Origin of the sequence: Pseudomonas sp. OIL-1 (genome assembly GCF_010669185.1) — a bacterium.
Lineage (GTDB): Bacteria > Pseudomonadota > Gammaproteobacteria > Pseudomonadales > Pseudomonadaceae > Halopseudomonas > Halopseudomonas profundi.
This window is the reverse complement of sequence record NZ_CP048629.1, coordinates 1,949,563-2,007,233: the sequence shown is the minus strand read 5'-3', so window position 1 is coordinate 2,007,233 and position 57,671 is coordinate 1,949,563. Positions and strand designations below refer to the sequence as shown.

Here is a 57,671-nt window from a genome sequence, read left to right as displayed (position 1 = left end):
AGCTGCTGATCAGCTCGCCCCGTTTGAGGCGTAACGTGCGCATGACCTCGAAAAACATGCCCTGCTCAGCGTTGCTGACCGCTTTGTCAGCCAACTCGAACAGGCTGTCGTCGGCCTTATCGTATAGCTCAGCGAGCGCCGACTTATAGAAGACGACAGCTTGATCACGAATGCTTTGCAATAACGCAGGAAGCTGAGAGGGACGCGCAACTGGCCGTGTGACTCGCCGGGAATCCGTACCAATCGGGATGACGTTGCGATCCTTGGACATCTCAGAACTCCTGGCGGCCAGATTGTTGGAAACTCGTCGCAGCCGCATTGCTTTATGAATGACGCCGACCCGGGATGCCCTAGTCCCGCCCAATCTGTTGCACGCCTCTGACCGACGCCAGAACCACGCAAGACGTGCACGGACCATCGCAACGCTGGTGAAAATCGATTGGCATTAAATTGGCGTCAATTAATTCTATGCGCTTCTCAGCGAACTTCAAGCCCTTTTTCCAGAACCGCGATGCCCTTAACCAAAAGTGAATATTCCCTGGCCTGACTGCAACCAGACGTAGAAACCTCCCCTCGCTGGCGCGGCGTTTGCGGCGATTATCGTTTTTCTGGTTTATGCTCAGTCTGCTGGCACATTCTCTGCAGTTTCTGAAATGGGTGGCAGGAATATCAATGAAACAGGCAGTGCCATGAAAGCCAATAACTAAAATTCTCTGGAGAGTCCAAGAAATGGAATCACTCATATCCATCATTAACGCCATAAACGGCGTGGTCTGGGGACCGGCCATGCTGGCCTTGCTGGCGGGAACCGGCTTGTATCTGACGTTAGGCCTCAAGCTCCTGCCGCAGCGCAAGCTGTTCTACGGCTTCAGCATGTTGTGGCAGGGCCGGAAGAAGACCGCCGAGGAAGGCGACATCAGCCCCTTCAATGCGCTGATGACAGCCCTCTCAGCGACGGTCGGCACGGGCAACATCGCTGGCGTTGCGACCGCAGTGTTCTTTGGCGGCCCCGGCGCACTGTTCTGGATGTGGCTCATTGCGATCGTCGGCATGGCGACTAAATTCTGTGAAGCGGTGCTTGCGGTGCATTACCGTGAAAAAGACGCTCTGGGTAACCACGTCGGCGGTCCGATGTACTACATCCGCAACGGTCTGGGCCAGAAGTGGAAATGGCTTGGCGTGCTGTTCGCCATTTTCGGCATGCTGGCCGGTTTCGGCATCGGCAACACTATCCAGTCCAACTCAGTCTCCGACGCTCTGGAAAGCACTTTCGGCGTCCAACCGCTGATTACCGGTGTGGTTATTGCCGTGCTGGTAGCGCTAGTACTGATCGGCGGCATCAAGCGTATCGGCGAAGTTGCCGGCAAGCTGGTCCCTATCATGGCGCTGTTCTATGTCGGGGGCGGCCTGATCATTCTCATCACCCATGCCAGCGAGATCCCTGATGCAATTGGCCTGATTTTCTACCATGCTTTCAATCCGGCCGCTGCAGCCGGCGGCTTCGCCGGGGCAACCATCTGGGCAGCCATGCGTTTCGGTATTGCCCGTGGCGTGTTCTCCAACGAAGCCGGCCTGGGCAGCGCGCCCATCGCCCATGCTGCGGCAAAAACAAACAACCCGATCCGCCAGGGCACGGTTGCAATGCTGGGCACCTTCATCGACACCATCATCATCTGCTCGATTACCGGCCTGGTGATCATGGTGACCGGTGCCTGGCAGAGTGGCGAAAATGGTGCATCGCTCTCCGCACATGCCTTCAATCTGGGCCTTCCGGGCGGCTGGGGGCAATACATCGTGAGCATCGGCCTGGCGATTTTTGCCTTCACCACGATCATTGGCTGGAGCTTCTATAGCGAGAAGTGCACCCAGTTCCTGTTCGGCGAGCGCTCCAATACGCCGTTCCGCGTACTCTGGATTATTGCAATCCCGCTCGGCACCCTGCCGATGATCGATCTGGGCACCATCTGGCTGGTGGCCGATACGCTGAACGCGATGATGGCGATTCCCAACCTGCTGGCGCTGCTATTGCTCAGCCCGGTGGTATTCCGTCTGACCAAAGACTACTTCAACAATCCGCATGCAGTGAGCAACACGCAGTAAGCACAAGAAGCACAAGGTCCGCCCCGCCCGGGGCGGGCTTTTCTCGTCAATCGGGTATACTCGCCGCCATTACTTACGTGCGACGGAGCCCCCCCCATGCCCAACCTGACTCTCGAAAGCCTGCACACGATCATTCCCGAGGATGTGCGCCGCGCCTTGGCCGAGGATGTGGGTGATGGCGACATTACCGCCGCCCTGATACCGGCTGACCGGCAAGCCAGCGCAACGATCATCACCCGTGAGTCAGCCACGCTCTGCGGTACGGCCTGGGCGGACGAAGTGTTTCGGCAGATTGATCCAGCTATCCGCGTGGAATGGCTCGCGCAGGACGGAGACCGGATCGAAGCCAACCAGACTTTCTGCAAGCTCGACGGTCCGGCGCGCGGACTGCTGACCGGCGAACGCACCGCACTGAACTTCATCCAGACGCTTTCGGCTACCGCCACCAGCAGCCGCTACTACGCTGACCTGGTGGAAGGCACCGGCGTGCGGCTGCTGGATACGCGCAAAACCCTGCCAGGGCTGCGCATGGCGCAGAAGTATGCGGTGACCTGTGGTGGCTGCGACAATCACCGGATCGGGCTGTTCGATGCATTCCTGATCAAGGAAAACCACATCGCCGCCTGTGGCGGTATTGACGCGACCATTACCCAGGCACGTAGCCTCGCCCCGAACAAGCCAATCGAAGTCGAGGTGGAAAACCTGCAGGAACTGGAAGAGGCGCTCAAGGGTGGCGCAGATATCATCATGCTTGACGAGCTGAGCCATGAAGATATGCGAACGGCGGTGGGTCTGGCGGCGGGCACAGCCAGGCTTGAGGCATCCGGCGGGATTACCGAGGCAACGCTGCGCAGCATTGCCGAAACCGGCGTGGACTTCATCTCGATCGGCGGCATGACCAAGCACGTGCGCGCCGTTGACCTGTCAATGCGCCTGAGCATGTAACGCAAGGGTTCGGCCTGCTTTCAGTCACGCACGTTCTCGTACAGCATATAACGCGAGGTTTCGTACAGCCCCCGGGTCAAGGGGAGCATGCGCTGATATTCTTCGGGATGGCGGTCAGCGACGTTATCCAGCGGCGTGTCCGAATGCAGGTCATGCAGGCTGGGCTCGCTGCCGTCGTAGTTCATCTGCAACAGAAAATCCTTGCTTACAGCACCGATCAGCGGGAAGGAGCCCTCGCGCAACACCAGCGGCACTACTCTCTCGCCTTCAGGCGCAGGCATCTGCACGTCACGCCCGAGCGTGCGGTTCTCGTACTCCAGACCGAGCAGCCCCGCCACGGTGGGTAGCAGGTCAGCCAGGCCCACGGCCTCGTCGAATTCGCGCGGTTTCAACAGCTCGGGGGCGTAGATCAGCATCGGCACGTTATTGCTTTCCAGGCCCAGCTTGTCGAAGGCCGGCTTCATGTAGTCGATGTTGGCGATACGCGTATTGTGATCGCCGAACAGAACGAAGATGGTGTTATCGAAGTATCCGCCCTCCTTCGCCATTTCCATGAATCTGCCCACGTTGTAATCCAGCAGTCGCACGGCGTTGTATTGCTCGACACTCCGCGAGCCGGCCGCCTGAACTTCCTCCAGGGTCTTGTCCAGCGCCTCGAAATCGTCGTTCTCCTGCGGAATCGTATAAGGCCGATGATTCCCGGCGGTCTGGATATAGGCGAAGAACGGTTTGTCCCTGGGCAGGTCGCGCAGAATCTGGTCAGTCTCCTTGAACAGATCGAGGTCCGATATACCCCAGACGTCCACGTTCGGAGCCTGCCAGCCGCCTTCCTCGTAGAGTTTGATGCCGTCTATGCTCTGGCGGATCAAGGCGTTCATGTTGGCCCAACCGGAGTTGCCACCAATGGCGTAGACCTTCTGATAATCCTTCAGCGCATTGATCAGGTTGTGCTGATTGGTAATCAGCGGGTTACGCGTCGCGGTTTCCTGACGCGAGACATCCGGAACCCCGGTAATACTCGCCCAAACGGTCTTGGCAGTGCCTGTCACCGGCACATAGAAGTGCCGGAAAAACCAGCTCTCACCGGCCATGCGGTCCAGGTTAGGAGTCGGATTCAGCGGATTACCATAGGCACCGACCGCAGTGGTGCCGAGGGACTCCAGCATCACGAACACCACATTCGGTGGCTGAGCAACCCCCAGCTGGTGCGGTTGCGGCGCTATCTGACGTGACAATGTCAGCGTTTCGGCTTCCGGCTCGGACACGCCGAGATAGTGGCTGACTTCGGCGTAATGTTCGCGCACTTGCTCCAGATCATAGCGATCCTGCGGAACCAGCAAGGTATCGTAGAAGAAGATCACCGGGTTCAGCCCCAGCGCACCCAGTTGCGTATCACCCGCGAAAAACGCATCGTTCCAGCGCAGCGGTACGGGGTTTTCCAGGTTCAGGTTGCTGTAACGACCGAGCAGCGCCAGGAACACCACTACCACCATCGCCAAGCTGCCCAGGACCCGCGACCACAGGCCGATTCGCTTCTCCTGCCGATTGAGAGTGACTTTTTCCAGTGACCACAGCGCGTAGAACACTGGCAGTACCAAGGCGAGCCAGCCCAGGGTGATCCACACGACCGGATAGCTTTCCCAGACCATCTGCTGGGAGATCTGCACATCAGCGATAAACTTCAGGGCCGACGCATTCAGGCGCACGCCCAGGTAGGCGTAATGCCCGAAATCAAGAATATAGACCAGCAGAATGACGGCCAGCGCCAACAGCAGGTAGGTTCGGCCCACCCAGCGCAGCACCTTCGACCGCAGACTGTTCCAATAGGGCAGCCAGGCGAGAAACATGGCAGGGAGCATCAGCAGGATGGCCAGGCGCAAATCAAAACGGACGCCAATTCCCAACGTCTCGAGTACCATCCCCCAGGGCTGATCAACGCCCGGATCAACCGACGAGAACGCTACCAGAAAAATTCCGCGCAACGCCACCAACAGCAGAAACAGAATCGCCACTCCGCCCACGAAATAATGCAGGCGCCGGGAATGCAACCAGGCCATAGAGGCTCCTAAAAAATCACTATCGACACCCCGCGAGGTCAGGTGCGCCGCTGTTCACACCGGGCGAGAACGCCCATGGCAAGGTAAAAACGTTCTATGGTTACCGAATCCGCGCGCAACACCGCTGCGTCAACCATCACCCAGCAACCCGCCAGGCAGCCAATGGTACCGGCTGAACCGCTCGGCACTGTACAGCCGCTCACTGTCTACAGGCAACCGCGAGCTGACAACACCGCTCAGCACGCTTCAACCCCCAATGCCGTTCAGCTGCCAGTTCAGACAGGTTCGCTGGGCCCTAGCCTGGCCCGTAGCGCTAGGCAATCAGGCACATGCCAGTCGGCCAGCTCCGGCCAGCTGTTCTGGGGATGCACCAGACAGGTATGGCAGCCCGCGGCGCGACCCGTTTCGACGTCGAAACGAAAGTCTCCCACCATGACTACCTGCGACTCCTGCAGCCGCCACGCTTGCAGCAGCTGGCGGATACCGTCCGGATCCGGCTTGGGCAGTGCCTCGTTACGGCCAAGAATGTCACCCGTACGAAAGCAATCGAGCACCCCGATCACCTCCAGCGAGGCCATCGCCACCGAGCGCAGATTGCGCGTAAGGATGCCCAACTGCACACCCTGGGCATGCAGGTGGCGAATGAGATCCGCCGCACCGGGCGCTGGCTGTACACCCGCAGCAAGGCGCAGTTCGATCGCATCAAGCTGCGCGCTCATATCCTGCCGGTGTGTATCAGGTAACCGCGCTATGTGCCCCAGGATGTCTTCATCTGGCGGAATCCCGAGCTCCCGACGAATCGCCGGAAAATCGTGCTGGGCGACGGTAAGCGTGCCGTCCAGATCGAAAACCCACCCACGCAACGTTCTCATTGCTTGGCGGGAACCTTCCGCATCAGGGATTCCTGCGTCACCGAGGCTACCAGCACGCCGTCCTGATTGAATATCTGCCCACGGGAAAGCCCGCGCGCACCGCTGGCAACCGGACTGTCCATGGCATACAGCAGCCACTCATTCATGCGCAACGGATTGTGGTACCACAACGCGTGGTCAAGACTGGCCACCTGCATATCCCCCGCCCAGTTGGAAATACCGTGGGGCAGCATTGCTGTGCCCAGCAGGTGAAAATCCGAGGCATAGGCCAGCAGATAGCGATGCAGTTGCGGATCGTCGGGCAGCTTGCCGTCCGCGCGGAACCACATGTAACGGACCGGCTCTGTGGGCTCTGGATCGAACGGGTTAAAAATCCCTACCGGCCGGATCTCGATGGGCTTGTCGACCAACACCTTGGCACGCACGGACTCGGGAATCAGGTGCTGATACTTGCGCGTCAGCTCCGTTTCATTCATGAGGTCATCGGGACCGGGTACGTCAGGCATCGTTGTCTGGTGGGTGTAACCCTCCTCTTCGCCCTGGAAGGAGCAGATCAATGTGAAGATCGGCCTGCCCTTCTGCACCGCTTGTACTCGACGCGTCGTGAAACTGCCGCCGTCACGCACTGGATCGACGTGATAGACGATGGGGAATGTCGGATCCCCGGGACGCAAGAAATAGCCGTGGGCCGAGTGCACATGGCGATCGGGATCGACGGTCTGGGTTGCCGCCGACAACGACTGACCGAACACCTGGCCACCAAACAGCTGGCGAAACCCCAGGTCCTGGCTGGCGCCGCGGAACAGGTTCTCTTCGATTTTTTCCAGCGCCAACAGGCGAACCAGATCATCCAGCAATTGGGTCATACGATACTTTCCTCGACAACATGTGGCCGCAGCCTGAACTACTGAGATAGCTGCCGCGACGCCGTGTCACAGCAATTTGGGGAGGCGAGTTTACATTGACCGCCTGATGAGCGCACTTACCATGTATCCGGAGGCGAAAAGCGGCGAAATCTCCCGGGTTCCTGATCAGCATAGATGACTTCAGCCAGCAGGCCTTTCTGCCAGTGGCGGCACAACGCGGCGCGTAATGAAACAACGCCGGACCCTGGGGTACACTGCAGCGCCACGCCCCAGACAGAGATCCTATTGTGCGCAGCCAGCCCTCAACCCCTCGTTCTCCGGTTGCCGTTATTGGCGGCGGCCCCGCTGGCCTGATGGCTGCCGAGACCCTGGCGCTCGCTGGCGTGCCGGTCACTGTCTACGATGCGATGCCATCAGTGGGGCGCAAATTCCTGTTAGCGGGCGTGGGTGGGATGAATATCACCCACTCGGAACCAAAAGCCGCGTTCATCGAGCGCTACCGCGAAGCCAGTCCCTGGGTCGCAGAATGGTTGGCGTCCTTTGATGCAGACGGGCTGCGCGACTGGATTCACGGTCTCCATATCGACACCTTCGTCGGCTCTTCAGGCCGGGTATTTCCGGTAGAGATGAAAGCTGCGCCGCTGCTGCGAGCCTGGTTACGAAGATTGCGCGACAGCGGCGTAACCATCCAGACCCGGCACCGCTGGGTTGGCTGGGATGAACACGACCAGCTCCTTTTCGCCACGCCTGAAGGCCCTGCTTCCGTGCCAGCGAGCGCCGTGGTACTGGCTTTGGGCGGCGGCAGCTGGGCCCGCCTGGGCTCGGATGGTGCCTGGACCGACCTGCTCGAGGCACGGGACGTGACGATACGCGCACTGTTGCCAGCCAATTGCGGCTTCACTGCTGACTGGAGCACCCATCTGAAAGAGCGCTTTGCCGGCGCACCGCTCAAACAGGTAATCGCCAGGGTTAGCTTGCCGAACGCGGGAATGCTTGAGCGGCGTGGCGAGTGCGTAATTACGCAGGACGGTCTGGAAGGCAGCCTGATTTATGCATTGTCTGCCGAGCTACGCGAGCAATTGTCGACGGGCGAAGCCAGGTTAACCCTGGACCTGGCACCAGACCGCAACCTCACCGAATTGACCGCTGCGTTGCAGCAACCCCGGAAGGGTCAGACGCTCTCTTCCCTGCTACGCAAGCGTGCCGGGCTGGATCCGGTAAAAATCGCCTTGCTGCATGAGTGCCTTTCCAGGGAAGCCATCGCCGAGCCCGCCAAGCTGGCGAACGGTATCAAGAACCTGCCGGTACGCCTGACAGGCACCAGACCATTGGACGAAGCGATCAGTAGCGCAGGCGGCGTAAGTCGCGGTGCACTGACGGATCAATTGATGCTGCGCCAGCTCCCCGGCGTGTTCTGCGCCGGTGAAATGCTGGACTGGGAAGCGCCCACGGGCGGTTACCTGCTCACAGCCTGTTTCGCCAGCGGCAGGCATGCGGCACTTGGTGTTCTTAACTGGCTCGATCGGCCGGTTTGACGCCGGACAATCTGGGCACCATCCAGCGTTCGAATGCCCGCGGAAACAGCCTGGCGAACAGTCGCGCACGCCAGTTCACGTTCGACAGAATCAACAATCGCTTGCGCTTGCACGCACCACAGTAGATGTCATCCGCGACATCAGTGGGCGATGAAACCTTGAAGGATGGCGCTGCATTCTGACCGCTGATCGAGCCGTCCCCTACCAGCGCATTCTTGCGAATGTCGGTCGCGGTAAAACCGGGCGTCACCAGCATGACGTTCACGCCGTGTTCACGAACTTCCATGCGCAATGTTTCGAAGAGTCCGTGCAGGGCATGTTTGCTGGCGTTATACGCGCTGCGGTAGAGCATGGGCGCGAAACCGGACAATGAGCTGAGCACGATGATCTGACCACGGCGCTCGATGACGCTGCTCAATGCATGGTGTGTGCAGTGCAGAGCGCCAAAATAATTCACGTCCATGATACGCCGGAAGACCGCCAGATCAGTTTCGTGGAACAGGCTGCGATGGGTGATGCCGGCATTGTTGATGAGCACATCAATGCCACCGAAATGCTCGATGACCTGGCAGATCGCCTCTTCGCAGTCGCGCTCATTGGCAACATCACAATGCACCGCCAGCACTTCGGCATTCACCTTGTCCGACAACTGTTGACGGAAGGCGACCAGTGTCTCGTCCTGGATATCAAGAATAGCGATACGCGCGCCGGCATGGGCGAAACGCAGCGCCAGGGCGCGGCCAATCCCGGCGCAGCCACCGGTGATGACGACAACCTTCTGATAGAACTGTCCCTTGGACATATGCGCTCTCCGCCCTGTTTTCTTTCTCAATGCAGATTGGGACAGAACGCGACTGCACGCAAGTCATGTCAGCGAACGAGCGTCGCCGCAAACTTGAACCGACGCCAGACTCAGGGGGCAAGCCGTTCCCGTTGCCATACGCCGCTCTCCAGCCGGTAGCGCAGCCGGTCGTGCAGGCGACTCGGTCGGCCCTGCCAGAACTCCACAAACTGCGGTCTCAATCGGTATCCGCCCCAATGCGGCGGCCGCGGCGGCGATTGCTCGGCGTACTGTGCTTCCAGCTCCGCCAGGTTGCGCTCGAGCACTTCCCGGCCTTCGATCACCTGACTCTGCGGAGAGGCCCACGCGCCCAGCCGGCTGCCCAGTGGCCGACTGTGATAGTAGGCATCGGATTCCTCGTCACTGATGCGCTCGATGACGCCCTCGATGCGTACCTGGCGTTCCAGGTCGTGCCACCAGAAGGTCATCGCCGCCTGGGGATGGGTACGCAACTGCTCGCCCTTGGCGCTATGGTAGTTGCTGAAAAACACAAAGCCATGCTCATCCACCCCCTTTAGCAACAAGGTGCGCAGATGCGGCTGGCCGGCATCGTCCACCGTGGCCAGCATCATCGCGTTGGCCTCGGTAGTCTCGATCTCTACAGCCTGTTCGAACCAGGTCGCGAACAGACTGTAGGGCTCATTTGGGGCCTGGCTTTCGAACAAACCATCGCGGGTGTAGTTGCGGCGCAGATCGGCAATGCTGGCTTTCATCAAGGGACTCCTCTACTGATGTGCTAATCCTAGCATCCGTGCCCCTCGCTGCATTTGCGCTGGAACAACTAATCGAGATTGCGCAGCGCCGTGTAGACCGCACGGCTCAGCGCGGTCGCACGTGGATCCATGAGCACGTAGGGGCCCATGGCATTGGTCGCATAGCCGAAGCCGACTTTCGCATCCGGATCGCAGAACCCGAGCGTACCGCCCGCGCCAGGATGCCCATAAGCGTTGGCACCCATACCAAAGGAGCCGCCTTCGTAGCCCTGCTCCAGCATGACGCCCAGGCCAAAACGGGTGGGCGCACGCAGGGTACGGTCAAGACCCTGGCTGTGCTCCTGCTGCATCAGCGCGACCAGTTCTTCGTCGAGCAGAGTAACGCCATCGAAACGGCCGCCATGGGCCATGACCTGCCAGAAACGCGCCAGTGAGCGGGCATTGCCACTCCCGTTGGCTGCTAGTAGTTCGGCCTGCTGCCACTCGACGCGGTTGGTGCTGGTAAGCAGACTGGAGGGGTTGGCGAAGGCCTTGAAGGGCAGATCCTCAGGCTTGCCCATGGCCATAAACAGGGCCTTGGCGTAGTCATCGCCAAACTGGTTGCGCAGGCGCGAAACGTGGGCGATGCGCGACAGCTCCGCATCCGGCGCGCCGACAAAGAAGTCCATTCCGAGCGGCTGGCATATATGTTCCTGGACGTAGGTGCCCGGGCTTTGCTCGCTCAAGCGACGTAGCGGCTCACCCAGCAGCCAACTGTAGGTCAGCGGGGCATAGCCGTGTGACTCCCCGGGAGTCCACCAGGGGGACTGCATCACCAGCGCCTCGCACATGGCTTGCCAGTCGAATAGCGCTTCAGGTGGCAGCGTCTGACTGATTGCCGACAACCCGGAGCGATGGCTGAGCACGTGTCGCAGGGTCACGGCTTCTTTGCCCGCTGCGGCAAACTCCGGCCAGACATCCGCCAGCGGGGTATCGAGCCCGATGCGACCCGCCGCAACCTGTTGCAGCATCGCTACTGCGCCCAGCGGTTTGGTAGCGGAAAACACATTGACCAGTGTGTCCTGTTCCCAGACCTGCTGATCATCCTTGTCGGCCACCCCACCCCAGAGATCCAGCACGGTTTCGCCACCAACCGTGACGCACAGGGCAGCGCCGCGCGCCTGTTCGTCGTCCAGTTGCTCGGCAAAAATCTCACGTACGTTTTCAAAACGGGGGTCAAAGTACCCTTGAACCTTGCTCATTCCATTCTCCTGGCCAGCCTGTTGTTGTCCGGCCATTTAAGCGCAGCCAGCGACAGAATGCAGTGCTGATAAGCATGGCGATCAGGGATTTATGCATGAAGCTGATGTTTAGGGCTGATGGGGCACTTTTTTGGCATTGCAAACGGCTTTCCTGGGATTGCGGGCCGCGTTCGGATTCGCCGACGGGCTTGGGTTTCCTGGGGTTGGTGAGCGCCTGCTCGCCGACGGGTTTGGTGTGGCTTGCCGGCTTGGCGTAGCGCAGGCGCGCTACACCCCCAGGGCATGCTCGCCTCGGGCCGCGCTCGGACTCGCCAACGGGGGTGGGTTTCCTGGGGTTGGTGAGCGCCTGCTCGCCGACGGGGTTGGTGTGGCTTGCGGGCTTGGCGTAGCGCAGGAGCGCTACGCCCCCAGGCATGCTCGCCTCGAGTGCGCGAGCGCTTCGGGCCGCGTTCGGACTCGCCGACGGGATTGGGTTCCCTGGGGTTGGTGAGCGCCTGCTCGCCGACGGGTTTGGTGTGGCTTGCCGGCTTGGCGTAGCGCAGGCGCGCTACATCCCCAGGTATGCTCGCCTCGGGCCGCGTTCGGACTCGCCGACGGGGGTGGGTTCCCTGGGGTTGGTGAGCGCCTGCTCGCCGACGGGGTTGGTGTGGCTTGCGGGCTTGGCGTAGCGCAGGCGCGCTACACCCCCAGGCACGCTCGCCTCGAGTGCGCGAGCGCTTCGGGCCGCGTTCGGACTCGCCGAGGGGTTGGGTTTCCTGGGGTTGGTGAGCGCCTGCTCGCCGACGGGGTTGGTGTGGCTTGCGGGCCTTCGCGTAGCGCAGCCGCGCTACACCCCGAGGGCAGAGACTATTCGATCTCGCGGCGGAACGGCGGCAGCGCATTGAGGATGGCTTTTCCGTAGCGCTGGGTGACCAGGCGCCGGTCCAGCAAGGTGATCACGCCGCTGTCCTGCTCGCTGCGCAGCAACCGACCACAGGCCTGAACCAGCCGCAAACAGGCATCGGGCACGGCAATTTCCATGAACGGATTGCCGCCGTTACGCTCGATCCACTCCGATAGCGCCGCCTCGACTGGATCGTCAGGCACGGCAAAGGGAATCTTCGCAATCACCACGTGCTCACAGTATTTGCCCGGCAAGTCGACACCCTCGGCAAAACTGGCCAGCCCGAAAATAACGCTCTGCTGCGTGTTATCAACCCGTTCGCGGTGCTGACGGATGAGCTCCTGCTTGGACAGATCCCCCTGCACCAGGACACGCTCGCGGAATGCGCTAGGCAAACCTGCGTACACCTCGAGCATTTGCCGGCGCGATGAGAACAGCACCAGGCTGCCCGCCGCGTCCTCGAGCATGGTCGGCATGCGCTCGATGATCGCCGCACTATGCCCGGCGCTATCGCGTGGGTCAGCCCCCAGATCCGGGATGCGCAGCACGCCCCGCTCAGCATGTTTGAAGGGGCTCGGTGCCAGTGTGCACACCGCGCTCTTGGGCAGGCCGGCGCGCTGGCTGAAGCGATCGAAACGCCCCAGAGCCGTCAGCGTCGCCGAGGTCACCAGACAGGCAAAGGCGCTGTACCAGAGAAACTGACGCAGTGTGTCGGCAGCCAGAATCGGGCTGACGTGTACTTCGATATCGTTCTGCTCGGTCAGCGTCAGCCAGCGGGCCGTAGGCGGCTTGTCCTCGGGGTCCTCCAGGCAGAACTTGGTCCACAGCGTCCAGTTGCCCTCGGATCGCGCCAATAACGTCCCGAATAGCGGATACCACTCCTCCGCCTGAACCTGATGCACGCCGACCGCCTCGCCGTCCATCGCCTCCTTGAGGATGTCGACCATGCGCTGCAGCAGGTCGGTGATGCGTCCGAAACCGCCCTTCAGCTCCGTACCCATATCACGTAAATGCTCTGGCACCACGCCATGTTCGAAGCGGTGCTGCGGGCGCATATTGCCGGTGAGGTCTTCGGTATTGGCAAAATCGCCGGCTTCGGCCAGTGCCTGGGTCATGAACTGCTGATGCGGACGCAAGTCCCGCGCCTGCGCCGGAACCTGTTCAAGCAAACGACCGAAATCCCCGGGAAGCGGATGCTGGGCCAGCAGTTTGGACAGATTCTTGTCCAGCTGATCCAGCCACTCGGCGGTAGCGTTCATGCGGGTGTGATGGGCGAAGTGCGCGATGGCCTTGTCCGGCAGGTGATGTCCTTCATCGAAGATATACAGACAGTCGCGCGGGTCAGGCAGGATGGCTCCGCCTCCCAGGGCCAGATCGGCGAGCACCAGATCGTGATTGGTGACGATGACATCAACCTTCTGCACGCCCTCGCGCGCCTTGTAGAACACGCACTGATTGAAGTGTCCGCAGCGCCGGTTGGTGCACTGGATATGATCGGTGGTCAGCCGCGACCAGTCCTGATCCTCCAGTGCCGCCGGCCATGAATCACGCTCACCATCCCACTTGTTGCTGCCCAGCGCTTCGACCATGCTGGTGTAGAGCTTGAGCCCGGCTTCGTCGATGTCGATGCGAAACCCTTCGTCGGCAAAGCCCTGCTGGCGGCTGGCCGCTTGCTGATTGTCATTGAGCAGCTGATCCAGCTTGGACAGACAGACATACCGCCCCCGGCCCTTGGCCAGCGAGAACTGGAAATTCAACCCGGCATTGCGCTGGATATCGGGCAGATCCTTGAGCACTATCTGTTCCTGCAGGGCGACAGTAGCCGTGGAAATGACCAGGGGCTTGCCCAGATGCTTGGCAATCGGAATGGCGGCGAGACAATAGGCCACGGTCTTGCCGGTACCTGTGCCCGCCTCAACGACCGCCACCGCTGGCTCGCCATCGCGATGGCCTTCCTCGTCCAGCTCGACGCCACCGAAGGCCTTGGCCACTTCGGCAATCATCACCCGCTGGCCGTAGCGCGGCTTCAGGGATTTGTTTTCGAGGAAAGTGCGATAGGCCGTCTGGATCTGGCCTTTCAGGTCGTCGTTCAGCATGCGGGCTCCCGGGAAGGCCGGCATCATACCATTTTGCAGCGCGCCCGACGGGGCGACCGATGGCTGGCAAGGTCTCAGACCCGTCAATTTCCGCTTGAAGCTGACCGCATCAGGGTCGAAGCTATTGAGCCTCGACACCTTCATGCAAGGATGATCCTATGTCCGACAGCCCTACCGCAGCCCTGCTGGGCATATTCGAGCACTATCAACCACAGCGGTTGCTGAGTGTCAGCCCGGAATCGATACCCGCAGCCGTGGCGTTTTGCGCCACACACCCCGATTGCACCCACTTTGAAACGGACAGGGTACCCTTGCCAGCCGATCTCGCGGGTCGACGCTACGACCTGGCAGTGGTGGCCGATCAACTGGAGCGCCTGGACAAGCGCCAGGGCATGGAATTGCTCGCCGGTATGCGCAACCTGCTGGTGAGCAGAATGGCCGTACTGGTGGATATGCAGCGAACCCCGGCCTGGGAGCAGAACGATTTCTTTGGGCTGGCTTTCCAGCGTCAGGGGTACTTCGAACGGGACGGCCAGACGTTGACGCTTTTCACCTATGATCTGGCCTCATACAAAAGCGTGCCGGATTGGCTCAACTCGAAATACTGGGCCAATCCAGAACTCTTCGGAAAATACTGGTGGTAAGAATGGAAAATATCGTCGACTGTCCCTGCGGCAATGGCAGACCCTACGCAGACTGTTGTCTCCCCTTGCACCAGGGCAAGCCCGCGCTCACAGCGGAGCAGCTGATGCGCTCACGCTATAGCGCTTATACCCTGGGCCTGATCGACTATCTGGTGGCGACAACCCTGCCTTCACAACAGGCGCAACTGGATCGCGCTGCGATGACCGACTGGAGCCTGTCGAGCAATTGGCTCGGCCTGACTGTAGAGAAGGTCCACTCGACGGAAGCCGCCAGCAATCAGGCGCAGGTCACTTTCACTGCGCAATGGGCTGATGAACAGGGGCATCGACACAGTCATCGTGAATGCTCGGACTTTATTCATATCAATGCACGCTGGTACTTCGTCGATCCGTCCATCAGGTTGAAAACCGGACGCAACGAGCCCTGCCCCTGCGCGTCCGGGAAAAAGTACAAACAGTGCTGCGGACGTTAGCCGGCCCCAGGCTAGTCCACCACCTTGAGATGATCGATGTTGGGTACCACGGCCGGCTCGTTGCGCTTGATTTCGTCCAGATCAGCACCCGGCGGCGCGAGGCTCAGTGCTGACAGGTCCAGCGGCAAAGGCGTGAAGTCGCGGTATTCATCCTGCATATCAGCGCCAAGCGGAGCGATACCGAAATCGGGCGCCTCCACGTCGCTGAACGCTGCCATGTACTCGTCTCGCGGAACCACTTTGTTACCCGCGGATTGCGTTGCCGGCGCAGGTTCGCTGGACGGCTCTGCCGCAGCCGGTTGTCCACCCACAGGCTCTACCAGGCATATCGCACCCGCCCGTTCGATGGCCTGCCGGTACTTGTCAGCCGATGCCTGATCAAGCCCCTGCTTGATCACGATCCGGCGGCCCGAAAACAGGATATCCAGCTGCTGATCTCCCGCCTGAAACAGCTGGCCGAGCCTCTGCCGCGCCTGTTCTGGCGCTACACCTGCCTTGATCTGTCCCTGAAACACAATCTCGAATAGCGGCATATTGTCACTCCCTGGCAGCGATTAGCGGTTAGTATGGACAGGCGCGGGCCGCCAGACAACACCGCTGACGGCTCGAGATTCACCTGGAGGAGTCGACAATGTACATGCGTATTTGCGGCAGGATGGGCTTGTTGGCGAGCATACTGTGGCTATCTGGCTGCGCGGTGTTCAGTCAGGGCTATAGCAAACCGGAAATCCATCTGGCGAATCTGGAAATGCTGCAGAGTAACTTGTGGGAACAGTCCTTTCGTCTGCGCTTACGGGTCGACAATCCGAATGACCGCAACCTCCCCGTCCGGGGCATGCATTATCGCGTCTATCTCAATGACTCAAAGCTAGCCACCGGCGTGACCAATCAGCCCTTCGACGTCCCGGCCTATGGCTCGGAATACTTCGAACTGGATGTGCGCTCGAACCTGTGGCGGCATCTTGGCGATCTGATCAAGCTGGTAGAACGCCAACAACCGGTCAGCTATCGGATCGAAGGACATATCAGCACCGGTATGTTCTGGTCCCCCAAACTGACCTTGCAAGAACACGGGACCCTGGACCCGTCCGACATGAGATTCTGATTTATGAGTGCGACTAACTGGCTGGCAATTGCCGGCCTGATCATCATTACCGCCCTGGCACTCTACGCCTATGTGCTCTGGCGCAAGGTATGGGACGCCAGGCAAGCAAAAGCCGAACAGGAGCGTGGGCGCAACGAACGGCTCGCGCAGGATATCCAGTTCCTCGCGCAGAGCCTGCTCAACGGTCAATTGCCGCTTGTAGAAGGCTCCATTCGCATCAAGGTTCTGCTGGACAACTACAGCGGCCCGCGCCGCACTGATCTGGACGTCGGCGTGTTCGAGGTCATCTACGATGCCACCGCGCATATCCCGACGCACCAGCAATGGAAGGACCTGCCGCGCACCGAGCGCCAGCAACATGAACAACAGATGCAGGCACTGGAACAGGAGCACAAGGAGGAGGTGGAGCGCGCAGCCGGACAACTCAGCACGGGTGTCGCGCCCTCACAGTCCTGATCGGTCGTAATCAGACCACAGAATTACCACCATCAACCGCAACCGCCTGGCCGGTGACATGACGGGACGCCTCGCTGGCGAAGAACAGTGCAAGACCCTTGATATCATCTTCGCCGCCTACGCGACCCAGAGGCGTACCCTGCTTGATTACCTCAGTCACGCGCTCCAGACCCTTGGCCATTTTGGTCGGAAAATAACCGGGGCAGATCGCATTGACGTTGATGTTGTGCGGGCCCCACTCTCCGGCAAGAGCACGAGTCAGGTTGATCGCCGCAGCCTTGCTGGTGTTGTAGGCCACGGTGAATATCCCGGTATTCGGGCGATTGCCCTTGAAGCCGGCGATGGATGCGATGTTGATGATCTTGCCCGACTGGCGCGGAATCATAAACCGGCGCCCCACTTCCTGAGCCATTAGAAAGCACACATCGACGTTCAGCCCCATGACCTTCTGCCAACCTTCGTAGCTATGCTCCGCGGCTGGCTGTCCCCAGCTGGTGCCGGCGTTGTTGATCAGGATATCGACAGTGCCAAAGCGTGCTTCGGCGGCGTCCACCAGTGTTTTGACCGGATCGGTATCCAGCTGACCAAGATCGCAGGCGATCCCGCCTGCCTCAATACCACGCGCATTCAGCTGCGCCACCACTTCTTCTACTTCGCTGGCATTACGCGCGTTGAGGAAAATTTTTGCGCCCTGCTCACCCAGTGCTTCTGCCATCTGCAGGCCGAGCCCCTTGGTGCCACCGGTTATCAAGGCAACCTTACCGGTCAGATCAAACAGTTCCATTACTTTCATGGCGAGTCCTCTTGTATGCGTTGTAGGAAGCGTTTCAGCATATACGCCACGGCAAGCGACACCGACTATCAGTGAGCTCGGTGATATGCCACCCTGCACCGGTGTTATCATCGTCGCCTAGATAACGACAGGACTCCCATGGCTGAACATGACTTCCGGCGCACCGCGCTTAACCCCTCCCACACGCTGATCGAGTGCCGCACACTTGCCAGCGGGCTGTATCAGGTCACCGGACAGGGTGGCGGCATACAAAGTGGCGATAAACTGATTTGCACCGTCAAGGGTAGCCGCGATCTGCCGCTGCCGCTGATTGCCGACAAGGTGCGCTATCTGCTCAGCCCACCCGGCCAATGGACAGCAACGGCAAGAGGTCCGGACCTGCGCGGCAAATCCGTGCTGGGCTGGTCGGTGACCTGCGACGAGTGCGGTAAGGATCAGGCCTTTGAGTTTCTGATCAACGACAAGGATGGACTCGATCAACGAACCGCCAAGGCCGTCGAACGTATCGGCGAACTGGGCTGGAAGCCGCGTGGCGAGAACCACCTGTGTCCGTCGTGCGCACGCAAGGCCCCTTAAAACAGGCTCAGCTGCTCGCCTAACAGAGTGCTCGCATTATCCAGGCGCACGCCAACACCTATCAGGCGCACCGGCTTGAGGCCACGCGCATACGCCTGCGCCGTCAGGTCCCGGTAGCCTTCCGGGGTGATGGGCGCGCCAGCCTGCTCCAATGTCGTCTGGGTGAAGTCATTGAACTTGAGTTTGACGAAGGGCTTGCTCGCCCGGTAGCCGTCCTGCAAACGGCCGACACGCTGGGCAAGCTTTTCCAACAAGGGCCCAAGGGCTTCGAAGCAGGCGTTCAGATCCGGCAGATCCTGATCATAGGTATTTTCGACGCTGACCGACTGGCGCGTGCTCTCAACGATCACGGGACGGTCATCAATACCCCGCGCCAACTGCCAGAGTCGCTCCCCGAAACTGCCAAATTCCCTGACCAGATCCTGCTTGCGCCACGGCAACAGCTCGCCGCACAAATCGATGCCGAGCTTGCGCAGACGCGCGGCGGTAACTTTCCCCACGCCATGCAGGCGTTCCACCGGCAATGTCTGGATAAATGAGTCTATCTCGTCCGGCAAAATCACCTTCAGCCCGTCAGGCTTGTTCCAGTCGCTGGCGATCTTTGCCAGAAACTTGTTCGGTGCCACGCCAGCGGAAACGGTAATCCCCAGACCCTCGCGCACCCGCTGGCGAATACTTTCGGCGATCAGCGTTGCGCTGCCACGGCAGGCGGTGCTGTCTGAAACATCGAGGTAGGCTTCGTCGAGCGACAACGGCTGGATCAGCGCCGTGTAGTCAGTAAAGATGGCGTGGATTGCCGCAGACGCTTCCCGGTAGACCGTCATGCGCGGCGGCACGATCAGCAAATCGGGGCACAGCTTTTTGGCATAGCCGGACGCCATGGCCGAGCGAACGCCATAGGCGCGCGCCTCATAATTACAGGTCGCGACCACGCCACGCTTGTCCGGATCGCCCCCCACCGCCAACGGACGACCACGCAGGCGCGGATCATCCCGCATTTCGATCGCTGCGTAGAAACAGTCACAGTCAACATGGATTATCTTGCGCACGCCGGGCACCTTAAACGGACCCGGCTAGGGGCTGTTGCCGTTTCGTCGCGAGCCGCGTTGCTGGGTCAAATGACGCCAGGCAAGGCGCGGGACGCAGGTAATGGTTGTTCCCTTGCCAAGTCTCGCAACGCCGCATGGCGTCATTTGCCACGCAACCCGAAGGGACGGGGCCCGTTTGGCGCAGCACTGCATTACTCGTCGCTTATTTGGCACAACCAAACTTCACTCCTCGCGTCTTGTTCTGCGCCGAACGGGCCTCCGTCGCGGCCGTGCCGAAACGGCAACAGACCCTAGTGTAACCGATCAGCCAGCCACGACTTGATTGCGTCCAGCGTTCTTACCGGTATAAAGCGCCTTGTCGGCGCGCTGGAGGATCGCATCGAGATGGCTCTCGTTATCGCGCTGCGCCAGCCCGACCGTAGCCGTGATTTTCAGCTCTGGAATGGCTTCGCTAATGGTTGTCGTGGCCAGCTTGTCCACGAAGCGTTGAGCGACCACCAATGCAGTAGGCAGGTCCGTTTCAGGGAGCAAGGCCACAAACTCTTCCCCGCCCAAGCGACCGAGGATATCCGTGGCTCGGAAGGAATCCCGACACAGCTGCCCTATCCGTTTCAGCACATCATCACCGGTTGCATGCCCCCATGTGTCATTGATCTGTTTGAAATGATCCAGATCGATAATGCACAGGCACAGCGGCTGCCCGCTGCGCAACGAACGGTTAAGTTCGTATTGGAACAACGCTTCGTATTGGCGGCGATTGTTCAGTCCGGTCAACGCGTCCGTAGTGGCCTGATGCACCAGTGCTGCTTGTAAACGGGAGCGTTCCTCTATCTCCCGGGACAGAGCTACGTTGACTTCCTGGGCCTGCTGCCACAACGCAAACTGCCTACGCTGCAGTACCTGGGTGCGCATCGCTGTGCCCCAGCCGAGCCCTATCGGCATTAATGTCACGACAAATAGGGCGAAGAGCTCAATCGGGGTCTTCGGGGCGACGTAATGGATCATGCAGAGAGTGCTCAGAGCCATATACAGAGTCACGAGGAGCATTGCCGGGACGCGACTGGGAACGTAGACGAATACCGAGATCAGGATGATCAGCGTCAGGGTGAAAGCCCAGCTCGATAACTCAGGGCGAAGCGGATAAACAAGCAGAAAGACGGTCATGCCGGCAACTTCGAGGCAACTGATCCATCGCGCTTGAGTGGCTAATACGGGCTTGCGTTTGACTTGCCAGGCGAAGAACGCCAGAACGGAAATAACCGAAAGGCGAATGGCCACGCTGATCCAGAAACCAGGCGTGTTACCCAAAGACTCGAAATCCGGCAGGATAAAAAGCAGCAGCAAACCGGCCCACACTGCAAGAGCGATGCGCAATTGCCGTGCAATGGTGCGTTGATGCTTATCCAGGTAGGCCCGCTCCTGCTCCGGATCGCGAAACTCTCCGGTCCAACCGCTGATACGCCAGCGCCGGGCGGCCTGTCCAGCTTCGACTTTCAGAGCCCGTACGGCAACCTCGTCAGGCATTGTTTCAACATCCGTCATCCGAACTTCGCTTCCTTGCGCGCTACGCTTTGTTCCAGCTAGATTTCAACAGGGCACCGGAACCACACGATTACGTCCCCCAGTCTTCCCCTCATAGAGTGCTTTATCGGCACGCCTGATTACGTCTTCAATAGTGTGGTCATCCTTGCACACCTCAGTCAGACCAAAGGTGGCTGTAACACCAATCTGATGGCCGGCTATGGACAGGGGCGCGGCTTCCAGCTTTTGACGGAGACGGTTGATGACAACCTCAGCGTCTGCAAGTCCCGTATCTGGCAGCAACAGAATGAACTCCTCGCCGCCAAAGCGCCCGATGATGTCAGATTGCCTTAGCGCGTTACCAAGCAGATCCGCAACATGCTTTAGCACCTGGTCGCCGGCATCGTGACCATATTCATCATTAACCCGCTTGAAGAAATCGATATCCGCGACACATAGCGAAAGACGGCTACCATTGCGTTTGCTGCGTTCACACTCACGGTCAAACAGCATCTCGTATTGGCGTCGATTAAACAGGCCTGTTAGCGGGTCGGTGGTGGCCTGACGCTTCAGCTCCTGCTCCAACACCCTGCGTCGTTCGATTTCGGCTTGCAGCTCCACGTTCGCTTCATTGGCTCGAGTGAACATCGCGTATTGCTGACGCTGCACAATCTGCAACCGTTGGGTCGCAAAAAAACCAACAAGAATAGGCAACATCAACAGAAAAAACGCACCTATGACCACACCGGCTGGCCGGTCATTGACGATCATGGACAACAAGGTGCCGGCCAGCCCCAGCAAGGCAGCTATAGCGGAGTACGGCAACCTGTTTGGCACGAAGACAAACATCGAGATGAAAAGCAGCCCTATCACCGCGACAGTGAAAGCAGCGATCTCAGGACGAAGGAAGTATATGAGGTAAAAAAAACCGAAACCGCCGATTTGCAAGGCCATGGTGCTATGCCCTGCTGTGGCCAGATGGGGCTTGCTGAGCAGCAGATAGCCATAACCGAAGATAAACGCTGAAAGCACAACTCGCGCCGTTGTCAGAATGATAAACACTGGGGACAAACCAAGCGCCACGTAATCTATGATCCCAAACAGCAGCAGCAAGGTACCCCACACCTTGGTGGCAACACGCATATGCCGAACCATGGCCGGCTGCATATGTTCGCGGAATGCCCTTTCCTGCGCGTGATTCCTGAATTCGCCCCAAAAGGGAGAAACTCCGAATCGGTTGTCGGCTACATCCATGTCACCCCCCCGGCCAATATCCTGTCCGCGAACTTTGTTCGCCATTTCAGGAGTATCCGCTAAGCGTGCTGGCAGCGCCAGACGTAGAGGTCATTAAATGGCCACCAAGCTCGGAGCCAGCACCACCCGGCGACTTCTGATCAAATCGACGGGCAGATCAGCGGAGCACTGGGACTGCCTTACCCGTCTAAAAAATTCTTTTTACTTCAAGTGCTTGACAGCTCGGCCTTATTCCGTAGAATGGCCGCCACAGACGCGGGGTGGAGCAGTCTGGTAGCTCGTCGGGCTCATAACCCGAAGGTCGTAGGTTCAAATCCTGCCCCCGCAACCAGACAAGTAAAGGCAGATCAATCTAACCATTGATCTGCCTTTTTTGTTTTCCGCTTTCGCTGAAATCCCATACCCTCTCCGCGTTGCCGTCGGCGGGAGCTGAAGTCGCCGCTCCTGCCCTTGCTGTCCCGCATTACAACGCTTGCAGACTGAAAGCGTCGACCAACCCCACGCCGATTGCCATGCCTACCAGAGCCGGTAAACTGCCTGCCTGCATGCGCTTCATGACTCTGGACCGATACAGATCGACGGTTTTCACACTGACACCCAATTGCTCGGCTATCTCACGGTTGTTGTTGCCCTGCACGAGCGGCAGAAGAATATCGCGTTCGCGGGGAGTCAGACTGTCCAGTCGGGAGCGCACCTCATCCAGCGCTCGAGGATTGCGGTCGACCGGAAAAAGGCTGAGCGCACGCTGCACGCTATCGAGTAACAGCTGCTCGTTATAAGGTTTTTCGATGAAGTCGACGGCGCCGCTGCGAAAAGCCCGTACCACCAGCGGCACATCAGCATGGCCGCTGACGAAAATCACCGGTAATTCGATACCGCGTTCGCGCATGGCCTCCTGTGCAGCAAGCCCGCCCATACCGGGCATACGGACATCGAGCAATACACAAGCTGGCACATGCGGATCGCAGGCTTCAAGAAAAGCACGGCCGCTAGTGAAAGGCACACCTTGCAGACCGACCGATTCGAGCAACCAGAGCGTGGAATCAAGCAATCCCTGGTCATCATCCACCACGTAAACGACTTGCTGTGGCGTCCCGGGCATTGCTTTTCTCCTTGAATGGCTTATCTGTTTTCTGCGGCCGGCAGCCAGCAATAAAGCCGCAGCCCGCCTGAATCAGCGAGCTCGGCACTCAGCCCACCGCCAAAGTCCTCCACGATACCGCGACTCATCGACAGACCCAAGCCCAGCCCCTCAGCCTTGCTGGTGTAAAACGGCGTGAACATTTTCTCAAGCTGATCAGCGGTCGCGCCCGGGCCTTCGTCCACGACTTCAATCTCGACCTTTGCCGCCGCAACGCCCAGTCTGAGCGTGATCAGCGAGGCGCTGTCCGGATGGTTTTCCCGGTTTGCCTCAATCGCATTACGCAGCAGATTGAGCATGACCTGTTCGAGAAGGATCGGATCGACGTACACATCCGGCAAGCCGTCCGGAATCTGCTCAGCTATATGTACCTGATGCTGGCTCGCCTCCCAGGCGCACAAACGTACGGCGTCCTGCGCCAGCGCCGCAAGGTTTATCCGCTGGACCTTGCGCGGCCCCTTGCGCAGGAAGGCCCTCAAGCGCTTGATCACTTTGGAGGCGTGATCAGCATGCCCAGCGATGCGCTCCAGTCCCTGGCGCACCTTTTCCTGGCGGCCATCGATATGGCCCAGACCTGCGAGATAGCGCTGGCTGGCCCCGGCGTAATTCATGATCGCAGCTAGCGGCTGGTTCATTTCGTGCGCAATGCCCGACGCCAGTTCACCCAGAGTCGCCAGCCGTGCGGCATGCGCCAGCTCGTCCTGCAAACGCCGGTTGCTTTCCTCTGTACGCATGCGCTCGGTGATATCCCGCGAGACGCTGACCATCTCGACTACCCGGCCCGTGTAGGTTTCGCGTATAGCCCGGCTGGCGGTTTCGAACCACAGGTAATGGCCCTGCTGGTGCCGGATACGATAGGTAGCGGTGAGGTAGCCCTCCTGCTCCAGTTCGTCCCGGTAGCGCTTGAGCAAGCGCTCGCTTTCCAGCGGATGAAACATCGCCTGGATAGGGGTGCCACGTAGTTGCTCCGGCCAGTACCCCAGCAAGGTCCAGGACGCAGGCGAAGCGTCCAGGAAACGCCCGTCTGGTGTGTGTCGCGAAATCAGATCGGTGGTGTTCTCGATTATTAGCCGATAAAGGCGGCTGGCGACGGTTGCATCCTGTTGTTGGCGCAACCGCTCTGTGGCGTCCTGCCCCCGCGCCAGCACCAGCTGAACGCTGGCGATGGGAATGAATGTCCAGAGCAGAAACCGGCCATCCGCCGCCTGCGCTTCGACCTCTGGAATGGCGCGTTGCTGGCTCAGACACGCACGTGCGAGATGGAGAAAATTGGGCGGCAACGGTTCAGTCGGCTGGCCAATGCCAGACAGATCCCGCATCGCAGGATTCAGAGCCTGAACGCCACCATCATTATCCAGCACGACAGCTGGTTGAGGGTCGCTTTCCAAGATCCACGCAGCGGCGTCGATGCCTGGGGAGCGATCACTCGTTGCCCGTTGCGACTTGTTCTTCCTCACACGGCACCCTTTTTGACGAAGGTATAGTATTTATACTATAAAACCATAGTCATATTTCCATACTCTATGGGGATAACTATAAATAACCCCATAGCCTCTGGTAAGTGCACTTGCGCTTTACCAGACCCTAGAGCTAACAACATCGCCGCAGGTGGGAATCATGTCTATCTTTCAGGAAGGTCTTTCGCAAAGCCCGGTCAATCACGTTGCGCTCACGCCGCTGAGTTTCATTGAACGTACCGCCAACGTCTACCCCGACTACCCGGCGATTATCCATGGCGCCATCCGCCGCACCTGGAGCGAGACCTACCAACGCTGCCGCCGTCTGGCTTCGGCCCTGACCAATCGTGGCGTGGGCGCAGGGGATACCGTAGCGGTGATGCTGCCGAACATACCGGCGATGGTTGAGGCACATTTTGCCATTCCCATGTCCGGTGCCGTGCTCAACACCCTGAACGTGCGTCTGGACGCTGAAGCCATCGCCTTCATGCTGAATCACGGCGAAGCCCGCGTACTGATCACCGACCGCGAATTCCATGCCGTTATCCGCGAAGCCCTTGAGCTGATCGACCGGCCCATCCTGGTCGTGGATGTCGACGACCCGGAATACGGTGAAGGTGAAGCCGTAAGCGAACTGGATTACGAAGCCTTCCTCGCCGAGGGTGACCCCGAATTTGCCTGGCACTGGCCGAACGATGAATGGCAGGCGATCTCGCTCAACTACACCTCCGGCACCACAGGCAACCCCAAAGGCGTGGTGTATCACCACCGCGGCGCCTATCTGAATGCCATGGGCAACCAGATGACCTGGAGCATGGGCCAACACCCTGTCTATCTATGGACCCTGCCGATGTTCCACTGCAACGGTTGGTGTCACCCCTGGACGATCACAGCCCTGGCCGGGGTTCACGTATGCCTGCGCCGGGTTGATCCGCAGAAAATCCTCAATCTGATCCACGAGCACGGCGTGACCCACATGAGCGGCGCGCCAATCGTGCTCAACGCCCTGGTCAACATGCCTGAAAGCGCCAAGGCCGCGATCGATCATCCGGTCAAGGCGCAGGTGGCCGGGGCAGCGCCACCGGCCAAGGTCATCGGTGCGGTTGAAGCCATGGGCATCGAAGTCATGCACGTGTACGGGCTGACCGAGGTCTATGGCCCGGTAACCGTATGCGCCTGGCACGACGCCTGGGACGAGCTGCCGCTGGAACAACGTGCCCAGCTCAAATCCCGCCAGGGCGTGCGCTATCCCACCCTTGAAGGGGTGATGGTGGCCGACCCGGTTGGGATGAAGCCGGTCCCCGCGGATGGTGAGACCATCGGTGAAATCTTCATGCGTGGCAACACGGTAATGAAAGGCTACCTGAAGAACCCCGAGGCGACCGCCGAAGCCTTCGAAGGCGGCTGGTTCCACACTGGCGACCTCGCCGTGTGCCATCCCAACGGCTACATCGAGATCAAGGACCGGCTCAAGGACATCATTATTTCCGGCGGCGAGAACATCTCGACCATCGAGGTGGAAGACACGCTCTACAAGCACCCGGCCGTTATGGAAGCTGCCGTGGTCGCACGACCGGATGAGAAATGGGGTGAAACGCCCTGTGCCTACATAACGCTCAAGAGCGGTCAGCAGACTGACGAAGCCAGTGTCATGGAGTTTTGCAGACAGCATCTGGCGGCGTTCAAGGTGCCTAAGACTGTGGTCTTCACCGACCTGCCTAAAACATCCACCGGCAAGATCCAGAAGTTTGTATTGCGCGACTGGGCGAAGGCGATCTGAGCCCGGCTTTCCAACGTTTCAGATTTCCAACTCAACAACAATAAGCAGCCGTCCACGGGCGGCTGACGGAGGTCAGTATGCAACTCTACAAGCGCGCCGACGGCGCTGAGCAACCCTTCTGGGCCTGCGGTCCGTTCAAGATCCGGCTACCGTTCATTCACTATCGCTGGGAAACCGCCGAGATGATGCAGGCACTGATCATGTTCGTGGTCAGTCTCGGCATGATCCCGCTGCTGGAAAAGTACCTCGGCCTGCCCTATGACGTGGCGCTCGCCTACGTGGTTGTATGCGGCGTAGGCTTCATGTTGCCGGCGCTGCTCGGCGTGCCGATGGTGCCCGGCTGGATCACCCCTGCGATTCCAGTGGTACTGTTGTTTCTGAGTGATTTCGAACCTGGCCCCGAGGCCATCCAGGCACTGTTCGCGTTGCAGTTCCTGGTATTCCTGATCTTCCTGATATTGGGCGTGACCCGACTCGGCAGCGTGATGGTGCGCATCGTGCCAAACTCGATGAAGGGCGGCATCATTATCGGCGCGGGTATCGCTGCACTGATGGGCGAGATATCCAGCGGTGGACGCCTGGCCAATACGCCGATTTCGCTGGTGCTGGGTAGCCTGATCTGCCTGTACCTGATGTTCTCGGTATCCTTCAAGGGACTCACCGAGCGCGTGCCAATGATGCGCAAGATCGTCAATTACGGCATGGTGCCCGGGATGCTGGTAGCCATCATCGTCGGCATCGCGGTTGGCGAATACAAGATGCCCGACGTGCGCTGGGGCATCACCCAACCGGCGTTTGGCGAAATCTGGAACTACCTGCCGTTCAATGTCGGCTTTCCGGATCCAGAGATATTCCTGTACGCGGTTCCCACCGCTGTTATCGCCTACATCATCGCCTTCGGTGACATCATCGTTGGTCAATCGCTGATGCAACGTGCCGACGAGCTGCGCCCGGACGAGGTGATCGAGAACAACATCGACCGCGCGCACATCGTCACCGCCCTGCGCAACGGCCTGCACGCCTTCTTCGCACCCTACCCCGGCCTCGCAGGTCCGATCTGGACCGCTGTCGCTGCCACCATGGCCGAGCGTTACAAGTACGGTCGCAAAGCGATGGACTCCATCTATAGCGGCGCAGGCACCTTCTGGATTACCGGTTTTCTCGCGCTGTTCATGTTGCCGCTGGTGAGTTTCTTCCAGCCGGTTCTGCCCATCGCTCTATCGCTGACGCTGATCCTCACGGGTTATATCTGCTTGATGGTCGGCTTTGAACAGCTCAACAACAACACCGAGCGCGGCGTGGCCGGCACCATGGGTGTCGTGCTGGCGGTGTACGGCGCAGGCTGGGGACTGGCGGCGGGTGCCGTACTGTATCTGCTCCTTGAACGCACCCATGTCCTGCGCTTTCGCAGTGTGCATAACACCGATGCCGACACCAGCGAGCCTGCGGTCGACACGACTGCAGTCCGCGATACCCCATGATCACAGCTGCCAGGCTTAGCCTGGCAGCTGTCAGCAAAGGAGAATATCTGTGCGCAGCTTTACCACTATTGAGGGCAACAGCCAGCGTCTGGACGGCGGCGCCATGTTCGGCAACGCACCCAAGGCACTCTGGTCGCGTTGGGTCGAGACGGACGAAGCCAACCGCATACGGCTGAGCTGCCGCGCCATGCTGGTGCAGGAAGACGATCGCAATATTCTGGTAGAGACTGGCATCGGCGCTTTCTTCGAGCCCAAGCTCAAGGAGCGCTATGGTGTGGTGGAGTCCGGCCACGTGCTGCTCGATAGCCTGGCAGCGGCCGGCCTGCGCCATGAAGACATTGACGTGGTGGTGCTCACGCACATGCATTTCGATCACGCGGGCGGCCTGCTATCGGAATGGGATGCCAACAAGCCACTGCAACTGCTGTTTCCCAACGCCACCTTCGTCACCGGACAGCGTCACTGGTGCCGTGCCAAGCGCCCACATCCGCGCGATCAGGCATCGTTCATCCCCGAGCTTCTGACAATGATGGAAGACAGCGGCCGACTGGAACTGATCAACGATGGCGACCAGTCTCAAACGCTTGGCCCTGACTGGCGCTTTCGTTTCAGCGACGGCCATACCCCGGGGCTGATGATCCCCGAGTTCGATATGCCAGACGGCCCGGTGGTATTCCCAGGCGACCTGATTCCCGGCGCGCCCTGGGTAAACCTGCCCATCACCATGGGTTACGACCGGTTTCCGGAAGGCCTGATCGAGGAAAAAGAAGCCCTGCTCGACTATCTGGTTGCCGCAAAAGGCCGACTGGTTTTTACCCACGATCCACAGGTGGCGGTAGCTCGGGTGGAACGAGATGAAACCAGCGGCAAGTACAGTGTGTGCCAGCAGCTGAGTGCTGCCAGCGGAATGACTCGGTAGCACGTTACCGTTGGCCGCCTGCGCTCGAACGAACGCAGGCCGCGCGGCGCTACTCTGCAGCCTTGCTGCCTGGCTCGTAATACCCCACCACTACCAGATAATCACCGACCTTCCGCGCATGGGCGTGCTTGCTCTCGATGTCGCCGCTGATCGGGTGCTTCCACTGGTAGCTGAATTCCGCAGTATCGGACTTGGCGATCTTGTCTACCGCTTCCTTTCCGAAGGGCTTGCCGGTGGTATCAGTCAATTGACTGAAGTCGCGGCCTACCAGTCGAAGATTGGAGCCATGGGCAACAAAACGATTGTTCTCAAGTTCCACCACAAAAACATACAGGTCATCCTTGTAGAACCTTGAATCAAGCGCATTGACTGCCTTGAAGGTTTCTCGCGGATCCGCACGTACAGCCTCTACTGCCGTGTCCAGCAACTTCAGGGCATCTTCAGCGCTCGCTCGGGGCTGGTAATAGCCCACCACAAAGATCTTGTCCTCGACCCGCTGATAATACACGTGCTTGGTAATTTCGCGCCCGGCGGTCTCCCACCCGCTCCAGGGGTATTCCCCTTCGTGAATGGTGTCGGACTCCGGCCTGCTTAGTGCGTCCTCGAATTTTTTCTTCAGATCATCGTCGACCGCGTTGTAAATATCCCGGCCGGTCAACATGACCGACGGCCCGCCGCTGGCCAGCATGATGCCGTTGGTGTTCACCACGTAGACGTAGAGGTTGTCCTTGACGAAGGGCCCCTGCCTGCTGAAAACGGCCAGGGCCTTATCCCCGTTTTCCTTGTAGTACTCGACCGCCTCGGTGAGGAGTTCGCGGGCGGCTTCGGCATCCTGGGACTCTGATTCAGCCTGTAAATGGACCGGCAATACCAGCCCAGCGATAAGTACCATGAAAAACACGCATATTTCTTTTCTAAGCATTTAGCTCTCCTTACCGCCAAGTGTCGTTTTGTTTTTTTCTTTTGCAAGCCATACCGATCAACTCAATGCACGTGCCCGAGGAAATGACCATTTAAAAACATTTTGATTTGTTTTATTGTAAAGGTTAATCTGATATGGATCTGAGGGCAAGCTATTGCTCTGCCGCTCTGCAGGACGCGCCGCGTTTTAGCCTTGGGTCACTGGATCTCCTTCATTTCAGCTGACCCTTTTTTACAAGTAAAAGCCTGCCTCGTCGGGCATTCAAAGAGATATATCCATGGCACAACGTCAGATCTACGTCGTGAGCGCAGCCCGCACCGCCATAGGCACCTTCGGCGGTTCCCTGAAAGACCAACCGCTGAGCAGCATTGCCACCGTCGCCGTCAACGCAACACTACAACGCTCGGGTGTCAGTCCCGACGCCATCGACCACGTGGTCATGGGCAATGTGATTCCCACTGAGCCACGCGATGCTTATCTGAGCCGCGTGGCGGCAATGGACTCCGGCATTCCCAAGGAAACCCCGGCGTTCAACGTCAACCGACTCTGCGGTTCCGGCCTGCAGGCAATCATTTCGGCTGCCCAGTCCATTCTGCTGGGCGACGCCGAAATTGCGATCGGTGGCGGTGCGGAAAGCATGAGCCGCGGCCCCTTTATACTGCCCGGTATGCGCTGGGGTGCCCGTCTCGGCGACAGCCAGGCCGTCGACTATATGAACGGCATCCTGCACGACCCCTGGCAGCGCATCCATATGGGTGTCACCGCCGAGAACGTTGCCAAGCGTTATAACATCAGCCGCGAAGCGCAGGATGAGCTGGCGCTGGAAAGCCAACGTCGCGCTGCGCGGGCCACCGCCAAGGGCTACTTCAAGAACCAGATCGTCCCGGTGGAGATCAAGACCCGCAAGGGCGTGATTCAATTCGACACCGATGAACATATTCGCGCGGAAGCCAGCCAAGAGCAGCTCGGAGCCATGAAACCTATATTCATCAAAGAGAATGGCACCGTTACGCCAGGCAACGCATCAGGCCTTAATGACGGCGCCTCCGCTCTGGTTCTGGCTGAAGAGCAGGCAGTGAAACAACACAACCTGGTGCCTATGGCGCGCCTGGTGGGTTACGCGCACGCGGGTGTCGAACCGGATTACATGGGCATAGGCCCGATTCCCGCTACCCGCCTGGTGTTAAAGCGCACCGGCATCAGCCTGGCGGAAATCGATGTGATCGAAGCCAACGAAGCGTTCGCCGCCCAGGCCTGCGCGGTCATTCAGGAGCTGGGGTTCAATCCTGAGATCGTTAACCCGAACGGCTCAGGCATATCCCTTGGCCATCCAGTCGGCGCCACCGGCGCCATCATCAGCACCAAGGCGATCTACGAATTGCACCGCACCGGGGGCCGCTACGCGCTGGTAACCATGTGTATTGGTGGTGGTCAGGGTATTGCCGCGATTTTCGAACGAGTGTGAAGCCAGCCATGCAAGAGCAAACAACCATGCAGATCAATACAGTAGGCGTTATCGGCGCCGGCACTATGGGAAATGGCATCGCTCAGATTTGCGCCAGCGCAGGTCTGAAAGTTGTCCTGGTAGACATCGCGGACGCCGCGCTGGACAGAGCCATGTCAACTATCGACGCCAGTCTCGACAAGCTGATCCGAAAGGAAAGCATCACCGACAGCGATAAACAGCAGACGCTGGGCAACATTCACACCGCTACCGATTTGCAGGCCCTGGCGGGCGCTGATCTGGTGATAGAAGCGGCCTCCGAGTCCGAGCAGGTGAAGCTGTCGCTGATCCGTCAGGTGGATGAGATTGTGTCTGCTGAAGCGATCATTGCCAGCAATACCTCATCCATCTCCATCACCCGACTGGCCGCAGCGAGCAGCCGCCCACAACGCTTCATTGGTATGCACTTCTTCAATCCCGTGCCAGTCATGGCGCTGGTCGAGCTGATCCGGGGCCTGCAGACAGATGACAGGACTCATGAAGCCGCTCGCGCCTTTGCCGAGACCGTTCACAAGACCGCCATCAGCGTGCGCAACCACGCAGGCTTTGCGGCCAACCGCATCCTTGTACCGATGATCAACGAAGCAGTCTTCGTCCTGCAGGAAGGCATCGCCAGCGCCGAGGATATCGACATGGGCATGCGCCTGGGCTGCAGCCATCCCATCGGGCCGCTGGCACTGGCGGATCTGATCGGCCTGGATACGCTGCTGGCGGTGATGGACGTGCTTTACACAAGCTTCAACGACAGCAAATACCGCCCCGCTCCGCTTTTGCGGGAGATGGTCGAGGCAGGTTATCTGGGTCGCAAGAGCGGTCGCGGCTTCTACCGGTATCCGGCGTGAAGGTGCGGACATGACCCAGAGAGAATCCATTATGCCCAGCTCGCCTTTGAAGACTGAACGCAACGGTGCCCTGCTGCATCTGCGCTTCAATCGACCCGGCTCGCTCAATGCGATAGACAGCGCCATGGCCAGCGTCTTTCAGCAGTCTGTGGAACAGGCGGTGGCAGATCCCTACATCCGAGTCATTGTGCTGAGCGGCGAAGGTCGCTCATTCATGGCCGGCGGTGACATCGCCCAATTCGCGGCGGATCCCGACAGCATTCCCGATAGCTTGATTGAACCTATGAATCAGGCTATCGAGCTGCTCAGCAGCTGCGACAAGATCGTGCTCGGCAGTGTGCAGGGCCCGATCGCTGGCGCCGGCATGAGCCTGGCCCTGGCATGTGATCTGCTGATTGCAGCGGACACTACCCGCTTCAGCTTTGCCTATACGGCGCTGGGCGTCAGTGGCGATCTGGGCATCACCTGGACGCTTCCGAGACAGCTCGGCCTGCGCCGCGCCATGTCAGTTGCACTGTTGGGAGAGACCATCAAAGCGGAAGAAGCTCTGGCGCTGGATCTGGTCAACCAGCTGGTGCCGGCTGACCATCTGGAAGACCGAACTGAGGAATTGGGCCAGCGCTTGTGCAGGCTGCCTGCACTGGCCGCAGGCAACATCAAGCGGTTGCTGCGCAGCGGCCTGGAGCAGGATCTGGTGAGCCAGCTGGCAGCGGAAAAGCAAGCCTTCAGTCAATGTATAGCGCATCCGGACTTCAACGATGCAGTGCAGGGGTTCCTGACCAAGCGCAACTGATTCTGCTCCGCTTAACCTCAACCGGTGACCGTCTCCACAGAGGCGGCCTGCCGTTGGTGCAACAACAGCCCCAAACCAATCAATATGGCGCCCCACCACACTTCAGGTGGCAGCTCTTCGGCATTGAATACCCTGCCCACCACCAGTGCCAATACTGGAGTGATCACGAGAATCAGCGCGACACTGGCCGACTCCATATTCCGCACGATGAAGTAATACAGCGCGAAACCGAGCACCGAACCGAGCACCCCGAGATATACGATCGACAAGCTGCTACGCAGGCTGAAGGAGTCCGGCCAGAGCGCGCCATCCAGCCACCAGGCCAGGGTGAACAGCGGAGCCGCCACCAGCAGAGCGCCAGTCGTTGTGGCCAGAGGGTGGCTGTCATCGTTGATGACCTTGAGCCCGACTAGTGACGCGGAGTTACATAACACGCCTAACAGCAACGCCATTACCCCGGCCGCAAAGCCCGGCTGCATTACCAGCGTGCCATCGAGAAAGATCAACGCCAGCCCAGCCAAACCCATCAGCATGCCCGCCAATCTGAGGGGAGTAAAAGCCCGCTCTTGCAGCCACCAGGCGGCCAGCAGGCTGGTCACCAGCGGCGAGGTGCCGAAGATAACCGACATCAGTCCTGATTCGATTCGGGTCGATGCCCAATAAACGCAAAACATGGCCAGGAAAAGCCCAAGCCCCGCGCACGCATAACTGCTTAACGCACGCCGATGTAGCGCCAGAGGTATCCGCCAAAGCGCCAGCACAAGCGATGCGCAGCCCAGTGCGAGCACCATGCGCAACATGGCAGCCAGGCTGAAGCCACTGTCCACAGCGCCCCATTGAATGGCCAGCGGTGTGGTAGCCCAGATAACGACTACCACACCGTAGGCAACCGACAGATGCATTGCCGGCTTAGAGGTCAAGTATCAGCCGCTTGCTGACAGATCTCGAGCAGCACGGAGTAAACCAGCCTTCGTCGTCACGTTCCGAGTCGCTGAGCACCTGATCCCGGTGGTCCGGCGTGCCTTCAAGTACCCGGGTAATGCACGCGCCGCAGATGCCTTGCTCACAGGAGGTCATTATCTCAACCCCTGCCTCGGCCAGGACAGAGACGATCGTTTCATTTTCACCGACCTGATAAACCTGGCCACTGCTGGCGACCCGCACTTCAAAGGTCTCGTCATCAGTTGTATCTACTGGCTTGGCACTGAAGAACTCGAAATGAATGCGCTCTTCGGGCCAGCCCTGCGACCGGGCAGTCGAGGTGACAAAGTCGATATAGCCGCTCGGACCACATACATAAAGATGGCAATCTTCACCTGCCGCCTGAAGTACCGTAGGCAGATCGAGCTTCTGGTCTGCCGGGCCATCGTCGTAGTGAAAGTGCACTCTGCGCGCGAATGTGGACTCGCGGATGCGATCCAGGAAAGCCATGCGCTCTTCACTGCGCGAGGAATAATGCATATTGAAATCAGCATCGATTTTCGCCAGTCGCTCGGCCATACAGAGGATCGGGGTGACGCCAATGCCACCAGCGAGCAATAACGACTTGTGAGCATTGTGCGCCAGCGGAAAATGGTTTCGCGGAAGGCTGATGCGGATGACCTGCCCCTCCTGTAGCTCATCATGCACGGCGATAGAGCCACCTCGTGATGCAGGATCGCGGAGCACGCCGATCACGTATCGATGGTCCTCTGCGGAATCGTTGCAAAGCGAGTATTGGCGAACGAGGCCTGGGCGTATCTCTACATCAATATGTGAACCAGCACTGAAGCCGGGCAGCTTGCTGCCATCAGTAGGCGCTAGCTCCAGGGACGTGATATCCAGTGCTTCCATGGTTTTTCGGGCAATACGGACATTAATGGAGGCAGTATCCATGGAGAGATTCCATTTGTTATCAAGCGGCGCTGTTTTCCAGGCGCTGGCGGATATCCGCGCGCAACTGGTCTTTTCTGATCTTTCCCGAAGCTGTTCGGGGAAAATCGTCCACTACTATCAATTGTTCGGGAATCTTTTGTCGGGCGACACCGGCGCTCAGCACGTTCTGGACCATATCGTTCAACGTTAGCTGCGCACCCTCGCGCAAGATAACATAGGCACACAGGGTTTCACCCAGACGCGCATGCGGCATGGAAACAACCGCAGCCTCATCTATTTTCGGTACTTGGTGCAGAATATCTTCCACCTCCTTGGCACTGATTTTTTCACCCCCGCGATTGATCAGGTCCTTCTTGCGCCCGGTGATAACGATGGCATTACCCTGTACCACTTTGCCCAGGTCGCCGGTGGCGAAATAACCCTCTGCATCAAAGCTGACAGCCGTCTGCTGCGCATCTGCATATCCAAGAAACATCGCCGGACCACGAATCATCAACTCGCCTTCACTCCCTTCGGTCAGGGTTCGGCCCTCTTCGTCGATCACCTTGACGTCATAGTCCATGATCTCGCCATCCGTCGTCGCCGCCAGTTCAAGCTGATCCTCACCAACGAAGCCCAGGGTGACCAACGGCACTTCGCTAGAACCGAAAACCCTGAATGCGCGGCACTGTTCAAGCACTTCGCCAGCCTTGTAGATCAACGCTGGAGGTACCTCTGCTCCGCCACAGGCAAAGGCGCGTAGCGACGGCAAACCACGGCCATGCTTTTCTGCTTGAGCCAATAGCTCATGCAGGAACGGCGTCGCGCCCAGGCTTACAGTGACCTGCTCCCGATCGATGACTCCCAGCGCCTCCTCGGCATCCCAACGGTCCATGAACACAGTCCGGGCAGGCAGGTAGAACGGAAGCTCCAGAGCACTGATACCTGTAATATGAGTTACTGGAGATGCCATCAATAGAATTCCATCGCCCCCGCTGACCCAGTGTTCAAAACTACGCTTGATCCGGATCGGGCCGGAGTTGTGCGAGTGCAACACAGCCTTGGGCTTGCCAGTGGTGCCCGATGTATAAAGAACCAGCTTCACCGAGTTGGCATCCACGTCAGGCAGATCAGTTGCTCCGCCGCCCTCAACTAGCAGGCTCGCGTAATCATCTTTTACCGGTTGCTCGCCTCGCACCCGGCAGAACACCTTTAGAGCAGGCAATTCGGCAGCCAGACGCTGCATCATCTCCGCGTAATCGAATCCGCGGTAAACCGATGGGAAGAATGCGGCCTTCACCCCCGCATCGGCCAGCATGAAAGCGACTTCGGCATTGCGATAGATCGGTACAACAGGAACTATCACCAACCCCAGCAGGCTGGCGGCAAGGTCAACCACCGCCGTTTCACGCCAGTTGGGCAGCTGGAAGCTGATAGCATCGCCCTGAACCAACCCCCGACGTTGCAGCGCACCTGCCAGAAGGAAGGCGTCGTCCAGCAGCCCGCCTATCTCGCAGGGTTGTCCGTCAAATACATGGGTGATGCGCGTAGGGTCCTCGGCCACTATGTCCTGGGCCATGTCGGCTATGGTCTTGCCTACCCACTCACCACTTCTGGCATACCGATCAATCGTTTGCGGATCCAGACGAACAGTCCAGCCGCTGATATCTTTTTGCATTTTTTTACTCCAGGATCAGTCAGGCGGCGCCCAGGCTGCTTTCAACAAAACGCGAAAAATGATGATCGCGTCCGCCTAGTAGATTGTTGAGCAACATAATCCGGCGGTAGTAATGGCTGACATTGAGCTCTTCGGTAATCCCCAAGCCGCCATGCATTTGCACGGCTTCATTGGCTACCTGCCGTGCTGCTTGACTGATATAGGCTCGAGCGCCACTGACGATGCGCGACCGTTCGGCAGCGGGCTGGCTGATTGCCCGCTCTGCAGCGCGGGTCAGCGCGAACGCCTCCTGTCGCAGCAAATACAGATTTGCCATGCGGTGCTGCAGCGCCTGATTGGTTGCCAACGGCCTGCCAAATTGTGTGCGCACCTTCAGATAGTCATTGGTGGTGTTCACCAACGCGTCGATCATCCCGCAGGCTTCCGCGCACAGCGCAACATTGGCTTCATCCAGTAGCAATTCGATATGTTCTTCGATGCTCAAACCATTCGCAGGACTGTTCAGCAACTCCACTTCGGCGTTGTCCAGCACCACCCTGGCTGCGCCCCTGCCATCCAGCAGCCGGCAAGGACTACGGTGTACGCCGGAGGCAGAGGCATTGACCAATCCCAGCTTCAATTCACCGCTACCGTTGCGTACCGTCACCAGGAATCCATGTGCGGCATCGCCATGCATCATCAGGTCCAGCCGGCCGCTTAGCCGGTTATTTTTCTCCACCAGACAGTCGTCAGCATGCTCCAGCGAACAACTGAACAGCATTTGACCGGAACCCAAACCCTGCAGTAAGCGCTCACGCTGCCCAGCATCGCCCAGCCGGGCCACCAGCGTGGTAGACAGGATGCCGCTGACCAGGAATGGTTCCTGCATCAAATATTTCCCAACCACCTCCATCAAGGCACCGACTGACGTGGCATCCCCATCCAGGCCACCCATATCTTCCGGCAGGCGTAGAGTCAGAAAGCCGAACTCGGCCAGATCGCTCCACACCTTTACATTGAATCCTGTGGATTCCTTCAGCATGCCTAGCCGGTCATTAAAGGCATAATTATCCGCTGCGTACCGCTCAAGGCTGTCGCGCAGCATGCCAATGGTTTCAAGATCAGTTGTCATAGGCCGAGCACCACCTTGGCGATAATGTTGCGTTGCACTTCGGATGAACCGCCAAAGATGGTATTGGCGCGGTTGTAGAAGTGTTCCTTGAGGATGCCGCCGGTATCTTCCGGCCCTAAGGGCGGTAGCCCATCAGCCGTGTGCAATGCATTGGGGTCGAACACCATAGCCGCCTCCCCCATTGCATCCAGCAACGCATCCGTGACCTCCTGATACAGCTCAGTGCCCCGAATCTTGACCAACGAGGCCTCGCCACCATTATCCCGCTCTTCAAGCATTGCCATCACCGCATCATAAGAGGCTGCTTCGAGTGCGAGAAAACGCAACTCGAATTCGCCGATACGATTGCGCATGAGCGGCTGATTGATTAACGGTTCGCCACCCATGTGGACTTCGCGGGCGTGCCGCGTCAGGCGATCTAGAACATGTCTCGCCTGGCCTACGGTGGCACCAGCGGTGCGTTCGTTCTTCAACAGGAACTTGGCGTACGTCCAGCCGGCCCCTTCCTCGCCGACCAGGTTTTTTACCGGCACGCGGACGTCTTCCAGCCAGACTTCATTAACATGGTGATAGCCGTCCATGGTGCTGATCGGCTTCACCGTTACACCCTCGCTACGCATATCAATCAATAAAAAGGAAATACCACTCTGAGGTTTACCTTCGGTATCAGTGCGTACCAGGCAGAACAACCAGTCCGCCCATTGAGCGTAGGTGGTCCAGACCTTCTGACCATTGACGACATAGTGATCACCATCACGAATGGCACGGGTACGCAGGCCAGCCAGATCAGACCCGGCGTTCGGTTCAGAGTAACCTTGCGCCCAGAATTCTTCGGTTTTCGCTATGCCCGGCAGAAACCGCAGCTTCTGCTCGTCACTCCCAAAACTGTAAATAACCGGGCCCACATATTTGACGCCTAAAGGTATGACCCAGGGGCACCCCAGCCTGGCCAACTCGTCTTCGAATACGAAGCGCTCAAGCAATGACCACTCCTGGCCACCATGCTCCTTCGGCCAGTGGCCAACAGCCCAGCCCTTCTGATCCAGTAACTGCATCCATTGCAGGTAGTCCCGCTTGCCCAGCACCTGGTGCCGGTGTGATTTCTCACGCAGCCCAGGTGGCATTTCGTTGCGGTAAAAATGCCTTACCGCCTCACGCAGCTGATGTGCCTTGTCCAATTCGCTATTGTTCATTCTCGAGCCCGGCCGTTTGCTACTAAAAATAACCCGCCCTTGATTCCAGGCGGGGCACGCCGCTACTTATCTAATCCCAGGTATTTATCCAGTGTCAGATGATGGTGGCGGATACGGCTTTCCTGGTAGCTCGCCAGGGTTACCTTGCCTTTCTTCGATGCCTTAAACCCTTTGGTCATCGCGTCCAGGTTAGTCAGATCCTGATCGAAAATTTTCCCTAGGGCGCCAAGCTCAGGGGCTTGGGAGAAACCGAAATCATCCGGCAGGCTGGTCAAACGGGCACCCGCAGGACATGGCTCGCCTTCCTTATGGCGACCAAGCAGCCATATGTCGAAGATGCAGCTTTCGTGGTTATCGCCGTCAGGGATAGCGCGATAGACGATGTTGCCGAAGTAACCGGCCCACACCTGTGTATTGGGGAAAATCGAATACAGGATGGCGTCCTGTAATTCCGCAAGAGTCGCCTGGGACAAGTCATCACCGGACGCCTCGGAGAACATCTGACGATTCATCTCGCCGATATACTCGCGGGCGGTCATTCCCTCCGGCAGCACGTGACGACTGCTGTCCGCATCGGCCATGCGCCCGGATTCCTCCAGGATGTCGTGAAGTACCAACGCCTGATCTACGTCGTTCAGGTTCGAGCTTGTGACAGCCATCGGTGTAACACTGCGGCTGATGTTGTCGCCGTACATGTCATATTGGCTATCAATGTCGCCGGTAAAGGTCATGATCTGGGGATGCGTCGCCCGGGTGTGCATGGATTCCAGGAAGGCTTCCTGAGCAACCTTCCAGTTGCAGGGCATCCGTCGCTGCACATGGGCAACCGAGACAGAACGCTCCATGCTGTAATCCTGGAAATGCTCAGGCATTACGTCCAGGTGCTCTTCAAGCGAGGGCGCATCCGGATCAGGATTGATGAAGACAAAGCCGGCCCAGGTAGCCACCTTGACTTCCGGCAGCTTCATTTCACAGGGATCGACATGCTCGAAATCCCACTTGGTCGGCAGGCTCTTGAACTCACCTTGCAAATCCCAGGTGAAGCCATGGTAGGGACAGCGCAACTGGTTTACCGCACCGCTGCTCATGCGTAATGCTCGCCCCCGGTGCAGGCACGAGTTGTGGAAGCCACGAATGACACCGTCCTGACCGCGCATGATGATGATCGACGCATTGACTATGTCGTACACCACATGGTCGCCCGGCTTCTGTATATCTTCCGCACGGCAGACCATTTGCCATGCCTTGGTCCATAGTTTCTCGGCTTCCAGTTCATGAAACCAGCGCGCGCTGTAGCGCTCGATTGGCAGATCCTCATTCGTGAATCCCGGAAAACTGGAATCCAGGCGCTCAGGGACTGGGACTTTCTCCTGTTTCAGGAGCTCCTGGAACATATTGGGGTTGCCCACTTCTTCGGGGGGAAGAACGGTAAACTTCGCTTGTTTCAAGTTGCTCATACTGACGCCCTCATTATTTTTATAAGCGCTGCTGCAGGTACTACGGCGCTTCGAGAATAGTTACTGCGCTGACGCCTGGTGCGCCATACACATGGGTGTAACCGAGCCGTGGTGCGCCCGGGACCTGACGTGCTCCTGCCTGCTGACGAAGCTGCAGGCACACCTCAATCACCTGTCGCAGACCCGATGCACCTACCGGCTCACCGTTGGCCAGACAACCGCCATCGGTATTCACTGGCAGTCGCCCATCGATATTTGTCTCGCCCTGGCGTAACAGGTATTCCTGCTCGCCGTGCTCACAAAAGCCGTTTTCCGCCAGGTGAATGATTTCCGAGCCGCTGTCCGTATCCTGCAACTGGATGACATTGATATCTTCCGGGCCGACTCCAGCCTCCTCATACGCAGCGCGCGAAGCCGTCACCGTGGGCGCCGGCGCGGCCTCTGCCGCCAGCGACGGGCTGAACACTTCAAAGGAGCCATGGTGTCGAGTGCGCATCACCGCCGCCCGCACCAGTACCGGGCGATCGGTATAGCGATGCGCCTCGCTGGCCCGACACAACACAAGTGCAGCGCCACCCTCGGCGGGGTTGCAGAACATGTACTTGCGCAGCGGAAGATTGACCGGCATTGACTCGGCTATCTCTTCGTAGCTGAGCGCCCGTTGACGCCAGGCGTGGGGCGTCAACGCGCCATTCTGAAATGCCCGCTGCGCAATCCTGACCAGAGCGTCCTCGGAGATGCCATGTTCATGGAGATAACGCTGTGTTTTCAGCGCAAAGAACTGGGTGGTGAGCATGAGCCCTGTTTCGCCGTACCAGTCTTCCAGGCCCCAATCCGCTGGACGCGGATTGAAAGCACCGCGCGGATGCTTATCAAAACCCACCGCAACGCCAATATCTGACATACCCGAGCGCAACGCCGCAACCACGCTGGCGAGCGCGCTGCCGCCTGTGGCACAGCCGTTAGCCACATTGACGAAGGGCAAGCCGGTCAGACCAAGATGGTTACTGAGCGCATCGGCGTTGCCTGCGTCCTGGCTACCGCCATAGGCGACACCCACTTGATCCCAGCTCACGCCCGCATCCTTCAATGCTTCGCGCACGGCATGCGCGCCCTGAACCTGACCTGAGACACCGTCAGTGCGGCCGAAACGGTGCATACCCACACCGATAATTGCGATGTCTTCCATCAGACGGACTCCTCGGTCGGGTTGGACGGAGTGAAGGCGAAGGTACGCAAAACAGCATCTGCGCTTTTGCCGTAGTCAGCTTCCACCAGATGCATTGGCATCCCGATGGTTAATTTGGTCGGATCGGAAATCGTGAGACGGCTCTCTATCCTGATGCCGCTGGGCATCTCGATATAGCCAACGCCATAAGCTTCGAAGTCTTCCGGCGCCTCGCCGCCGTTATAAGGCGACTTGGGCTGAAATGCCTGCACCGTCCAGGACCATAGCGTTCCCTGTGACCCGAGCTCGCAGACGGCCATCTGACTGCCACAACAACGAGTGCAGCTATCGGTTGCAGGAAAGTAGTATTCGTGGCAGGTCACGCAACGGCTCCCTAACAGAACCAGCCCCTGCTCACTCGTATTCAGAAGATGGCGAGTCGCATGGTGAACAGAAACGTTGTCATTCATCTTATTCAGCCCTGTTTTAAACCATCATGATTGTTTTTAATATAACCAAAGCCAGATAGCAACCCTGGCTCGCATATCAAGAAAGTTTATTTCGCTATAGCGAGGGAAGACTCGCGCTTGGAAAGCAGCTCATCAAACTGGCCCAGCGCAGTGCGTGCCAGCAATTCATGCAGCCGGTGCAAACGATCGCCAGTCAGATAAGGCGCCGGGTTCAAAGCGACCCCCTGCAGCGAATGCATGATCAAGTCTCGCAAAACTTCCCCTGCTTCTTTCATGTCAGGATCAGCCCATACGGGAAAGCGTGCCATCATGCTCGCGGAGATCCGTTGATCCAGCGCGCTTTCGAGCGGACTCATGATGTCATTGAGCAGTTCATTGGTCCTGGCGCCGCGGATCAACTCATGAAACGCCAGAAACGATGGCTTCATGTAATACGCCTGCAGCGCAGCGAGCGTTTCGCGCATGCTTTCCACCGTCGGAAAGCTCCCCGTCTTCAGCGTCACAGCCTGTATCGCCTCGTCATACTCACGGGCCCGAATATCAGTAATGTGTTCTGCTGCAGCGGCGAAGACGTCGGCCCGCGATTTGAAGTGATGGGTCATAGCGCCCCGAGAAACCCCCGCCTGTTTAGCGATTTTCTCGGTAGTCGTCTGGGTATATCCAATCTCGACCAGACATTGCATGGTCGCATTGAGGATATGCAAACGCATCAAGTGGCTCTTTTCTGCCTGCCAACCGGCCCCATCCGAGGCGGAATAGCGAGCGGGCCTACGACTCGTGCGTTTTTCAAGCGTATTTTGATTTGCCATTTAGACTCCGTGGGCCTTTTTGACTCCGTAGCGAAACAGTTCAGGCGAATGCCTCATATTCTACATCAAAAAGATCATCATGTTTGTTTTAAAACATAGGCACATTAGCGCTCACGTAAGCCGTACCGAGTGGCCCGCGTCAACGGTCAATACGCTGCCCGTTATGTAAGACCCTGCCTCGCTGGCTAATAACAGCAGCGGACCGTTAAGCTCATCGTGCCGCCCAAGTCGCTTGATAGGCAGTGAGGCAATTTCTCGTTTACCCGCTTCAGACTCATAGAAAGGGTTCGTCATCTCGCTCGGGAAATAGCCGGGAGCAATCGCATTGACGCGGATCCCGTAGGGCATCAGATCAAGCGCCATATACTGCGTCATGGACATGACCGCAGCCTTGGTGGTTCCGTAATTGAGGAACTGCGGTCGGGCCAGATGCCCAAGGATGGAAGCGATATTTATGATAGTGCCAGGCTTGCCCGCAGCAATAAGCCGCTTGGCCATTTCCTGCGCGACGTAGAATGGACCGGACAGGTTTGCATCCACCAGGGAGGTCCATTGCTCGCGGCTCATTTCCTCGAACGGAGCAGGGTTGGACAGTCCCGCGTTATTAATCAGTATATCAATGGGCCCTAATTGTTCCTGCACAACATTAAAAGCGGCATGTATGCTCGCCGTATTGGTGACATCCATGCTCAGAGCGATTGCCTTCCCACCGTCAGCAACAATCTCCGTCGCCACGTTTTCAACCGGGTCCAGGCGTCTGCCTACGCAAACAATGGAAGCCCCCGCTTGTGCCAATATCCGCGCAAAATGTGCACCGAGCCCCGACCCCGCACCGGTGACCAGCGCAACACGGTCATGCAAGTAAAACTGATCAACGATATTTTTCATTATTAGTGTCCTTATTAGACTCAACCGGTGCTATATCAGCAGCTCTGGTTGGACAAGCTGATCCGCGAAGAAGCGGCAGAAGCGGGCGGCATCGGCACCGTTGATAACCCGATGGTCATAACTCAGGGATAGCGGGATGAACCGACGAGTTACTATTTCGTCCTCCTCCATGACCAAGCGTTCGAATTCGCGGGTTATCCCGAGGATCGCCAACTCAGGTGCATTGATAATGGGCGTGAAGGAGGTGCCGCCAATGGAGCCGAGCGAGCTGATTGTCATGCAACCACCGGACATCTCGTTAATCGGCAGACCCTTGGTTCGAGCCTTCATTGCCTTTTCATTTAATTCATTCTGTAAATCGGCCACCGTTTTCCGGTCGGCGTCCCGAATCACCGGAACCAGCAACCCCTTCTCCGTCTCGACCGCTATGCCCACGTGATAATATTTCTTCAACACCACCTGCTTGCCCCCAGTGGCAAGTGATGCATTGAAAATCGGAAACTCCTTCAACGAATTGACCAGCGCCTTGATCAAGAACGGGAGCGGTGTGAGCTTGCAGCCAATTTCTGCTCCATAAGCACGGCGAAAAGCGTTTAGTTTTTCAGTCGGTGCTTCATCGTTGTGGGTCACGTGAGGAATGTGGGCCCAATTACGGCCCAGAAAAGCACCCGCATATTGTTGATGGCGAGATAGCTCTGCCCGCTCAACCTCACCAAATTGTGTGAAGTCCACTTCAGGCATGGGCGGTAAATTAGCCGGCCAGGCGGAGATATTGCTATCGTTGCCGCTCATCAGACCAGCTCTCCGATCACGGTTCCCACTTCGTAACTCTCGCCAGCTTCTTGCAGGATGCGCAGCGTGCCGTCAGCTGGGGCTTCAATCTCCTGCATCGATTTCTCGCTTTCGATGGCATAAAGCGGATCACCCTTGGACACGGCCGCTCCGTCCGCGACCAGCCACTCGGCCAGCAGCGCCTCGTTTACAGAAAAACCCAACTTGGGAAGAAGAATTTCGGTAGCCATAAGATCATTCCATTCTGTTTTTATTTAAGGGCTTCAAATACCGCATCAGTAATGCGCTGTTTGGTCGGGATGAAGACATCTTCGAGAGCCTTGGAAAAAGGTACTGGTGAACGTGCCGCGCCTACCCGCCCGACCGGCGCCTTGAGCTGACCGAACAACTCCTTGTGCACACGCGTAGCGATTTCTGCACCTACTCCAAAATCCACCTGGGCTTCATGGGCAACCACCAGGCGTCCGGTTTTGCCTACTGATTCAAGAATGGTATCCATATCCAGCGGGGAAATAGTGCGCAGGTCGATGACCTCGACGGAGATATCCTGCTTCTCCAGCTCCTGGGCCACCTGCATTACCTCAACCATGGTTCTGCTGTAACTGACAATGGTTACATGGCTGCCCTGACGAGCAATACGTGCCTTGCCGAGCGGAATACGCTCGCCTTGCACCGGCGCGTCACCCATGGCGAAATACAACGGCAAACCTTCTATGAACAGGCAAGGATCGTCATCAAAGATGCAGGACAGTAACAGGCCGTAGGCATCTGCCGGGTTTGAGGGAGCGACTACCTTCATGCCGGCAGTATGAGCAAACCAGGCTTCCAGATAGTCGGCATGCTGGCCGCCAGTACCAAAGCCAGCCCCGGTAGTAGTACGAATGGTCAGCGGGACGTTGGTCTGCCCGCCGGTCATGAAGCGCAGCTTGGCTGCATGGTTAACAACCTGGTCCATTGCTACGGTCATGAAGTTCATCAGCATGATTTCGGCTACCGGGCGCATGCCCGCCAGCGCAGCACCCACTGCGGCGCCCATAATCGCCTGTTCGGCAATGGGCGTGGACTTCACTCGGTCAGTGCCAAAGGCCTCGGACAATCCGGCGGTACATTTGAACACGCCGCCACCTTCTCGATCTGCAACATCCTCGCCGAGCGTGACGACATTTTCGTCCAGCGCCATCGCGTCGTGCATTGCCAGGTTGATGGCCTGGGACATATTCACGCGTTTTTTCTTTACTTCACTCATACCCCTACCCCCTCAGCAAATACATCCTTGCCCAACTCCGAAGCGTCGGGATAGGGACTGTTCAAGCCAAACTGAACCGCCTCTTCGAACTGCTCCCGATTGTCGTCTTCAATGGCTTGTAGCTGCTCTTCGGAGGCATGACCCTCGTCGCATAGCCAGCGACGGAACTTAGGCATCGGGTCTGCCGCCACCGCTGCTTCCATAATCTCCTTGGAGATATAATGGCCATCGTCACCAAGCAAATGACCACGGAAGCGAAACGTCTTGGCCTCTAACAGCGTCGGGCCCTGACCGTTGCGCGCGCGCTCTATTGCCTCCCGAGCCGCCGACCACATTTCGACCACGTCATTGCCATTGCATTGAATGCCATGCATGCCATACCCAATCGCGCGATCGACGATACTCTGTGCACCCGTTCCGTATTCGTACTTGGTGTGTTCGGCGTAGCCGTTGTTCTGGCAAACGAAAACGACCGGCAGGTTCCAGACTGAGGCTAGATTGAGAGCTTCATGGAAAGCACCGATATTTGAGGCGCCGTCACCGAAGTTCACCACCGTGACCTGACCGGTCTTTTTCAGCAGCGAAGCCCAGGCAAAACCATTCGCAATCGGCAAGCCGGAGCCGACCACGCCCGTCGTAACTGGCAAACCTGAAGCCATATGAGTGATGTGCATCGGCCCGCCCTTGCCTTTACAGGTCCCGGTGGCCCGCCCCATGAATTCCGCGACGAAAGGCTTTAACGGAATGCCCTTGGCCAACTGATCGTGTATTCCGCGATAGGTGGTTATCACATAATCGTCGGTACGCAGATTGGCTGAAATGGCAGATGGCACCAGCTCCTGCCCGCGAGGTGAGTAGTACGGCGAGGCAATCTGCCCGGCTTTGATCAATTCGATAAATCGGTCATCAGCGGTCTTGATCAGTGTCGCTTTGCGATAGATGTCAAGTAGCGTGGCCGTATCGGGAGACCTGGAATCAGTCATGGTTACCTCGCATGTGTGCCTCTTTTATTGGTTATACCCTGAATGTTTAAAACCGACAGGGTTGTTTTTATTGATTCTAGCCAGCGGCAGGGCAAACATGCAAGCTATTATTCAGCAATAACTCGCATAACCCTTTGCATGCTTTAATCGAGGAATTCGGTAAGCTCGAAAACGTTGCCGTCGGGATCCCGGCCGTATGTAGTCTTGGAATCCCCGAAATCCTGGGGAACGCAGTGAAACGAAGCCCCCAGTGCCTGGAGGCGCTCACAGACTTTATCGATATCGGTAACATCAAAACAGAAGTGAGTGATGCCATGATGGTGAACTGGTCGCAGGTTATCGACTACAGGCGGCACAGGCTGCTCGAATTGAAATAACTCCAGACGCATATCGCCCAGGCGCAGCATAACGGTTCGAGCGGCAGATTCCGGCAACCCCATAATATTGTTAATTGCCTCCTCCCCTGCCTCCCAATCGACCCGCCCTTCTTCAACAAAACCAAAGCCTTCGGAGTAGAACGCAGCCAACCTGTCCAGGCTGGCTGTGGATACAGCTACGTGATGTATGGCGTTAATCATAAAGGTAACGCTCCTGTCGGCTGAGGCGACAGTTCGCACTCACGCCCGCGAACCAAGAATAAGAGAAAGAAGGCGCACTTGATGCACGCCTTCCCGTCAGGTCAGTAGCAGCTCAAACACGGCCGGCAATATAGTCATTGATCACTTCGTGATAACGACGCACTCGCGACTCCTGCCCCGCCAGATAGGCGTCCTCGTAGCCGCGGGAGTGCAGCCCCTGTTGCTGGGCGATGGCCACACTCAGGTCCTGGTCTGCAACGAACCCCATGGATTTTTCCCCATGCATGAATACCTCATGAGCGGCAGCCTCCATCGGCCACATGCCAAGCGGCGTGACCGCCTCCTTCTCGCCCTTGGCCGGACGCACGAAATACCAATGATCAAACAGACATTTCTCGGGATCGGTCGGGTGCGGCTGCGGGCGCAGAATCTGGTAACTCTCGGCCGCCATGGTGAAAGACATATTGGGGAACAAGGTGTAGTGGTAATAATCCGATAGCTGATCGTCCGTCAGGTTTGCGTATTGGGCATAACCACGCTCTTCACCCAGTGCCCGTTTCTGCTTCTGCAGCGCAGGCCTGACCTCATGAACCCGCCCCTCGAATTCCTGAGGATCCAGCCCCCACCCGCGCATGATGTCGTCCAGCGGCGCCTGAACCTTTTTGGATTTGCCCCCACCGGATGGCAAGGAGCCCTTCATCAACATGCGGCTATGGCCGTTGTTGAATATCTGGAAAGTCGTGTTCTGATAATCATCATCAATGTGCGTTGCCAGCTCCTTGTGCAACGCCTTCACGTGATAGGCTTCGTTGAAATTGTCCTGAATCACCTTCCAGTTACAGTTCACTTCACAGGTAAGGTGCATGACACGGACCATTTTGTCCATTTCATAAGCTTCGAGCTGATCGGCGACGATGCCCAGCGATTCACGCAAGGGCTTGGCCTCGCGATCCATATTGAACCAGACCAGGCCCCCAAAGGTTTCACAGCAAAGCTCCTTGAGATTGAGTTTGCCGACCGGATTTCCCTGCGGGAAATCTTCCGAGTCCTTGGCAATCAACAAGTCGCCGTTGAGGCCATAACACCAGCTGTGGTATCCACAAACCAGGCGGCGTACCTTGGTCTCTTCACACTCGACCATGCGGTTGCCGCGATGCTGACATACGTTATAGAACGCTCGGATACGGCCCTCGTCGTCACGCACCATCAAAATTGATTCGCGACCAATTTCATGTGTGACCACGCATCCAGCATCGGGAAACTGCGCTTCGACCGCACCCACCTGCCAGGTGCGCGTCCACATGTGGTCCCATTCCTGCTGCATGAACTCCTTGCTGTAATATCTATCACCGGAGATCGGGTCGCCGCGTAGAATTTCTTTTCCATCAACCAATGCCTGACGAGTACGTTCAGCCAACGATAAAGACGCATTCATATCCATAGACTCCTTCCCAGCCTCAGCCATAACAGGTTGAGAGACCGGATTATTGTTGTTTTCTGATCAAAGCGGTCGAATCAGACCATGCTGATAGACCGGGTCACTCTCATCACGCTGACCCTGAAGCTGGTATTGCTCGAACTCGCCGTCTGACCGCTGACTGAACGCCCACGAAGCGTTCCAGTCGAGCACCAGATCCCGGGAAAAGATTCGCCAGATCCCATCGCGCTTCTCCCATACATCGAGGTAGCGCATATTATCCGGACAATTGATCAGGCTGCCGTCTGGCAAGCGCACGGCAGCGTTGCCAAGCATGTAACTCTCTGCTCTGGCCCGGTCACCCTCCAGCTCCAAGCCCACATTGGTAAAGCGATGCCAGCCCATCACCAGATTTTCCTTGATGAAGGGTATGTTCTGCTCGCAGAAATCCCAGGCATTGCCCTCGAAAACGCCAAAATCGACAACGCCATCGGCGTGGAACACGGACTTGAGCAGCTCCAGATCGCAGCGGTCCACCGCCTGTATGTACCGGGTCATCTGATCATTGATCGCCTGACGATCAACTATCGCAAGTATTCTCTCGGCCGGCTCCATGATCAACCTCCGAACAATGCGTAAACGGGGTCACTCTGACTGCGCTCACCGCGTAGACGGAACTGGGCAAACAATCCTTCGTCCAGCACCGCGGTGGTAGGAAGGTTCATATTCCAGTCATGCACGAAGCTGCGCTTGGCAATCTTCCAAGCGCCCTGCTCCTTACGATACTGGTCAAGGAAACGGCCACCGATAAGGCGATCTTCCTTCTTGCCATCCTTGATGAGAGTGCTGATGTTGATGACGTATACTTCGCCTCGAGCGCTATTCCCATCAATCTCGAAGTACTCATTGGAAATAGAAGAGAAGGTGCGCTCCAGCGTATTGTCGGGCGAGGTGCTTTCCACCACAAAAGCTTTGGCGTCGCCCTGATGCTTGCCCCAGTCCACCTCAGCATCCTCAGTCCACAATGACACCATCAGGCAACGATCCATTCGATCAAAAGCCCGGGCGACTTGCGCATTGAGTTGGTGAAGCGCCTGTTTGGCCTCTACCTCGAGAAGTGCCGGATCGGCATACTGGGTCATGGTGCCTCCATACCTGATTATTTGATTTATATTGGTAGCCGGGATACCCGTTAAGGCCTGGATCCGGTGATAAACAAACCATACTACCCGTGCTTAAAACAAGTCAAACTGTTTTTTATTTGTCCGTAGCGATGTTGGGCCCGCTCATTGCGCGCGGCCTGAGTCCCCGCTATCCGTCCAAAAAACGAACCAGGCCCAAGACTCATGCCGCTCGCGTAGCTTTTACCTGTCCTGGGAATGTGCACAGCGCAGGCGCCAGCCGAATAAAATCCGGGAATGGGATAGCCAGACGGATCAAGAACCTGAGACTGGGCGTTGGTCTTCAAACCGCCGAGGGTCATATAAAGATAGATGGATTTGTTGAAGGAGATATCGAACGCCGCATAGGGCCCTTGATCGAGGGGTTTCAGCCACTCCGCTGCTTTGAACAGATCAGGATCTGCTTCCTCCGCTGCGTATTGATTGTAGCGCGCCATGGTTGCTTGCAGCGCCCCGACCGGCATATCCAGCCCAGTCTCCATTTCTTCAATGGTGTCCCAGCCGTCGACAAGCTGGTGCTGGGCCGAGGTGATCTCGGGATAGGCAAAAACCTCAGCATCGACGATCAGGTAAGCAGTCTGATCCGGCTGCTCCATGACCAAGGATGCAGTACGACCGTGATAGGAATCTTCGGCGACAAAACGCTTGCCTAGCTTGTTGACCAGAATGCCTTTGATCAATTGCCCCGGGGGATAGATGGAGCCCGTTGCTATCACCCCGTCCATGGCGGCGGTCGCGGCGCCAATCTTCTGCCCCATAATGATGCCAGAGCCGTCCGTGGACGGAATACCTAGAGGCTCAGCCGTCTCGCTCATCAAGGGTACGTTTGCACAAACCATTTCGCGGTTCATGGCGAAACCACCCGTGGCCATGATCAACCCGCGGCGAGCGCCGATACGGAGCGTCTCTCCATTTCGCCTGGCTTCGACCCCTACGACTCGGCCTTGCTCATCACGGATCACCGATTGCACCTGGCAGTCGTATTCGGCGTTGATACCCAGATCCTCGCAACGCTTGAGGATGGCTTTCATTGCCTCGGCACCTGCATTTTCGCCTATCCCTGCGACCTTGTGTCCGCGAGGCGCCGGGCGCGCTATCAGTTTGTAGGGCCAGACTTTCTCGTTACCGGTACTGAAAAGACATTCGCTGGTATTGAGAAATACAGCTTTCTCCTTGTGTTCACTTCGCTCAAAGGGGACGCCCAGAGTCTCCAGCCAGTTGAAGTGTTCAAGGCTATTGTCACAGAACAGCCTGATTGCTTCGGGATCCTCGGCTTCTGTTGAGGCCATCAAGAACTTGTACATTTCTTCAGCGGTATCGTCATAACCAAAAGCTTTTTGTACCGGCGTACCGCCACCCAGATAGAAAATGCCTGATGACATGGCGCTTGACCCACCTCCCCCGCTGGCACGCTCCAGTACCAATACTTCAGCACCGGCTTGCTTCGCTTCGATAGCCGCGCAGGCGCCCGCAATACCGTATCCAACCACCACGACATCCGCTTCGATATTCCAATTCATCATGTTCTCGCTTTCATGGCATATGCTCTTTCAGATCGCCCTTGCTGCGACGCATTAGAGCTGTGGCGGTTGTCGTTGCGGATCGTCATTCAAGTAATAATCCAGCCAGCGATGGAAATACTGGTTACCCCGTTCATTCCGGCCAAAGGTCACGTTCTCGAATGCACCGGATGCCATGCCCCCTTGCACTTTAAGCCCCAGGTCATAGTCCTCTGTCTGAACCACCTCCTGCAGCCAGTCCATCATCTCTTCAAGCTTCTGAGTCTCTTCGGCAGTTTCCGGTTTATGCCGATGGATATAATGCAAGATGGTCGTGTTCTCACCCACCGTCGGACCGGGGATAAGCTGCGCGACCTGGGTTATTTCAGGCGCGACAAATATCGACGTGTTAGGGAAAATGGTCCGCACAAAGTCATAGCCATCGTTCTCATGCTTGTATCGTTCGTTCTCCGGAACCTCTTTCAGTTTTTCGATATTGCGCTGGGGAAAGGCAATCAACAGGTGTGGCCCGTAACCGCGAAAATCCATGATATTGGAGTAGGTACGCTGATTGATGGTTTTAGGATGCGCTGCCGCGAAATGATAGCCTTCAAGGTATCCGTCATAGGCGACCTTCCAATTCGCGCCGTGAATCACCCTTTGACCGCAATAATGCCAATCGGCAAACCCAAGATTCTCGATATCTTCGATCATGCCCCCAAGAAAATCTTTGAAATCCACCTCCAGACCTGGGGTCAGCACGGCAAAAATAAGCCCGCCGCTTTCATACACAGGTAACTGGGTGAGGCTCATCGCCGCCTTGTCGACTTCGCCATAGGTCTCTTCGCCATAGACCCGCTTCAAAGCGCCATCGTTTCCATAAAGCCAGGCGTGATAGGGGCAGACGAATTTGTCGCACTTGCCTTCACCTTCTGCCACCTGCATGCCGCGGTGTGCACAGGCGTTGAGCATGGCGCGCACTGAACCATCTTTGAGGCGGGTAAGCAGGAGCGGCACACCAAGCATGTTCTTGGTCTTATAGGAACCGGGGTCAGGAAGCTCCCCAGATAGCCCAACGAGTATCGGCAAGCGCTTGAAAACGGTTTCTATTTCCTGTTTCCAGCGCACCGGATCTGAGTAACTGCTGCTCGGAACCGCCATCTTCTGATCAGCCATATCGGTAGTGCGCTGCGCCACGTGTTCCAACAGCCGAGCGGCGATCAGGTTGTATTCCTGCTGCTTGTCTGGATTGCTCACTGGTTCTTTCCTCTTCAAGCGCTTTTGTTATTAGAAGTAAGGTCTATTGGGCCATTAGCGAGTTCTTGAACAAAAATACTAGTCGGTGCCAATACACCGCTTCCTCATTCGAGCCAACCAGGCATGAAGATGCGGGCAGTCTTCGGGTATGGGCTGGCCGACCTGCTCGCCAAAATCTGCGAAACATAACAATAGGAGGTCTACTACCGTGCAGCGTGAACCACATATGAACTCGTTATGCTTGCTGTGCGCTTCAAACCACCTCCAGCCCTCCCCGGCCGCGCGTTTGAATCCCTCCGCTGCATCCGGGTAGCATGGAACCCGATTCTTGAAAAGTTCGAACCCCTCGGCTCCCCGGAAACCTGCCGTAAGCGGCTGAACGATCATCTGATCGGCCCTGCGCCACCACATACGGGTATGGGCGCGCTCCTTCTCGCTAGTACCGATCAATGCCGGTGAAGGAATGAGTTCTTCCAGGTACTCGCAGATAGCGGTCGTTTCGGCAATCTGCGACCCATCATCCAGTTCAATCGCTGGCGTCGTACCCGTGGGATTGACCGCCAGATAGGCAGGTTGCCGGTTTTCACCAGCGATGATATCCACCTCAACAAGAGACAGGCGTACACCTTTCTCGGCTGCAAACAACCGAATCAAGCGGGGATTAGGACCTATAGAATTATAGAGCTTCATGAATGCACTCCTGTCTCAAGCTCACGTGGTCAGAACTGCACCCGCTTGGTATAACCGCCATCGATCACCACATTGGTTCCTGTGATGTAAGACGCTGCCGGGCTGGAAAGGAAAACCACTGTTCCAGCCACGTCTTTTGGCTCGCCGAACCGACCGAGTGACATTTGCGACAGAGTCTGGTCATACAGCTCCGGCATTGCCTCTTTGATTGCTGACCAGTTACCACCTGGGTACTCAATCGGCCCGGGAGATACCATGTTTACCCGGATCTTCTTTTCTCCCCAGGCCTGCGACAGTTGCTTGCCATAGGTAATGATGGCGGCCTTGATGGCGTTGAATGCCTGCGGGATCATGAAAGTCTCGATCGCTGCGGTACTGGACATCAGTATGACCGACCCCTCACCGCTAGCGCTCAGATGCTCTTCCAGGGTTTCACAGCCAATCACTGCGCCCATCATGTCCAGCCGGAAGGTCATATCCCAATCGGTGGTGCCCTGAGCTCCGGAAGAACTCGCGTTATGGATGAAGATATCGCACCCGCCCAACCGCTCTGCCGCTGAGATCAGCCAGTTCTTATAGGCTTCGCTATCGTTCATGTCCAACGCATCACCGAACACCTTGACCCCGTGCGATTCAAGCACTTTCACCGTCTCGGCGACACGGGCGGCATCCCTGGAGAAGAAGGCCATATCACAGCCTTCAGCTGCATACATTTCCAGAGCAGCGCGCCCGAGACCACGGCTCCCACCATTGATGATGACTTTCTTTCCACGTAGACCTAGTTCCATGACATTCTCCTAATGATTACGCTGTTTTAACAATCAGCATTTACGCTCAACCGCCGGTTCACTGGCCCAGGCCAGCCCTCGACGAAGCAGTTCATAAAAAACAGGGGACTTCCACGAGCATCTATCCACATCGGGCCAATAGTCCATCAGTGGCCTGAGATCGTAATGCCCGCGGCAATGGCCCAGTGTCAGATAGAGAACAGCACCCTTTCCCAAGGGCCTGCGATACAACACAGGATGCCGCTCAGGAAGCCATTGATCGCGTACAAAGCCCGGCGTTTCGCCTTCAAACTTGATATCAAGCAGGACATCAATGTCAGCGCATTGGTCGACCAGATATTGCTCGTCGACAACTTCGAAGTCTTCGATTCCTTCTACCAGCGGATCCTCCGGCTTGGCCACTCGCACAGTAAACGGGCCAATTGGCGGGTGAGAAGCGAACTGGCTTCCTAGCGTTTCCATAAAGTGATTGGCCCAGTCAGGGGTATCGACCAGACCATTGTCCAGGAAACGCAGGATGGAATTGGTGCCGTGCAGTGCATACCAACGCCCGCCTTGCTCAAGCCAGCTGCGCAATGCCTGTTGCTGATCCAGGCTGGGTATAACTTCGCACGTATAAGTAACCAGAAAGTCCGCATTCGTTATCGCTTCAATATTTGAGTAATCTTCAAATACCCGGACCCTGATTCGTTCATTTTCAGCAAGCAGCTTCAGGAGTTCCAGGCGCGCAAAGTCGATATCGTGATACTTCCCTGCAGCGACGAAAACACAGTTGATGCTGTCTGCGTGATTAGTATGTGTATTCATGGCGTCCTATCTTGTTTCTGCTGGTGAACAACCTGCTCCTTGGGGAGCAGGTGTCGGAATCAACCGTTTCTTATCACCGTTAAACTGGATGGGTTTCCATAGCATTTTCGCCTGGCTTGGTTTCGTCGACGCGTACGGGAGCCGAAGTTGCGCCTTGTAGAAGGAAGTGCGATAGGGCCGGCACGAGGATTAGCGCGCTGATCATGTTCAGCGAGAACATGAACGTCAGAAGTATCCCCATGTCCGCCTGGAACTTGATAGGGGACCATGCCCAGGTGACGACACCCGCTGCCAATGTGACCCCGACCAGCGCGACTACCTTGCCCGTCGTCGCCAAGGCCTTCCGGTAAGCGTCGGCAACCGAATATCCCATACGCTGGAAGGCAAGCTGAGTGCTCAACAGATAAATTGCATAATCAACGCCGATCCCCACACCCAGGGCCACGACAGGCAGCGTTGCCACCTTCACACCGATACCCAGGAAAACCATCAGCGTTTCGGCAAGCATGGACGTAAGAATCAGCGGCACGAGGGCAACGATCACAGCCCGCCAGCTTCTGAAGGTAATCAGACACAACAGTGCTACTGCGGCATAGACGTAGAACAACATCTTGCGGTTGGCTTCTCTGACCACGATGTTGGTCGCGGCGTCAACGCCGGAGTTACCCGCTGCCAGCAGGAACTGATGGTCTTCCGTGCTATTTTCTTCGGCAAATTCACTTGCAGCCGCCACAACTCGATCAAGGGTATCGGCTTTATGGTCAGCAAGATAAGCCAGTACCGGCGTCATGTTGCAACGCGTGTTCAGGAATTCCGAGTTCCAGGAAACAGCGTTACCGATCTGTGCGTCGATGAGCCCCTGGTTGTCGCTGACCGTGGCCCACTTCGGATTACCTTCGAACATGCCTGCCGTGTAATTACGCACGGTATCAGCCAGGGAAGCGGTACGCTGAACACCCGGAACCTGTGCCAGCTTCCATGACAGACGATCCACTTGCGTCAGGGTTTCGAAGCTGCGACAACCGTCGTCGGGCGTCTTGACCATGACGGCAAACACGTCGCTGGAAATGCCGTAGTGCGATGTAATGTAGGCATTATCCATGTTGTAACGCGAATCGGGACGCAGTTCAGGTGCCCCCGCGTCCAGATCGCCAACCTCCAGCTTGGACGACATGTAGACGCCCCAGGACAACAGGATGGCGGCTACAACCACTGCGCCAGTAGCCCAACTCCGATGAGTAAATAACGCCAATCCGCGCCAGAGTGCGCCGGGTCGGCGCTGTTCGACTGCCAAGCTACGCTGCGCCGCTTTCGGGCTTACACCGATATAGGAGAGCAGAACCGGGATAAGGATGAGGTTGGTAAAGATCAGAACGCCAACACCAATGCTGGCGGTCATCGCCAGGTCACGGATCACCGGAATATCGATGATCATCAACACCGCAAAGCCCACCACATCCGCCAGAAGCGCGGTCAAGCCAGGTAGAAACAGACGGCGGAAGGTGAATCTGGCAGCCACCTCCTTATGCGTGCCTCGTCCGATGTCCTGCATGATGCCGTTCATCTTCTGCGCACCATGACTGACCCCGATGGCTACCACCAGAAATGGCACCAGCATCGAAAAGGGATCCAGCTCATAGCCAAGCAGAGTCACCGCACCCAGTTGCCAGACGACAGCCACGACAGAGCAAGAAAGTACCAGGAGCGAACTGCGCAGGCAGCGGGTATAGCTATAGATAATCACTACCGCAATGATTGCCGCAATCAGGAAAAACAGCATGACGAGCTTGAGCCCATCGATCAGATCGCCGGTGAGCTTTGCAAAGCCGATGATATAGATATTGACGTCATGCTCGGGACTGTTGATGTACTTCTGACGAATGTCTTCGATGGAATCAGCCAGCACCTTATAGTCGATCGGATTGCCTTCAGAATCCTGCCCCATCAAAGGCACAATAATCATGCTGGAGCGATAGTCATTGGCTACCAGGCTTCCCACTACATCTGCTCGACCGATATTGATGCGCAGATTACGAATACTTTCTGGCCCACCGTCATAATCGTTCGGCAGAACGGGACCCCCGGTGAACCCCTCCTCGGTGACCTCGGTCCAACGAACCACCGGGGTGAAAATCGACTTCATCCACGGACGATCCACCCCGGGAAGAATAAAGATTTCATCATTGATACTTGCCAGGGTATCCAGGTAGCTAGCATTGAATATACCGCCCTCCTCTGCTTCTACCACGACCCTGATAGAGTCGCCGAAACCACGCAGCTCTTCCCGATTTTCGAGATAGTTCTGCACGTACTCATGGCTTTGCGGCAACGTCTTTTCGTAGCTTGCGCTAACCTTGAGATCCTTGAGGTGATATCCAAAAAACAGGGTAAGAATCAGGCAGAACAGCATTAACAGAACACGGTGATTGAAAACCAGTCGCTCAATCACCCCACCTGAGTTCTTATCGAAATCCTCAACACGGGTCACGGCGTCGGAATTGTTTTTATTGGGTGACATGGCGAAGCTCCAGGTTCATGGCTAAGTCGTCTGATTCAAGCAAAGACACGCTGGACTCCCCGGGGGAACTGTCTTGCGCCATCACTGCGAGGTTCTGCACACCTTCCGCGCCGACAAGTGCGAGATGGTTGCTAGAAATCTGAGCCAACCCATAGAAAGGCATGGATTCGATAATGGCCTGGGGGGCGAAGCTGTCACCTCCATCGCGACTGACCAGAAGCTCTCCGGCGAGATTGACCAGCGCGACACCTCCATTGCCAAAAATAACCCCGTCGGTAATACCCGCTTCAGAGGTGATTTCGAGACGGGTCCAGCTTTCGCCCTGATCTGTGCTCTTGAATGCGCTTCCCCGCATGCCGAAGACGATCAGCTCATTGGTCCCGATGGCAGCACCAAACAGAGTCCCATCGTAAGGCGTTTCAACCGAC

55 protein-coding genes and 1 tRNA gene (2 of these 56 only partly in view) are annotated in these 57,671 nt (G+C 57.6%); 15 read left to right on the top strand and 41 right to left on the bottom strand.

From position 1 onward, the window contains the following. On the bottom strand, window positions 1–271 hold the start of the coding sequence (locus tag G3M63_RS09395) for a DUF1631 domain-containing protein (RefSeq protein ID WP_163982818.1). 2,075 nt of this gene lie to the left of the window's left edge; the window shows 271 of its 2,346 coding nt (coding positions 1–271); the start codon lies at window positions 269–271; its stop codon lies off the left edge, out of view. A gap of 458 nt (window positions 272–729) precedes the next feature. Here G3M63_RS09395 and G3M63_RS09390 point away from each other — a divergent pair, with 458 nt between their 5' ends. After that, a complete protein-coding gene (locus tag G3M63_RS09390; RefSeq protein ID WP_150300791.1) occupies window positions 730–2,100 on the top strand; it encodes a sodium:alanine symporter family protein in 1,371 nt (456 codons plus the stop codon). A gap of 96 nt (window positions 2,101–2,196) precedes the next feature. Next, window positions 2,197–3,045 carry a carboxylating nicotinate-nucleotide diphosphorylase gene (gene nadC, locus G3M63_RS09385; RefSeq protein WP_163982817.1) on the top strand — a complete coding sequence of 283 codons (849 nt, stop codon included), beginning with the start codon at window positions 2,197–2,199 and terminating at the stop codon, window positions 3,043–3,045. Window positions 3,046–3,065: 20 nt separating this feature from the next. Here nadC and G3M63_RS09380 read toward each other — a convergent pair whose 3' ends face one another. The 3 genes from G3M63_RS09380 to tesB all read right to left on the bottom strand — a co-directional run bounded on the left by G3M63_RS09380 (window position 3,066) and on the right by tesB (window position 6,840). Beyond that, window positions 3,066–5,102: an LTA synthase family protein gene (locus tag G3M63_RS09380; RefSeq protein WP_163982815.1), complete on the bottom strand. Its 2,037-nt coding sequence runs from the start codon at window positions 5,100–5,102 to the stop codon at window positions 3,066–3,068. A gap of 275 nt (window positions 5,103–5,377) precedes the next feature. Further along, window positions 5,378–5,974: an HAD family hydrolase gene (locus G3M63_RS09375; protein WP_163982813.1), complete on the bottom strand. Its 597-nt coding sequence runs from the start codon at window positions 5,972–5,974 to the stop codon at window positions 5,378–5,380. Continuing rightward, on the bottom strand, window positions 5,971–6,840 hold the full coding sequence (tesB, locus tag G3M63_RS09370; protein ID WP_163982811.1) for an acyl-CoA thioesterase II: 870 nt from the start codon (window positions 6,838–6,840) through the stop codon (window positions 5,971–5,973). Before tesB ends, G3M63_RS09375 begins: the two co-directional genes overlap by 4 nt. 287 nt (window positions 6,841–7,127) lie before the next feature. Between tesB and G3M63_RS09365 the strand changes: the two genes are divergently transcribed. Next, entirely contained in the window at window positions 7,128–8,375 is a 1,248-nt protein-coding gene (locus G3M63_RS09365; protein WP_371923562.1) for a TIGR03862 family flavoprotein, read from the top strand. Here G3M63_RS09365 and G3M63_RS09360 read toward each other — a convergent pair. From G3M63_RS09360 to dinG, 4 genes are all read right to left on the bottom strand, one after another. Next, window positions 8,350–9,177 (bottom strand): SDR family oxidoreductase, encoded by an 828-nt coding sequence (locus G3M63_RS09360; protein ID WP_150300786.1) that lies wholly within the window; start codon window positions 9,175–9,177, stop codon window positions 8,350–8,352. The genes G3M63_RS09365 and G3M63_RS09360 overlap by 26 nt on opposite strands. Window positions 9,178–9,287: 110 nt before the next feature. Beyond that, on the bottom strand, window positions 9,288–9,929 hold the full coding sequence (pdxH, locus tag G3M63_RS09355) for a pyridoxamine 5'-phosphate oxidase (protein ID WP_163982809.1): 642 nt from the start codon (window positions 9,927–9,929) through the stop codon (window positions 9,288–9,290). 68 nt (window positions 9,930–9,997) lie between these two features. Next, on the bottom strand, window positions 9,998–11,170 hold the full coding sequence (locus G3M63_RS09350) for a serine hydrolase (protein ID WP_163982807.1): 1,173 nt from the start codon (window positions 11,168–11,170) through the stop codon (window positions 9,998–10,000). A gap of 846 nt (window positions 11,171–12,016) precedes the next feature. Further along, on the bottom strand, window positions 12,017–14,149 hold the full coding sequence (gene dinG / locus G3M63_RS09345; RefSeq protein ID WP_163982805.1) for an ATP-dependent DNA helicase DinG: 2,133 nt from the start codon (window positions 14,147–14,149) through the stop codon (window positions 12,017–12,019). A gap of 158 nt (window positions 14,150–14,307) precedes the next feature. Here dinG and G3M63_RS09340 point away from each other — a divergent pair, with 158 nt between their 5' ends. Together G3M63_RS09340 and G3M63_RS09335 are read left to right on the top strand one after the other, a co-directional pair. After that, a complete protein-coding gene (locus G3M63_RS09340) occupies window positions 14,308–14,793 on the top strand; it encodes a DUF6231 family protein (RefSeq protein WP_150300782.1) in 486 nt (161 codons plus the stop codon). A 2-nt stretch (window positions 14,794–14,795) separates the two neighbouring features. After that, entirely contained in the window at window positions 14,796–15,266 is a 471-nt protein-coding gene (locus G3M63_RS09335; RefSeq protein ID WP_163982803.1) for a YchJ family protein, read from the top strand. An 11-nt stretch (window positions 15,267–15,277) separates the two neighbouring features. Here G3M63_RS09335 and G3M63_RS09330 read toward each other — a convergent pair whose 3' ends face one another. Beyond that, on the bottom strand, window positions 15,278–15,799 hold the full coding sequence (locus G3M63_RS09330) for a hypothetical protein (protein WP_163982801.1): 522 nt from the start codon (window positions 15,797–15,799) through the stop codon (window positions 15,278–15,280). Between the two features lie 98 nt (window positions 15,800–15,897). Here G3M63_RS09330 and G3M63_RS09325 point away from each other — a divergent pair, with 98 nt between their 5' ends. Further along, a complete protein-coding gene (locus G3M63_RS09325) occupies window positions 15,898–16,371 on the top strand; it encodes an LEA type 2 family protein (protein ID WP_163982799.1) in 474 nt (157 codons plus the stop codon). A 3-nt stretch (window positions 16,372–16,374) separates the two neighbouring features. Next, a complete protein-coding gene (locus tag G3M63_RS09320) occupies window positions 16,375–16,827 on the top strand; it encodes a DUF2489 domain-containing protein (protein ID WP_150300778.1) in 453 nt (150 codons plus the stop codon). A gap of 10 nt (window positions 16,828–16,837) precedes the next feature. On the opposite strand, the gene G3M63_RS09315 is transcribed toward G3M63_RS09320, so the two are convergent. Continuing rightward, window positions 16,838–17,620, bottom strand: a complete 783-nt coding sequence (locus tag G3M63_RS09315) for an SDR family oxidoreductase (RefSeq protein WP_163982797.1) — start codon at window positions 17,618–17,620, stop codon at window positions 16,838–16,840. 138 nt (window positions 17,621–17,758) lie between these two features. Between G3M63_RS09315 and G3M63_RS09310 the strand changes: the two genes are divergently transcribed. Beyond that, window positions 17,759–18,196 (top strand): hypothetical protein, encoded by a 438-nt coding sequence (locus tag G3M63_RS09310; RefSeq protein ID WP_150300776.1) that lies wholly within the window; start codon window positions 17,759–17,761, stop codon window positions 18,194–18,196. Here G3M63_RS09310 and dinB read toward each other — a convergent pair. From dinB to G3M63_RS09295, 3 genes are all read right to left on the bottom strand, one after another. After that, window positions 18,193–19,245, bottom strand: a complete 1,053-nt coding sequence (dinB, locus tag G3M63_RS09305; RefSeq protein WP_163982795.1) for a DNA polymerase IV — start codon at window positions 19,243–19,245, stop codon at window positions 18,193–18,195. The genes G3M63_RS09310 and dinB overlap by 4 nt on opposite strands. 303 nt (window positions 19,246–19,548) lie before the next feature. Then, window positions 19,549–20,787: a GGDEF domain-containing protein gene (locus tag G3M63_RS09300; RefSeq protein WP_163982793.1), complete on the bottom strand. Its 1,239-nt coding sequence runs from the start codon at window positions 20,785–20,787 to the stop codon at window positions 19,549–19,551. Window positions 20,788–20,832: 45 nt separating this feature from the next. Beyond that, the gene (locus tag G3M63_RS09295) at window positions 20,833–21,909 is read right to left on the bottom strand and encodes a GGDEF domain-containing protein (RefSeq protein ID WP_163982790.1); all 1,077 of its coding nucleotides are present in this window, start codon (window positions 21,907–21,909) and stop codon (window positions 20,833–20,835) included. A 365-nt stretch (window positions 21,910–22,274) separates the two neighbouring features. On the opposite strand from G3M63_RS09295, the gene G3M63_RS09290 reads away from it, so the two are divergent. Next, window positions 22,275–22,351 (top strand) — tRNA-Met (locus G3M63_RS09290). Window positions 22,352–22,483: 132 nt separating this feature from the next. Here the strand turns inward: G3M63_RS09290 and G3M63_RS09285 are convergent. Continuing rightward, a complete protein-coding gene (locus G3M63_RS09285; RefSeq protein ID WP_163982789.1) occupies window positions 22,484–23,122 on the bottom strand; it encodes a response regulator transcription factor in 639 nt (212 codons plus the stop codon). A 20-nt stretch (window positions 23,123–23,142) separates the two neighbouring features. Then, entirely contained in the window at window positions 23,143–24,570 is a 1,428-nt protein-coding gene (locus tag G3M63_RS09280; protein ID WP_163984234.1) for a PAS domain S-box protein, read from the bottom strand. Between the two features lie 208 nt (window positions 24,571–24,778). On the opposite strand from G3M63_RS09280, the gene G3M63_RS09275 reads away from it, so the two are divergent. The 3 genes from G3M63_RS09275 to G3M63_RS09265 all read left to right on the top strand — a co-directional run bounded on the left by G3M63_RS09275 (window position 24,779) and on the right by G3M63_RS09265 (window position 28,798). After that, window positions 24,779–26,398, top strand: coding sequence for an acyl-CoA synthetase (locus G3M63_RS09275; protein WP_163982787.1), 1,620 nt, complete (start codon window positions 24,779–24,781; stop codon window positions 26,396–26,398). A 77-nt stretch (window positions 26,399–26,475) separates the two neighbouring features. After that, window positions 26,476–27,879: a solute carrier family 23 protein gene (locus G3M63_RS09270; protein ID WP_163982785.1), complete on the top strand. Its 1,404-nt coding sequence runs from the start codon at window positions 26,476–26,478 to the stop codon at window positions 27,877–27,879. Window positions 27,880–27,928: 49 nt separating this feature from the next. Beyond that, window positions 27,929–28,798: an MBL fold metallo-hydrolase gene (locus G3M63_RS09265; protein ID WP_163982783.1), complete on the top strand. Its 870-nt coding sequence runs from the start codon at window positions 27,929–27,931 to the stop codon at window positions 28,796–28,798. A 49-nt stretch (window positions 28,799–28,847) separates the two neighbouring features. Here the strand turns inward: G3M63_RS09265 and G3M63_RS09260 are convergent, their stop codons facing one another. Then, window positions 28,848–29,720 (bottom strand): cache domain-containing protein, encoded by an 873-nt coding sequence (locus G3M63_RS09260; RefSeq protein ID WP_256669991.1) that lies wholly within the window; start codon window positions 29,718–29,720, stop codon window positions 28,848–28,850. Window positions 29,721–29,997: 277 nt separating this feature from the next. Between G3M63_RS09260 and G3M63_RS09255 the strand changes: the two genes are divergently transcribed. From G3M63_RS09255 to G3M63_RS09245, 3 genes are read left to right on the top strand one after another with little or no spacing between them, the layout of a single operon-like run. Continuing rightward, complete coding sequence (locus tag G3M63_RS09255) at window positions 29,998–31,185, top strand: acetyl-CoA C-acyltransferase family protein (RefSeq protein WP_163982781.1); 1,188 nt, start codon at window positions 29,998–30,000, stop codon at window positions 31,183–31,185. 26 nt (window positions 31,186–31,211) lie between these two features. Next, a complete protein-coding gene (locus G3M63_RS09250; RefSeq protein ID WP_163984232.1) occupies window positions 31,212–32,066 on the top strand; it encodes a 3-hydroxybutyryl-CoA dehydrogenase in 855 nt (284 codons plus the stop codon). A gap of 10 nt (window positions 32,067–32,076) precedes the next feature. Beyond that, window positions 32,077–32,859, top strand: a complete 783-nt coding sequence (locus tag G3M63_RS09245; protein WP_218573678.1) for an enoyl-CoA hydratase/isomerase family protein — start codon at window positions 32,077–32,079, stop codon at window positions 32,857–32,859. A gap of 17 nt (window positions 32,860–32,876) precedes the next feature. Here G3M63_RS09245 and G3M63_RS09240 read toward each other — a convergent pair whose 3' ends face one another. From G3M63_RS09240 to G3M63_RS09120, 25 genes are all read right to left on the bottom strand, one after another. Then, window positions 32,877–33,779, bottom strand: a complete 903-nt coding sequence (locus G3M63_RS09240) for a DMT family transporter (protein ID WP_218573677.1) — start codon at window positions 33,777–33,779, stop codon at window positions 32,877–32,879. Then, complete coding sequence (locus G3M63_RS09235) at window positions 33,769–34,734, bottom strand: PDR/VanB family oxidoreductase (protein ID WP_163982779.1); 966 nt, start codon at window positions 34,732–34,734, stop codon at window positions 33,769–33,771. The genes G3M63_RS09240 and G3M63_RS09235 overlap by 11 nt, the downstream gene beginning before the upstream one ends. A 19-nt stretch (window positions 34,735–34,753) precedes the next feature. After that, window positions 34,754–36,391 (bottom strand): AMP-binding protein, encoded by a 1,638-nt coding sequence (locus G3M63_RS09230; protein ID WP_163982777.1) that lies wholly within the window; start codon window positions 36,389–36,391, stop codon window positions 34,754–34,756. A 19-nt stretch (window positions 36,392–36,410) separates the two neighbouring features. Further along, entirely contained in the window at window positions 36,411–37,502 is a 1,092-nt protein-coding gene (locus G3M63_RS09225) for an acyl-CoA dehydrogenase family protein (protein WP_163982776.1), read from the bottom strand. After that, window positions 37,499–38,695 (bottom strand): acyl-CoA dehydrogenase family protein, encoded by a 1,197-nt coding sequence (locus G3M63_RS09220; protein ID WP_163982774.1) that lies wholly within the window; start codon window positions 38,693–38,695, stop codon window positions 37,499–37,501. The genes G3M63_RS09225 and G3M63_RS09220 overlap by 4 nt, the downstream gene beginning before the upstream one ends. Window positions 38,696–38,757: 62 nt before the next feature. Next, window positions 38,758–40,152 carry a Rieske 2Fe-2S domain-containing protein gene (locus tag G3M63_RS09215; protein ID WP_163982772.1) on the bottom strand — a complete coding sequence of 465 codons (1,395 nt, stop codon included), beginning with the start codon at window positions 40,150–40,152 and terminating at the stop codon, window positions 38,758–38,760. 40 nt (window positions 40,153–40,192) lie between these two features. After that, entirely contained in the window at window positions 40,193–41,341 is a 1,149-nt protein-coding gene (locus tag G3M63_RS09210) for a thiolase family protein (RefSeq protein ID WP_178100961.1), read from the bottom strand. Then, the gene (locus G3M63_RS09205; RefSeq protein WP_150300756.1) at window positions 41,341–41,790 is read right to left on the bottom strand and encodes a Zn-ribbon domain-containing OB-fold protein; all 450 of its coding nucleotides are present in this window, start codon (window positions 41,788–41,790) and stop codon (window positions 41,341–41,343) included. Before G3M63_RS09205 ends, G3M63_RS09210 begins: the two co-directional genes overlap by 1 nt. 86 nt (window positions 41,791–41,876) lie before the next feature. Then, on the bottom strand, window positions 41,877–42,599 hold the full coding sequence (locus G3M63_RS09200; protein ID WP_163982770.1) for a TetR/AcrR family transcriptional regulator: 723 nt from the start codon (window positions 42,597–42,599) through the stop codon (window positions 41,877–41,879). 111 nt (window positions 42,600–42,710) lie between these two features. After that, a complete protein-coding gene (locus tag G3M63_RS09195; RefSeq protein WP_150300754.1) occupies window positions 42,711–43,487 on the bottom strand; it encodes an SDR family NAD(P)-dependent oxidoreductase in 777 nt (258 codons plus the stop codon). 30 nt (window positions 43,488–43,517) lie between these two features. Then, on the bottom strand, window positions 43,518–44,279 hold the full coding sequence (locus tag G3M63_RS09190; protein WP_150300753.1) for a 2-oxo acid dehydrogenase subunit E2: 762 nt from the start codon (window positions 44,277–44,279) through the stop codon (window positions 43,518–43,520). Next, entirely contained in the window at window positions 44,279–44,509 is a 231-nt protein-coding gene (locus G3M63_RS09185; protein WP_150300752.1) for a biotin/lipoyl-containing protein, read from the bottom strand. The genes G3M63_RS09190 and G3M63_RS09185 overlap by 1 nt, the downstream gene beginning before the upstream one ends. Window positions 44,510–44,529: 20 nt before the next feature. Next, window positions 44,530–45,525, bottom strand: coding sequence for an alpha-ketoacid dehydrogenase subunit beta (locus G3M63_RS09180; RefSeq protein ID WP_150300751.1), 996 nt, complete (start codon window positions 45,523–45,525; stop codon window positions 44,530–44,532). Next, entirely contained in the window at window positions 45,522–46,508 is a 987-nt protein-coding gene (locus G3M63_RS09175; protein ID WP_150300750.1) for a thiamine pyrophosphate-dependent dehydrogenase E1 component subunit alpha, read from the bottom strand. The genes G3M63_RS09180 and G3M63_RS09175 overlap by 4 nt, the downstream gene beginning before the upstream one ends. A 143-nt stretch (window positions 46,509–46,651) precedes the next feature. After that, a complete protein-coding gene (locus G3M63_RS09170; protein WP_150300749.1) occupies window positions 46,652–47,086 on the bottom strand; it encodes a VOC family protein in 435 nt (144 codons plus the stop codon). A 112-nt stretch (window positions 47,087–47,198) separates the two neighbouring features. Then, window positions 47,199–48,521, bottom strand: a complete 1,323-nt coding sequence (locus G3M63_RS09165; RefSeq protein WP_163982768.1) for an SRPBCC family protein — start codon at window positions 48,519–48,521, stop codon at window positions 47,199–47,201. A gap of 66 nt (window positions 48,522–48,587) precedes the next feature. Further along, the gene (locus tag G3M63_RS09160; protein WP_150300747.1) at window positions 48,588–49,118 is read right to left on the bottom strand and encodes a nuclear transport factor 2 family protein; all 531 of its coding nucleotides are present in this window, start codon (window positions 49,116–49,118) and stop codon (window positions 48,588–48,590) included. A 2-nt stretch (window positions 49,119–49,120) separates the two neighbouring features. Then, a complete protein-coding gene (locus tag G3M63_RS09155; RefSeq protein WP_163982767.1) occupies window positions 49,121–49,645 on the bottom strand; it encodes a nuclear transport factor 2 family protein in 525 nt (174 codons plus the stop codon). Between the two features lie 83 nt (window positions 49,646–49,728). Beyond that, the gene (locus G3M63_RS09150) at window positions 49,729–51,207 is read right to left on the bottom strand and encodes an FAD-binding protein (protein WP_163982764.1); all 1,479 of its coding nucleotides are present in this window, start codon (window positions 51,205–51,207) and stop codon (window positions 49,729–49,731) included. Window positions 51,208–51,258: 51 nt separating this feature from the next. Beyond that, on the bottom strand, window positions 51,259–52,440 hold the full coding sequence (locus G3M63_RS09145) for an aromatic ring-hydroxylating dioxygenase subunit alpha (RefSeq protein WP_218573676.1): 1,182 nt from the start codon (window positions 52,438–52,440) through the stop codon (window positions 51,259–51,261). Between the two features lie 78 nt (window positions 52,441–52,518). Further along, window positions 52,519–53,130, bottom strand: a complete 612-nt coding sequence (locus G3M63_RS09140) for a glutathione S-transferase family protein (RefSeq protein WP_163982763.1) — start codon at window positions 53,128–53,130, stop codon at window positions 52,519–52,521. Between the two features lie 29 nt (window positions 53,131–53,159). Then, window positions 53,160–53,918, bottom strand: a complete 759-nt coding sequence (locus G3M63_RS09135; protein ID WP_163982761.1) for an SDR family NAD(P)-dependent oxidoreductase — start codon at window positions 53,916–53,918, stop codon at window positions 53,160–53,162. A 33-nt stretch (window positions 53,919–53,951) separates the two neighbouring features. After that, on the bottom strand, window positions 53,952–54,725 hold the full coding sequence (locus G3M63_RS09130) for a ThuA domain-containing protein (protein ID WP_150300742.1): 774 nt from the start codon (window positions 54,723–54,725) through the stop codon (window positions 53,952–53,954). Window positions 54,726–54,804: 79 nt separating this feature from the next. Then, entirely contained in the window at window positions 54,805–57,243 is a 2,439-nt protein-coding gene (locus tag G3M63_RS09125; RefSeq protein ID WP_150300741.1) for an RND family transporter, read from the bottom strand. Then, window positions 57,230–57,671, bottom strand: partial view of a YCF48-related protein gene (locus G3M63_RS09120; protein WP_218573675.1) — the end only. The gene runs 800 nt beyond the window's last position; only the last 442 of its 1,242 coding nucleotides appear in the window; its start codon lies off the right edge, out of view — the gene reads right to left on this strand; the stop codon is at window positions 57,230–57,232. Before G3M63_RS09120 ends, G3M63_RS09125 begins: the two co-directional genes overlap by 14 nt.

Coding starts and splice junctions, on each gene's coding strand:
- G3M63_RS09155 (WP_163982767.1), bottom strand. CDS start 49,645: ATGACCCAGTATGCCGATCCGGCACTTCTCGAGGTAGAGGCCAAACAG.
- tesB (WP_163982811.1), bottom strand. CDS start 6,840: ATGACCCAATTGCTGGATGATCTGGTTCGCCTGTTGGCGCTGGAAAAA.
- dinG (WP_163982805.1), bottom strand. CDS start 14,149: ATGCTGAACGACGACCTGAAAGGCCAGATCCAGACGGCCTATCGCACT.
- G3M63_RS09275 (WP_163982787.1), top strand. CDS start 24,779: ATGTCTATCTTTCAGGAAGGTCTTTCGCAAAGCCCGGTCAATCACGTT.
- nadC (WP_163982817.1), top strand. CDS start 2,197: ATGCCCAACCTGACTCTCGAAAGCCTGCACACGATCATTCCCGAGGAT.
- G3M63_RS09165 (WP_163982768.1), bottom strand. CDS start 48,521: ATGAATGCGTCTTTATCGTTGGCTGAACGTACTCGTCAGGCATTGGTT.
- G3M63_RS09285 (WP_163982789.1), bottom strand. CDS start 23,122: ATGCCCGGGACGCCACAGCAAGTCGTTTACGTGGTGGATGATGACCAG.
- G3M63_RS09135 (WP_163982761.1), bottom strand. CDS start 53,918: ATGGAACTAGGTCTACGTGGAAAGAAAGTCATCATCAATGGTGGGAGC.
- G3M63_RS09170 (WP_150300749.1), bottom strand. CDS start 47,086: ATGATTAACGCCATACATCACGTAGCTGTATCCACAGCCAGCCTGGAC.
- pdxH (WP_163982809.1), bottom strand. CDS start 9,929: ATGAAAGCCAGCATTGCCGATCTGCGCCGCAACTACACCCGCGATGGT.
- G3M63_RS09205 (WP_150300756.1), bottom strand. CDS start 41,790: ATGAATGACAACGTTTCTGTTCACCATGCGACTCGCCATCTTCTGAAT.
- G3M63_RS09150 (WP_163982764.1), bottom strand. CDS start 51,207: ATGATGAATTGGAATATCGAAGCGGATGTCGTGGTGGTTGGATACGGT.
- G3M63_RS09295 (WP_163982790.1), bottom strand. CDS start 21,909: ATGCGTGTTGCCACCAAGGTGTGGGGTACCTTGCTGCTGCTGTTTGGG.
- G3M63_RS09315 (WP_163982797.1), bottom strand. CDS start 17,620: ATGAAAGTAATGGAACTGTTTGATCTGACCGGTAAGGTTGCCTTGATA.
- G3M63_RS09130 (WP_150300742.1), bottom strand. CDS start 54,725: ATGAATACACATACTAATCACGCAGACAGCATCAACTGTGTTTTCGTC.
- G3M63_RS09225 (WP_163982776.1), bottom strand. CDS start 37,502: ATGACAACTGATCTTGAAACCATTGGCATGCTGCGCGACAGCCTTGAG.
- G3M63_RS09335 (WP_163982803.1), top strand. CDS start 14,796: ATGGAAAATATCGTCGACTGTCCCTGCGGCAATGGCAGACCCTACGCA.
- G3M63_RS09260 (WP_256669991.1), bottom strand. CDS start 29,720: ATGCTTAGAAAAGAAATATGCGTGTTTTTCATGGTACTTATCGCTGGG.
- G3M63_RS09235 (WP_163982779.1), bottom strand. CDS start 34,734: ATGGATACTGCCTCCATTAATGTCCGTATTGCCCGAAAAACCATGGAA.
- G3M63_RS09350 (WP_163982807.1), bottom strand. CDS start 11,170: ATGAGCAAGGTTCAAGGGTACTTTGACCCCCGTTTTGAAAACGTACGT.
- G3M63_RS09325 (WP_163982799.1), top strand. CDS start 15,898: ATGTACATGCGTATTTGCGGCAGGATGGGCTTGTTGGCGAGCATACTG.
- G3M63_RS09255 (WP_163982781.1), top strand. CDS start 29,998: ATGGCACAACGTCAGATCTACGTCGTGAGCGCAGCCCGCACCGCCATA.
- G3M63_RS09360 (WP_150300786.1), bottom strand. CDS start 9,177: ATGTCCAAGGGACAGTTCTATCAGAAGGTTGTCGTCATCACCGGTGGC.
- G3M63_RS09125 (WP_150300741.1), bottom strand. CDS start 57,243: ATGTCACCCAATAAAAACAATTCCGACGCCGTGACCCGTGTTGAGGAT.
- G3M63_RS09390 (WP_150300791.1), top strand. CDS start 730: ATGGAATCACTCATATCCATCATTAACGCCATAAACGGCGTGGTCTGG.
- G3M63_RS09320 (WP_150300778.1), top strand. CDS start 16,375: ATGAGTGCGACTAACTGGCTGGCAATTGCCGGCCTGATCATCATTACC.
- G3M63_RS09310 (WP_150300776.1), top strand. CDS start 17,759: ATGGCTGAACATGACTTCCGGCGCACCGCGCTTAACCCCTCCCACACG.
- G3M63_RS09245 (WP_218573678.1), top strand. CDS start 32,077: ATGACCCAGAGAGAATCCATTATGCCCAGCTCGCCTTTGAAGACTGAA.
- G3M63_RS09340 (WP_150300782.1), top strand. CDS start 14,308: ATGTCCGACAGCCCTACCGCAGCCCTGCTGGGCATATTCGAGCACTAT.
- G3M63_RS09185 (WP_150300752.1), bottom strand. CDS start 44,509: ATGGCTACCGAAATTCTTCTTCCCAAGTTGGGTTTTTCTGTAAACGAG.
- G3M63_RS09300 (WP_163982793.1), bottom strand. CDS start 20,787: ATGACGGATGTTGAAACAATGCCTGACGAGGTTGCCGTACGGGCTCTG.
- G3M63_RS09220 (WP_163982774.1), bottom strand. CDS start 38,695: ATGAACAATAGCGAATTGGACAAGGCACATCAGCTGCGTGAGGCGGTA.
- G3M63_RS09190 (WP_150300753.1), bottom strand. CDS start 44,279: ATGAGCGGCAACGATAGCAATATCTCCGCCTGGCCGGCTAATTTACCG.
- G3M63_RS09215 (WP_163982772.1), bottom strand. CDS start 40,152: ATGAGCAACTTGAAACAAGCGAAGTTTACCGTTCTTCCCCCCGAAGAA.
- G3M63_RS09175 (WP_150300750.1), bottom strand. CDS start 46,508: ATGACTGATTCCAGGTCTCCCGATACGGCCACGCTACTTGACATCTAT.
- G3M63_RS09200 (WP_163982770.1), bottom strand. CDS start 42,599: ATGGCAAATCAAAATACGCTTGAAAAACGCACGAGTCGTAGGCCCGCT.
- G3M63_RS09330 (WP_163982801.1), bottom strand. CDS start 15,799: ATGCCGCTATTCGAGATTGTGTTTCAGGGACAGATCAAGGCAGGTGTA.
- G3M63_RS09270 (WP_163982785.1), top strand. CDS start 26,476: ATGCAACTCTACAAGCGCGCCGACGGCGCTGAGCAACCCTTCTGGGCC.
- G3M63_RS09380 (WP_163982815.1), bottom strand. CDS start 5,102: ATGGCCTGGTTGCATTCCCGGCGCCTGCATTATTTCGTGGGCGGAGTG.
- G3M63_RS09210 (WP_178100961.1), bottom strand. CDS start 41,341: ATGGAAGACATCGCAATTATCGGTGTGGGTATGCACCGTTTCGGCCGC.
- G3M63_RS09250 (WP_163984232.1), top strand. CDS start 31,212: ATGCAGATCAATACAGTAGGCGTTATCGGCGCCGGCACTATGGGAAAT.
- G3M63_RS09230 (WP_163982777.1), bottom strand. CDS start 36,391: ATGCAAAAAGATATCAGCGGCTGGACTGTTCGTCTGGATCCGCAAACG.
- G3M63_RS09195 (WP_150300754.1), bottom strand. CDS start 43,487: ATGAAAAATATCGTTGATCAGTTTTACTTGCATGACCGTGTTGCGCTG.
- G3M63_RS09140 (WP_163982763.1), bottom strand. CDS start 53,130: ATGAAGCTCTATAATTCTATAGGTCCTAATCCCCGCTTGATTCGGTTG.
- G3M63_RS09160 (WP_150300747.1), bottom strand. CDS start 49,118: ATGGAGCCGGCCGAGAGAATACTTGCGATAGTTGATCGTCAGGCGATC.
- G3M63_RS09180 (WP_150300751.1), bottom strand. CDS start 45,525: ATGAGTGAAGTAAAGAAAAAACGCGTGAATATGTCCCAGGCCATCAAC.
- G3M63_RS09375 (WP_163982813.1), bottom strand. CDS start 5,974: ATGAGAACGTTGCGTGGGTGGGTTTTCGATCTGGACGGCACGCTTACC.